Annotated in this window: 41 protein-coding genes and 11 pseudogenes; 33 read left to right on the top strand and 19 right to left on the bottom strand. The window is 67.4% G+C overall.

Annotated elements, in window-relative coordinates:
• The first annotated feature begins 372 nt into the window (after positions 1 to 372).
• The 4 genes and pseudogenes from ACTMVF_RS34040 to ACTMVF_RS34025 all read left to right on the top strand — a co-directional run bounded on the left by ACTMVF_RS34040 (position 373) and on the right by ACTMVF_RS34025 (position 4943).
• The gene (locus ACTMVF_RS34040) at positions 373 to 1374 is read left to right on the top strand and encodes a PaaX family transcriptional regulator (protein ID WP_441274910.1); all 1002 of its coding nucleotides are present in this window, start codon (positions 373 to 375) and stop codon (positions 1372 to 1374) included.
• A 526-nt stretch (positions 1375 to 1900) separates the two neighbouring features.
• A complete protein-coding gene (locus tag ACTMVF_RS34035; RefSeq protein ID WP_441274909.1) occupies positions 1901 to 2785 on the top strand; it encodes an alpha/beta hydrolase family protein in 885 nt (294 codons plus the stop codon).
• 252 nt (positions 2786 to 3037) lie between these two features.
• Positions 3038 to 4276 (top strand): glycoside hydrolase family 5 protein, encoded by a 1239-nt coding sequence (locus ACTMVF_RS34030; protein ID WP_441274908.1) that lies wholly within the window; start codon positions 3038 to 3040, stop codon positions 4274 to 4276.
• Between the two features lie 44 nt (positions 4277 to 4320).
• Positions 4321 to 4943: pseudogene (locus ACTMVF_RS34025) on the top strand (MmyB family transcriptional regulator).
• 213 nt (positions 4944 to 5156) lie between these two features.
• Here ACTMVF_RS34025 and ACTMVF_RS34020 read toward each other — a convergent pair.
• Entirely contained in the window at positions 5157 to 5327 is a 171-nt protein-coding gene (locus ACTMVF_RS34020) for a hypothetical protein (protein WP_441274907.1), read from the bottom strand.
• A 284-nt stretch (positions 5328 to 5611) separates the two neighbouring features.
• On the opposite strand from ACTMVF_RS34020, the gene ACTMVF_RS34015 reads away from it, so the two are divergent.
• Complete coding sequence (locus tag ACTMVF_RS34015; RefSeq protein ID WP_441274906.1) at positions 5612 to 6040, top strand: hypothetical protein; 429 nt, start codon at positions 5612 to 5614, stop codon at positions 6038 to 6040.
• 62 nt (positions 6041 to 6102) lie between these two features.
• Here the strand turns inward: ACTMVF_RS34015 and ACTMVF_RS34010 are convergent.
• The 3 genes and pseudogenes from ACTMVF_RS34010 to ACTMVF_RS34000 form a co-directional block, all read right to left on the bottom strand.
• Positions 6103 to 6928, bottom strand: a pseudogene (locus ACTMVF_RS34010) (HARBI1 family protein).
• A 172-nt stretch (positions 6929 to 7100) separates the two neighbouring features.
• Positions 7101 to 7638: pseudogene (locus ACTMVF_RS34005) on the bottom strand (XdhC family protein); the annotation flags it as partial.
• Positions 7639 to 7830: 192 nt separating this feature from the next.
• The gene (locus ACTMVF_RS34000) at positions 7831 to 9735 is read right to left on the bottom strand and encodes a rhamnogalacturonan lyase (RefSeq protein ID WP_441274905.1); all 1905 of its coding nucleotides are present in this window, start codon (positions 9733 to 9735) and stop codon (positions 7831 to 7833) included.
• Positions 9736 to 10413: 678 nt separating this feature from the next.
• Between ACTMVF_RS34000 and ACTMVF_RS33995 the strand changes: the two genes are divergently transcribed.
• The 10 genes from ACTMVF_RS33995 (at position 10414) to ACTMVF_RS33950 (ending at position 24551) form a co-directional block, all read left to right on the top strand.
• A complete protein-coding gene (locus ACTMVF_RS33995) occupies positions 10414 to 11418 on the top strand; it encodes a glycosyl hydrolase 53 family protein (RefSeq protein ID WP_441274904.1) in 1005 nt (334 codons plus the stop codon).
• A gap of 123 nt (positions 11419 to 11541) precedes the next feature.
• Positions 11542 to 12627, top strand: a complete 1086-nt coding sequence (locus ACTMVF_RS33990) for a rhamnogalacturonan acetylesterase (RefSeq protein WP_441274903.1) — start codon at positions 11542 to 11544, stop codon at positions 12625 to 12627.
• Positions 12628 to 12661: 34 nt separating this feature from the next.
• Positions 12662 to 13531 carry an SGNH/GDSL hydrolase family protein gene (locus tag ACTMVF_RS33985; RefSeq protein ID WP_441274902.1) on the top strand — a complete coding sequence of 290 codons (870 nt, stop codon included), beginning with the start codon at positions 12662 to 12664 and terminating at the stop codon, positions 13529 to 13531.
• Positions 13532 to 14180: 649 nt separating this feature from the next.
• Positions 14181 to 15464: an ABC transporter substrate-binding protein gene (locus ACTMVF_RS33980; protein WP_441274901.1), complete on the top strand. Its 1284-nt coding sequence runs from the start codon at positions 14181 to 14183 to the stop codon at positions 15462 to 15464.
• Positions 15465 to 16481: a carbohydrate ABC transporter permease gene (locus tag ACTMVF_RS33975; protein WP_441274900.1), complete on the top strand. Its 1017-nt coding sequence runs from the start codon at positions 15465 to 15467 to the stop codon at positions 16479 to 16481. It begins immediately after the preceding gene.
• Positions 16471 to 17307: a carbohydrate ABC transporter permease gene (locus ACTMVF_RS33970; protein ID WP_441274899.1), complete on the top strand. Its 837-nt coding sequence runs from the start codon at positions 16471 to 16473 to the stop codon at positions 17305 to 17307. Before ACTMVF_RS33975 ends, ACTMVF_RS33970 begins: the two co-directional genes overlap by 11 nt.
• Before the next feature lie 118 nt (positions 17308 to 17425).
• Positions 17426 to 18775, top strand: coding sequence for a right-handed parallel beta-helix repeat-containing protein (locus ACTMVF_RS33965; RefSeq protein WP_441274898.1), 1350 nt, complete (start codon positions 17426 to 17428; stop codon positions 18773 to 18775).
• 4 nt (positions 18776 to 18779) lie between these two features.
• Positions 18780 to 20978 carry a family 43 glycosylhydrolase gene (locus ACTMVF_RS33960; RefSeq protein WP_441274897.1) on the top strand — a complete coding sequence of 733 codons (2199 nt, stop codon included), beginning with the start codon at positions 18780 to 18782 and terminating at the stop codon, positions 20976 to 20978.
• Between the two features lie 86 nt (positions 20979 to 21064).
• Positions 21065 to 22996, top strand: coding sequence for a glycosyl hydrolase 53 family protein (locus tag ACTMVF_RS33955; RefSeq protein ID WP_441274896.1), 1932 nt, complete (start codon positions 21065 to 21067; stop codon positions 22994 to 22996).
• A 241-nt stretch (positions 22997 to 23237) separates the two neighbouring features.
• Positions 23238 to 24551: an RICIN domain-containing protein gene (locus ACTMVF_RS33950; protein WP_441274895.1), complete on the top strand. Its 1314-nt coding sequence runs from the start codon at positions 23238 to 23240 to the stop codon at positions 24549 to 24551.
• A gap of 373 nt (positions 24552 to 24924) precedes the next feature.
• Here the strand turns inward: ACTMVF_RS33950 and ACTMVF_RS33945 are convergent, their stop codons facing one another.
• Entirely contained in the window at positions 24925 to 25596 is a 672-nt protein-coding gene (locus ACTMVF_RS33945) for a group II intron reverse transcriptase/maturase (protein ID WP_441274894.1), read from the bottom strand.
• A gap of 154 nt (positions 25597 to 25750) precedes the next feature.
• Here ACTMVF_RS33945 and ACTMVF_RS33940 point away from each other — a divergent pair, with 154 nt between their 5' ends.
• The gene (locus ACTMVF_RS33940) at positions 25751 to 26683 is read left to right on the top strand and encodes a transposase (RefSeq protein ID WP_441274893.1); all 933 of its coding nucleotides are present in this window, start codon (positions 25751 to 25753) and stop codon (positions 26681 to 26683) included.
• Between the two features lie 998 nt (positions 26684 to 27681).
• Here ACTMVF_RS33940 and ACTMVF_RS33935 read toward each other — a convergent pair.
• Positions 27682 to 28564 (bottom strand): annotated as a pseudogene (locus ACTMVF_RS33935) (IS5 family transposase).
• A 21-nt stretch (positions 28565 to 28585) separates the two neighbouring features.
• Entirely contained in the window at positions 28586 to 28918 is a 333-nt protein-coding gene (locus ACTMVF_RS33930; protein WP_441274892.1) for a hypothetical protein, read from the bottom strand.
• Positions 28919 to 29611: 693 nt separating this feature from the next.
• Here ACTMVF_RS33930 and ACTMVF_RS33925 point away from each other — a divergent pair.
• Positions 29612 to 30367, top strand: coding sequence for a class I SAM-dependent methyltransferase (locus ACTMVF_RS33925; protein ID WP_441275040.1), 756 nt, complete (start codon positions 29612 to 29614; stop codon positions 30365 to 30367).
• A gap of 596 nt (positions 30368 to 30963) precedes the next feature.
• On the opposite strand, the gene ACTMVF_RS33920 is transcribed toward ACTMVF_RS33925, so the two are convergent.
• Together ACTMVF_RS33920 and ACTMVF_RS33915 are read right to left on the bottom strand one after the other, a co-directional pair.
• The gene (locus tag ACTMVF_RS33920; protein ID WP_441274891.1) at positions 30964 to 31767 is read right to left on the bottom strand and encodes an IS5 family transposase; all 804 of its coding nucleotides are present in this window, start codon (positions 31765 to 31767) and stop codon (positions 30964 to 30966) included.
• A 153-nt stretch (positions 31768 to 31920) separates the two neighbouring features.
• Positions 31921 to 32352, bottom strand: coding sequence for a CPCC family cysteine-rich protein (locus ACTMVF_RS33915; RefSeq protein ID WP_441274890.1), 432 nt, complete (start codon positions 32350 to 32352; stop codon positions 31921 to 31923).
• A gap of 281 nt (positions 32353 to 32633) precedes the next feature.
• Here ACTMVF_RS33915 and ACTMVF_RS33910 point away from each other — a divergent pair, with 281 nt between their 5' ends.
• Positions 32634 to 32966, top strand: a complete 333-nt coding sequence (locus ACTMVF_RS33910) for a transposase (protein WP_441274889.1) — start codon at positions 32634 to 32636, stop codon at positions 32964 to 32966.
• Positions 32967 to 32990: 24 nt separating this feature from the next.
• Here ACTMVF_RS33910 and ACTMVF_RS33905 read toward each other — a convergent pair whose 3' ends face one another.
• Together ACTMVF_RS33905 and ACTMVF_RS33900 are read right to left on the bottom strand one after the other, a co-directional pair.
• Positions 32991 to 33419 (bottom strand): hypothetical protein, encoded by a 429-nt coding sequence (locus ACTMVF_RS33905; RefSeq protein WP_441274888.1) that lies wholly within the window; start codon positions 33417 to 33419, stop codon positions 32991 to 32993.
• A gap of 301 nt (positions 33420 to 33720) precedes the next feature.
• Complete coding sequence (locus ACTMVF_RS33900) at positions 33721 to 33999, bottom strand: hypothetical protein (RefSeq protein ID WP_441274887.1); 279 nt, start codon at positions 33997 to 33999, stop codon at positions 33721 to 33723.
• 165 nt (positions 34000 to 34164) lie between these two features.
• On the opposite strand from ACTMVF_RS33900, the gene ACTMVF_RS33895 reads away from it, so the two are divergent.
• The 4 genes and pseudogenes from ACTMVF_RS33895 to ACTMVF_RS33880 form a co-directional block, all read left to right on the top strand.
• A complete protein-coding gene (locus ACTMVF_RS33895) occupies positions 34165 to 34611 on the top strand; it encodes an N-acetyltransferase family protein (protein WP_441274886.1) in 447 nt (148 codons plus the stop codon).
• Between the two features lie 164 nt (positions 34612 to 34775).
• Positions 34776 to 36033 (top strand): annotated as a pseudogene (locus ACTMVF_RS33890) (IS256 family transposase).
• Between the two features lie 13 nt (positions 36034 to 36046).
• Positions 36047 to 36370 carry a hypothetical protein gene (locus ACTMVF_RS33885; protein WP_441274885.1) on the top strand — a complete coding sequence of 108 codons (324 nt, stop codon included), beginning with the start codon at positions 36047 to 36049 and terminating at the stop codon, positions 36368 to 36370.
• Between the two features lie 41 nt (positions 36371 to 36411).
• Positions 36412 to 36579: pseudogene (locus ACTMVF_RS33880) on the top strand (carbonic anhydrase); the annotation flags it as partial.
• 670 nt (positions 36580 to 37249) lie between these two features.
• Here ACTMVF_RS33880 and ACTMVF_RS33875 read toward each other — a convergent pair.
• The gene (locus tag ACTMVF_RS33875) at positions 37250 to 37615 is read right to left on the bottom strand and encodes a hypothetical protein (protein ID WP_441274884.1); all 366 of its coding nucleotides are present in this window, start codon (positions 37613 to 37615) and stop codon (positions 37250 to 37252) included.
• 433 nt (positions 37616 to 38048) lie between these two features.
• Here ACTMVF_RS33875 and ACTMVF_RS33870 point away from each other — a divergent pair, with 433 nt between their 5' ends.
• Both ACTMVF_RS33870 and ACTMVF_RS33865 read left to right on the top strand, forming a co-directional pair.
• Positions 38049 to 38525: a hypothetical protein gene (locus ACTMVF_RS33870; RefSeq protein WP_441274883.1), complete on the top strand. Its 477-nt coding sequence runs from the start codon at positions 38049 to 38051 to the stop codon at positions 38523 to 38525.
• Between the two features lie 428 nt (positions 38526 to 38953).
• Positions 38954 to 39591 (top strand): annotated as a pseudogene (locus ACTMVF_RS33865) (Ku protein).
• A 9-nt stretch (positions 39592 to 39600) separates the two neighbouring features.
• On the opposite strand, the pseudogene ACTMVF_RS33860 reads toward ACTMVF_RS33865, so the two are convergent.
• A pseudogene (locus tag ACTMVF_RS33860) lies at positions 39601 to 39777 on the bottom strand (sigma factor); the annotation flags it as partial.
• Positions 39778 to 39838: 61 nt separating this feature from the next.
• A complete protein-coding gene (locus tag ACTMVF_RS33855) occupies positions 39839 to 41317 on the bottom strand; it encodes an MFS transporter (protein WP_441274882.1) in 1479 nt (492 codons plus the stop codon).
• Between the two features lie 101 nt (positions 41318 to 41418).
• Between ACTMVF_RS33855 and ACTMVF_RS33850 the strand changes: the two genes are divergently transcribed.
• The 9 genes and pseudogenes from ACTMVF_RS33850 to ACTMVF_RS33810 all read left to right on the top strand — a co-directional run bounded on the left by ACTMVF_RS33850 (position 41419) and on the right by ACTMVF_RS33810 (position 46328).
• Positions 41419 to 41931 (top strand): MarR family winged helix-turn-helix transcriptional regulator, encoded by a 513-nt coding sequence (locus ACTMVF_RS33850; protein ID WP_441274881.1) that lies wholly within the window; start codon positions 41419 to 41421, stop codon positions 41929 to 41931.
• Positions 41932 to 42023: 92 nt separating this feature from the next.
• Positions 42024 to 42290: a hypothetical protein gene (locus ACTMVF_RS33845; protein WP_441275053.1), complete on the top strand. Its 267-nt coding sequence runs from the start codon at positions 42024 to 42026 to the stop codon at positions 42288 to 42290.
• Positions 42227 to 42513, top strand: a pseudogene (locus tag ACTMVF_RS33840) (MBL fold metallo-hydrolase); the annotation flags it as partial. The gene ACTMVF_RS33845 and the pseudogene ACTMVF_RS33840, both read left to right, overlap by 64 nt.
• 927 nt (positions 42514 to 43440) lie before the next feature.
• Positions 43441 to 43620 carry a hypothetical protein gene (locus tag ACTMVF_RS33835; RefSeq protein WP_441274880.1) on the top strand — a complete coding sequence of 60 codons (180 nt, stop codon included), beginning with the start codon at positions 43441 to 43443 and terminating at the stop codon, positions 43618 to 43620.
• Positions 43621 to 43758: 138 nt separating this feature from the next.
• Positions 43759 to 44085, top strand: coding sequence for a hypothetical protein (locus tag ACTMVF_RS33830; RefSeq protein ID WP_441274879.1), 327 nt, complete (start codon positions 43759 to 43761; stop codon positions 44083 to 44085).
• A 105-nt stretch (positions 44086 to 44190) separates the two neighbouring features.
• Positions 44191 to 44640, top strand: a complete 450-nt coding sequence (locus ACTMVF_RS33825; RefSeq protein WP_441274878.1) for a hypothetical protein — start codon at positions 44191 to 44193, stop codon at positions 44638 to 44640.
• 113 nt (positions 44641 to 44753) lie between these two features.
• Positions 44754 to 45494, top strand: a pseudogene (locus tag ACTMVF_RS33820) (class I SAM-dependent DNA methyltransferase).
• A 175-nt stretch (positions 45495 to 45669) separates the two neighbouring features.
• A pseudogene (locus tag ACTMVF_RS33815) lies at positions 45670 to 45783 on the top strand (S-(hydroxymethyl)mycothiol dehydrogenase); the annotation flags it as partial.
• A gap of 92 nt (positions 45784 to 45875) precedes the next feature.
• Entirely contained in the window at positions 45876 to 46328 is a 453-nt protein-coding gene (locus tag ACTMVF_RS33810) for a DUF6069 family protein (protein ID WP_345013975.1), read from the top strand.
• 72 nt (positions 46329 to 46400) lie between these two features.
• Here the strand turns inward: ACTMVF_RS33810 and ACTMVF_RS33805 are convergent, their stop codons facing one another.
• The 5 genes from ACTMVF_RS33805 to ACTMVF_RS33785 all read right to left on the bottom strand — a co-directional run.
• Positions 46401 to 47402, bottom strand: coding sequence for a beta-ketoacyl-ACP synthase III (locus tag ACTMVF_RS33805; protein WP_441274877.1), 1002 nt, complete (start codon positions 47400 to 47402; stop codon positions 46401 to 46403).
• Positions 47403 to 47832: 430 nt separating this feature from the next.
• Positions 47833 to 48450 (bottom strand): PAS domain-containing protein, encoded by a 618-nt coding sequence (locus tag ACTMVF_RS33800; RefSeq protein WP_441274876.1) that lies wholly within the window; start codon positions 48448 to 48450, stop codon positions 47833 to 47835.
• 979 nt (positions 48451 to 49429) lie between these two features.
• Positions 49430 to 49909 (bottom strand): hypothetical protein, encoded by a 480-nt coding sequence (locus ACTMVF_RS33795; protein WP_441274875.1) that lies wholly within the window; start codon positions 49907 to 49909, stop codon positions 49430 to 49432.
• An 81-nt stretch (positions 49910 to 49990) separates the two neighbouring features.
• On the bottom strand, positions 49991 to 51685 hold the full coding sequence (locus ACTMVF_RS33790) for a 3-hydroxyacyl-CoA dehydrogenase family protein (RefSeq protein ID WP_441274874.1): 1695 nt from the start codon (positions 51683 to 51685) through the stop codon (positions 49991 to 49993).
• A gap of 118 nt (positions 51686 to 51803) precedes the next feature.
• A partial coding sequence (locus ACTMVF_RS33785) for an SDR family NAD(P)-dependent oxidoreductase (protein WP_441274873.1) occupies positions 51804 to 57671 on the bottom strand: 5868 nt, incomplete at its 5' end.

The raw sequence follows: 57671 nt of genomic DNA, 5'->3' as shown, positions 1-57671 counted from the left end.
GGACTGAGAGGGCTTCTCGAAACCACACTCGGTTTCGAGAAGCCCTCCACGGCTCACAGCCCCGATACTGACCTCGCCCCCTGCCCGAGCCCCGCGGGCAGACGAGCACCTAGCCGCACACTGAACTATGTTGCCCCGCCACATGTGCGCCTGACCTGCGGGTTTCTACGGGACGAACGACCACATCGCCCAACGCGCCGCGTCCCCCGCAAGCACGGTGCCAAGGGTGACTGTTCGCTGCCGTCACCCTCCAAGTACACCGGTGTTCCACACCTGGGCACTGCCAGGGCGCCTTCACCTGCGCACCGAGATCCCGCCTGGTGGAGCAATCGCGGCGGAGCAACACCCGGCGATTCCACAACCGTTACAGTGATGCCGACCCTGTCCACCGCGCCGGAGCCGACCTTGCCGAACCTGTCCAACCTCGAGGAGATCTTCTCCGACGAGGGTGACAGTGCCGTCGGCCCCGTGCGATCGCCCGGCTGGCAAAGCAACGTATCGCCGCAGGGACTCACGGTGACATTGATCGCCGACTACACGTTCCCCGTCCGTGCGTGGTTGCCGTCGGCGGCGATCGTGGCACTGCTCGGCGAGTTCCAAGTGACCGCGGGCGCCGCCCGTACGACGATCAGCAGGCTGATGCGCCGTGGGGTGCTGGAGGGCAGCCGGCAAGGGAGGTACAGCTCCTACCGGCTGGCGTCGCAGGCCGCCGTCGATTTGTGGAGCGGCGCCAGCTCGATCGCCACCTTCACCACCCAACCCGACTCATGGGACGGTCGGTGGACACTGATCGCCTTCTCCGTCCCGGAACAGGAGAGCACGCGGCGGCGCGCACTGCGCACCGCGCTGCGGTGGCGCGGATTCGCGCCGCTGTACGACGCGCTCTGGGTGTCGCCGCACCCCCTCACCCCCAAGGGGCGGATCGAGGTGGCCGACCTGGCGCGAGGAGCGGTGACCGTGTTCCGCGCGCGGCAGGAGGAACTGGACACGGAGGTCGACCGCAACCCGGTCGAGGCGTGGGACCTGCCCGGCATCGCCGAGCACTACCGGGCTTTCATCAGCCGCTGGAGCGGCTTGCTTCCGCACATCAGCGCCGACGACGTCTCCGGTGCCGACGCGGTGCGCGCACGGACCGAAATCATGCACGCGTACCGTCACTTCCCCATCCTGGACCCGCTGCTCCCCATCGGGCTGCTGCCGCCCGACTGGCCCCGGTCGCGGGCGCGGGAAGTCTGCGTCGCGGTGTACGACGGACTGCTCCAGCCGGCCCAGGACCATGTCCGCTCCGTAGTGACCCGATTCGCGGAGGGACCGCACCCCGACATCAGGGCCCATACGATCGCCGGCATGAGTGCGGGTATCGGCCACGGCTGACGGCGGGCCGCCGCGAGTGTGATCGGGCGGGCTGCGAAGACGTCGCACCGTGCCTCCTGCACCCGCGATCTGTCGAATGCGCGTCGAAGACAACCGAGTTGGGCGCCAATGATTGACAGATCGGCAACCGATCGGGAACGTACCTGTTGCAAGACGTATGGGAACGCTCCCAGGCGCGGGACACGACGAGTGGAAGGAGAGCCACCCCTGCGCCGCTTCCGCAGAATCAACACCCCCGCCCATCAGATAGGCGGGCAGGTGGGCGCGAAGGGCCGCTCCCTCAATGAGTCACGGTTCGGCCGGTGTTCAGCGGCTCGCCGCGCCTCTGCCGGCAAGGCCACACCACGCCGATGACCACCACGGGCAGGACCGGAACGTCCTCCACCGTGCGCGATTCGCCGACCTGACCACCCCCACGACCACTCCCCCCACCACCTAGGTCAGTCTCACCGCCGCGGCATCACCGACGCCTCTTCCCGGCACTTGACCGAGCAGCGCTCCGCAACCCCCCACAGCAGGAGTCTTCATGACCATGCAACGGCGTAGTTTCCTGACCCTGAGCGCGGCCGGAGCCGCGGGCGTAGGCATGTCCCTGCTCGGCACGGGCCAAGCAGGTGCCACCGCGCGGGCGGGAGCTCCGACCCAGCGGTTCGCGGTCGGCGTGCGCCAGTACGCGTGGAGTCGCGGCAGCCGCCGGTGGACGACGTACGTCTACTATCCCGCCACCGGCGCCCCCGGTGGCTCCCCGGTCACCAACGCCCCCGTCGCCCAGGGCGTTTTCCCGGTCTGCGAGTTCACGCACGGCCTCAGCAGCAGCCCGCAGAAGTCCCTGGCGATCATCCGCCCCCTGGCCGAGGCGGGGTTCATCGTTCCCGCCCCCCACTTCGCCAACCTCAGTGGCCAAGACGTCTACAACGGCAACCAGTCCAAGGACGTCTCCGAGGTCATCACCCGGACCCTCGCCCTCAACACGGCCGGCGACCCGCTGGCCGGCCACATCAACACAGCGGTCGGAGTCGGCGTCTCCGGCCACTCGATGGGCGGCATGACCACCCACGGCCTGCTCACGGCCTGGCCGGACGCACGGATCACCGCCGCGATCCCCATGTCCTGTGTGGACATGGGCAACCCGAGCCCGTCGGTCCGCGCCAAGGTCCTGTTCACGCACGGAGACCGGGACGGAACGTGCCCGATCTCCTCCGCCCGCCAGGCGTACCGGGAACTGCCCGCCGCCAAGGCGTTCCTCACCTTCCGCGGCGCCGGCCACAGCAACTACTTCGGCGACTCCCGGACCGTCAACACGTCCGTGGACTGGATGCGGTGGAGTCTGTACGGCGACACCGCGGCCCGCGACCGCCTTCGCGCCGACGCCACCTCCAGCACGACCACCTGGGAATCCGCCCTGAGCTGAGGAGCAACCACGCACGGCCCGGGGCCCGGGTGCGCGCGTCTGCCGTGATCGCCGCGCATCCGGGCCGTGCAGGGTGCGTGGGCCGTCCACGGACCCCGCGAGGTCAGCCGCCGTGCAATCGACCGTGTTCGTTTCCAGGCCGGCGTGGACACCACCGCCGCCCGAACAGCAGGCATTTCCGGCCGCTCCCACTCGTACAGATAGATCCACTTGGGGGCCAGACACCCTCAAGGACGCAAGAGAGGAAAGCTCATGGTTTCACTAGCAGGGAAGATCAGAGGAATTTTCCTTGCCGTCCTGTTGGCAGTTGCCGCATCTGTGTACGGCGCGGCGCATCAGGCATCGGCCGATACCGTGGCACAGTCAAGCGCTTCGCAGATCGTGGCCGACATGGGCGCGGGATGGAATCTGGGGAACCAACTCGAAGCCACCACCAACGGATACCCCAGCGAAACAGCGTGGGGCCAGCCGACGGTAACGCAGGCCCTCATCGACAAAGTGAGGGCGGCAGGGTTCAAGACGATCCGGATCCCGGTCTCCTACCTGGGATACATAGGGTCCGGCCCGAATTACACGATCAACGCCTCCTGGCTGAACAGAGTCCAAGAAGTCGTCAACTACGCCTACAACAGGGGCCTGCATGTACTGATCAACATGCACGGCGACGGGTACAAGAGCGTCAACGGCTCCTGGCTGATCTGCGATTCCCCCTCCCAGTCGACGATCAAGGCCAAGTACGAGAAAGCTTGGCAGCAGATCGCGAACAGGTTCAAGAACTACGACCAGCGCCTGATCCTGGAGTCCATGAACGAAGAGTTCGACGGGCAGTACGGCCGCCCGACCCAACCGTGCTACTCAAACATCAACAGCTACAACCAGATCTTCGTGGACACCGTGCGGAAAACGGGCGGAAACAACAGTTCGAGGTGGCTGCTCGTGGCCGGCTGGAACACGAACATCGATTACACCGCGGGGAATTACGGCTTCGCGATTCCGTCCGACCAGTACCGCTCCCCCTCTATTCCCGCAAATGAGCGGCGGATCATGATCTCCGTTCATCACTACAGCCCGTGGGACTTCGCCGGAGAGGAAAGCGGCACCATCACGCAATGGGGCCGAGCAGCGACCAACCCGTCGAAGACGTCGACCTGGGGACAGGAGGACTATCTGGACGCGCAGCTCAAGACGATGCGCGACGTGTTCGTCACGAAGGGGTATCCGGTGGTGTTGGGCGAATACGGTGCCATCGACAAATCATCGTTCGATTCGTCGAACAACAGGTATCGCGCGGACTTCGCACGGGCCGTCGCGGCCACCGCCAAGAAATACGGGGCGGCCAGCATCTACTGGGACAACGGTGCAACCGATCGGTACGGATTCGGACTGTTCAATCGCCGCTCCCTCACGGTCACCCAGCAGGGCATCATCAACGCCATCATGACCGGCGTCAGCGGCAGTGTTGCCGGCTCCGGCCTTCCGTCCGGCACATAGCAGGACCCGAGTCTCGGCGAGGGGTACATACCTCTACATACCTCGTGGGCGCGCAGTTGAGCCGGGTGGCGACGCCACACGGTGTGCAATCTCGTCAACTGCGCGCCGGCCAGCCGGAGCAGCTACGCGGCTCCGCATCTGGGAGCACGTTTGACAAACTGATCCGGCTGGCCCAGCCCGACCGGAACCGCACACCGCGGGTGGCGCCCCCGCCGCAGCGACTTCGGCCCACCGTCCAGCACCTCCTCGACACACTCGGCGTGCCCGCCTTCGTCGTCAGTCGGCGCCTGGACATCCTCGGATGGAACCGGCTCGCCACCCTTTTCTTCGGGCACTGTGCCCAACTGCCGCCCGGGGAGCGGAACGTGGCCCGGCAGATCTTCCTCTCGCCCGAAGCGCGCGATCGTTCGCCGAACCGGCCCGCATGGCTGCGAAAGTCGCCGGCGTTCTGCGGATGAATGCCGGCAAGAGTCCCGACGATGTGCAACTCTCCTCGCTGATTCGCGAGTTGTCGCAGAAGAGCGAGGAGTTCCGGCGGTTGTGGGCACGGCATGAGGTGAGCTGCGGCACCGTCGGGGAGGTCGTGCGCATGCGGCACCCGCTGGTGGGAGAGTTCGACCTCGTGCACGAGCCCATGACGTCTGCCCGGGGCCCCGCATGCGACTGAACACCTACCACGCAGAACCGGGTTCCCGGTTGGAGGAAGTCTTGCGGATGCTGGGCAGTTGGGAGATGGAGCCGCAGGACTGAGACGTGGCACGGCCAGGGTGACGACGCTCCGCGCCGCCCCGCTCCTCGTCGGCGTCCTCAGCGCCTTTCGATTTCTCGTGGCTCGTCAGTGAGCCTTTCCCAGTAGCGGATGGTGACGTTGTGTCATCCATCAGATGGTTTGGTCGTACTCGAGTTTGCAGGTCTGCTGGGCTTCGGTCAGCTTGCCTCCGGCGGGCTTTTTGACGGGGTGGTGGAAGCCGTCGCCGACGTGTCTCGTAGCCGAGGTCGACGAGGGTCGACATGTCCAGCTCGCCGCCTGGATCAGAGGCAACTGGGGCATGACCGCACCTTCCGCGAGGACGACTCCAAGGTCCGCACCATGGCCTGCCTGCGCAACCTCGCCGTCAGCCTCTTCCGCCAGAACGGCGAGACCAACATCGCCGCCGCCCCTCCGCCACACCAGCCGCGACTACCACCGCCCGCTGTCAGCCCTCGGCCTCACATGATCAACCCGGACAGATCACGATCATGTAATGCCCCTGACTGTTGGGCTGACTTTTGTCAAAGTTTGATGCTAGCGTGACCGCCTCATTGCGAATCTAATCCATATGAAGGTACGTGCAGATGAAGCGCATAGCCACGGTCACCGCTGCCGCAGCGGCAGCGTTCACCCTCTTGACCTCTCAGGCTTCCGCCATTGACTGGGAGCATGATGTCGCTACCGCGACTACCACGACCTCGCCTGGGCCTTGGCAAGTTAGGGGCAACATATTCGTATCTGGATTGTTCGCCAAGAACGGTGACTGGTTCGAGGTGAATGACTTGGAGGCGGATGGGCAATCTGCTTTTATCATGTGGGAATTGAGAAACGACAGTGGCGTCCTCGTACGGGGCGGTAAGATCTGGATGACCCAGGGGAATGGCGAAGGGCGTTACCAGAACAAGAACTTCACCGAGGGATACAACCTGAAGTGGCGGGCATGCGCTGGGGACTACGGCGCAACCTGGTACGACAATTTCACCTGCACTGAGTACGCCTACACGGAGGTCTGAACACCGGGTCTACACGGGACTGAAGCCTTTCCCAGTAGTGGATGGTGACGTTGTGTGATCCTTCAGATGGTTTGGTCGTACTCGAGTTGGAGCAGAACGAGAGCTGCGGCGGCGATCTTCGTGATGCGGCTGGGGTCGAGGCTGACCCTGCGCAGGGCCTTGAAGGTGGTCTTGAGCAGGGAGTTGGCGCGCTCGCAGACTCCGTGGATGCCGCGGATGACCTTGTTGTAGGTCTGCTGGGCTTCGGTCAGCTTGCCTCCGGCGGGCTTTTTGACGGGGTCGCGGAAGCCGTCGCCGACGTTCTCGTAGCCGAGGTCGACGAGGGTCGACATGTCCAGCTCGGCCGCAATCCGGTTGAGGGCGTCGAGCAGGCCGTGGTGGCGAGCGCAGGTGGTGTCGTGCTCTCTGCCCGGGCGTACTGGGGAGACCCAGATCGGCCAGCCGTCCGGAGTGGAGATGACCTGCACGTTCCCACCGAGATGCCGGTGCTTTCCGGACCACCACAGGTCTGCGCCGTTGGGGCCGGGGGCGGCGACGCGGTCGGTGCGGACGACGGTGCCGTCGAGGTTCAGATGGGTCAGTCCGGCCGCCTTCGCGCGCTCCAGCGCGGTGGACAGGTCGGTGCGCCGGCGGCCAGGACGGTCAGCCCTTCGTGGAGGTAGCCGTAGGCGGTGGAAACCGACAGGCCGTTGTCCCGGGCGAGTTGGGACAGCCGGGTGCCGTCAAGGAACCAGCGCAGCACGAGCACGGCCTGCTTGAAACAGCCCAGCGCACGCCTGCCCTTGCGGTTCTGGCCACGATCCGGTGGTCGTGCAGGAGACCGGCCAGATGCTCGGCGGTGGACCGCTTCACATCGAGCACGGCGGTGTATGTGACGCTGGTCGGCACGTGAAGCCCCTCGATCGGATCTTTCTGCCGCAAGATCGTTCCTATCAGGGGCCTTACGTCTCCCCGGACTTGGGCACCGCCCAGGCCGCAGCGCAAGCATCGCGATCACAGCGAGCAGCGGGCGCCTACTGGGGAAAGACTCAGTGAGCGGGCGGCGGCTCGGCGCGGGCCGTCATGCGGCCCCCGCCGCAGCCGGTGACATCGGGGCCACCGGGACGGAGCCGTGGATCGGGCCGGGGACGCGAGACAAGGGCAGGCCGGCGCCTCCGTTGAGGTGGGCGATGATCCCGGCGGAAATAGAGATCGCTGTCTCTTCGGGGTTGTGGGCGCCGAGGTCGAGCGGCGAGTGCAGGAATGCGAGGTGTTCTTCAGGCACGTCGGCCTCACGCAGACGTTCCTGGCGGTGTTCGTGGGTTCGGCGGGAGCCCATCGCACCGGTAGCCGATGGGGAGGCCGAGGGCCAGGCGGAGCAGGGGGATGTCGAACTTGGCGTCGTGGGTGAGGACGCAGACGGCGGTGCGGGCATCCGCCTCGGTGTGTTCCAGGTAGCGGTGGGGCCAGTCGACCACGACCTCGTCGGCGTGCGGCACGCCGGCTTCGGTGGCGAAGGCGGGGCGGGCGTCGCAGACGGTGACGTGGTAGCCGAGGTAGCGTCCGGCCTGGCTGAGGGCGGCGGCGAAGTCGACGGCGCCGAAGAGCAGCATGCGGGGCGCGGACCTGGGTGGCCACCGCCCGGTCCGTGCGACCGCCTCCGACAGGTCCCGTACCCCAAGAACACCCTCAGCGGGCCGCGTGCACCACTGCCAGTGCTCCCTTACACAGGCCAGGTTCCACTCGTTCGACGAACACCCCTTCCCTGATGCTTGAACTCGCTCAAGCATCAGGGAAGTCGGCTGTCCGGCTCAGAGGCCGTTCGGCAGCGCGACGGTGGGGCGGGGTGGCGTAGGCATGTTGCCGCCGATGAAGAAGCTGGGGTGCGGGGGCTGGTTGTAGGCGGTGTTCTGCCAGGCCAGGGCCGTGCGGTACTGGGTGTCGTGGAGGAGGGTCGTGATCCGCGTATTGGTCTGGTACGGCGTGGAGTAGATCCGCAGGGCCGTGTTGTTGGACGTCGGCCAGATGACCTCCTCGCGCCAGTCGCCGAGGATGTCGCCGGACAAGGACGGTGTCGACTTGGTGCCGTTGTTGGAGTGGACTCCGGAGCCGGTGAGCAGGCGGGTGTCGCCGGAGGTGCCGTACTTGTCGATGCGGGTGCCGTCGAGGAGTTCGCGCGTGGTGTCGCCGTCCCACCACGCCAGGAAGTTGCTGGACCCGGGCTTACGACTGGCGACCACCGCGCCCTTGGGGTTGCGGACGCCACTCACGAGCGACGACCACGACTCGGCGCCCGCGCTGCCGGACCAGATGTCACCGGACACGCCCCGGCCGTTGTCGCCGCCGGCCGGGGTGGACCAGAGGATCTGGCCGGTCCTCGCGTCCGCCATCCAGGAGGACGGCTTGGAGCTGTCCTCGTCGACCTTGAACTCCTCCAGACCCGGCCGGGACGGGTCGAGGTCGCCCACGTGCATCGCGTCCCCGTGGCCGTTCCGCGTCGTCCACAGGCCGTTGCCGTTGTCGTCGACGGCCATCGCGCCGTAGACGACCTCGTCCTTGCCGTCCCCGTCCACGTCCGCGACCGACAACTGGTGGTTGCCCTGGCCGGCGTAGCCGCTGTTGGCGTTGGAGTCGAAGGTCCACCGGCGGGTGAACTGCCCGTTCCGCCAGTCCCAGGCCGCGATCACCGAGCGGGTGTAGTAGCCACGAGCCATGATCACCGAGGGGCGGGAACCGTCCAGATAGGCCGTGCCCGCCAGGAACCGGTCCACGCGGTTGCCGTAGGAGTCCCCCCAGGACGACACCGAGCCTCGGCCTGGGACGTAGTCGACGGACTGCATCGCCTTGCCCGTCTGCCCGTTGAACATCGTCAGGTACTCGGGGCCGGACAGCACGTAGCCCGAGGAGTTGCGGTGATCGGCCGAGGAACTGCCTATGACCGCGCCGGTTCCGTCCTTCGTGCCGTCGGCGGTCTTCATGGCGATCTCGGCCTTGCCGTCTCCGTCGTAGTCGTACACCTGGAACTGTGTGTAGTGGGCACCGGACCGGATATTGCGGCCCAGGTCGATACGCCACAAGCGAGTGCCGTCGAGCTTGATGCCGTCGACGATCGTGTTGCCTGTGTAGCCGGACTGGGCGTTGTCCTTGGCGTTCGTCGGCTGCCACTTCAGAACGATGTCCAGGGCGCCATCGCCGTCGAGGTCACCGACGGAGGCGTCGTTGGCCTCGTAGGTGTACGGCGAGTTGCCCGGTGAAGTGCCCCCGGGCGGCGGGGAGATCGGCACGTCCTTGTACCCGTTGCGGAACTGGAGCGCGCGCTCGGACGGCGCCTGCTCGATGCCGTTCACCACCGCGCGCACCGTGTAGTCGGCCGAGTCCGGGGCGCCGGCGTCCAAGTAGTTCGTCGAGGTGGTCAGGGGCGAGGAGTTGAGCCTGGTGCCGCCACGGTAGACGTTGAAGGCCACGTCGTTCGGGTCAGTGGCCAGCCACCGCCACGACACCAGGTTCCCGCTGCCGGTGTGGACGCTGGTCAGGCCCCGATCGAGGCGTTCCACCTGCCGCGCGGTCGCGGCGTGCGCGGTCTGCGGCAGTCCGGTGAGTGCGGAGAGGGCCAGTGCGGTGGCGGCCGTCAGGCCGGCGAACAGCCGATTGCTGGACCGGCGTTGGAATCGCCATGGGCGCGAGGCGGTGCATGGATGCCGGTGCGGGTCGGTCACTATGACCTCCGGTGGGGGGTGGTATGAAGATCGCGAAGACGGCGGTCTGACCACAGATGTGGGAACGCTCCCATTCGCTGCGAGGGTAGAAATTCACTGATAGCCCGTCAAGCATTCTGTTGGCTTTTTCTGTTCGAGCGTGTTCGGATGTGAGCCGACGAGATGTCCCGTGAGCAGCCTCGCCCCGTCGCTGCATTCCTTGTAGAAGGGCACTTGAACTGGGCTGACTCACGTCGTTTCAGACTGCTCACGGCCGAGGCGCGGCAAGTTCCCCTCCACAGGATCACACTGCTTCTACCAAGGATTGGTGAGCAATGGTTGACAGCTTCGTGCCCGATCGAGAAGCTGCGTGATGCACCTCAAGTTCGTTGTGATGCGATTGCGCACTTCCGTCGCAACATCCCTGTGATCGCTCACAGATCCGACCTGGAGGAGCGTCCCTGGCACGCCCAGGCCGCCCCCTTCGACACGTGCCACTCGTAAGCACTCCTGCCGTAGTTGTTGCCGCACCGAGGGAGGCGCATCGGCTGGATCGGACGCGGCCACACCAACTCCGCGAGTCCGAGAGTCAGTTGCTCCACCCCATCCGCCCCGCTCCTCGCAATCTCCTTCTCACAGCCTCCCCTCTCCGCCGACCACGACGGCTCACTCGCGGCCGACGGAAGGAAAGGACCGACCATGTCCCCGCAACCCCCCACACCAGTTGCCGGGCGCATCAGCCGGCGAACCCTGCTCAAGGCCACCACCGCCACCGCCGGAGCGCTCGCCACCGCCGTCGCGTTCGCCGAACTCGAGACGCCTGCCGAGGCCGCGGCGAGCTTCGTCAAGGGCGTCGACATCAGCTGGGCTCCTCAGATGGAGGCGCGCGGCTACTCCTGGAAGAACGCCGGCGGGCAGACCCAAGACCTGCTGACCATCCTCAAGGGATATGGGATCACCGCCGTGCGCCTGCGCACGTTCGTCAACCCTTCCAACGATCCGGCCAACGGACACTGCGGCATCAACGAGGTGGCCGCCTTCGCCAAGCGGGTCAAGGCCGCCGGGATGTCGATCATGCTCGACTACATGTTCGGCGACACCTGGAACTCCGTCGGCGTGCAGAACCCGCCCGCGGCTTGGCGGAACATGAGCTACGGCCAGATGCGCACCGCGATCGGCACGTACGTGAACCAGACCATGACGGTCATGAGGAACAACGACGTGCTCCCCACCTGGGTGCAGATCGGCAACGAGATCAACAGCGGGATCTGCCGCCCCGTCGGCAGCGTCTCCAGCCCGGCGCAGCTGACCGGACTGCTCAACGCCGCATACGACCAGGTCAAGGCGGTGTCACCGAGCTCGACCGTGTGTATCCACCTGGCCCAGCCGCAGAAGTACGACGTGATGACGACGTTCTTCAGTCGCTTCGCCGCGAACGGCGGCAAGTGGGACATGTCGGTGTTCTCCTCCTACGGCAGCGCCGACGTCGCGGCCGGGATCGTGGGGAACATGAAGAGGATCTCCGACGCCTACGGCAAACCGTTCCTGCAGAGCGAGTTCGGCGGTCGGGTGGACCGCGCCTCCTCCACCCAGGCCGCGCTGGTCGCCTACATCAAGGCCCTCAAGGCCAACGGCGGGCAGGGCATCTTCTACTGGGAGCCGGAGTGCATGTCCCCGTTCACCGGTTACAACATGGGCGCCTGAGACTCCGCCACGAAGCGGCCCTCCATCATCATGAACGGCTTCACCCAGGCCTGAGCGACGGGCCATGGACCTCAACTCGGGCAACTCTCCGGTCATGAATTGGGATTGGTGATTGTAATGGGCATGACATCGAATGCCATGACGTCGAGTCTCGAAGGGCACGGGGTCAGGCTGGGAGCAGTGGGTCTGCTGACCCTTGCGACGCTGGTCGGCACCGGTGCGGCGCATGCCGATGCCGCCACGCGGGCGCTGCCGGCCGGTTGTTCCGGCACTGCGCCGATCAAGTGTCACTACGCGGTCTCACCCGGCAACTACGACGTGACGGTCTCCATCGGTGGTGCCACCGCCGCCGAGACCGACATGTGGGTGGAGGCCCGGCGCCTGATGCTTCCGGCGACGAAGACGGCGGCCGGTGCCGCCACCACGTACTCGTTCACGGTCAACGTGCGGCAGCCGGAAGGGCAGCCGACCGGCCAGGGCGGCACCGGAAACCCCGGTCTGGACATCCGGTTCGCGGGGACCAACCCGCAGGTGTCGGCCGTCTCCGTGAAACCGGCGGCCCAGCCGCTGGTCGCCTACCTGGCCGGTGACTCGACCGTGTGCGACCAGCCCATGGCCCCGTACACGGGATGGGGCCAGATGATCACGCCGGCGGTGGGTCCCGGAGCGTCCGTCGCCAACTACGCGGACTCGGGGGAGAGTTCGGGCAGCTTCCTGAGGAACTCGGCGCTCTTCCCGGCGCTGCTGCCGAAGGTCAAGGCAAACGACGCGGTCTTCATCCAGTTCGGCCACAACGACAAGCAGACCAGCGCGTCGGCCTTCCGGAGCAACCTCACCTCCATGATCACGCAGGTCCGCGCGAAGGGCGGCGTCCCGGTTCTGGTGACCCCGCCGGTCCGCCGGCAGTTCAACGGCAACCGGCTCACGGCAACGGCGCTGCATGTCAACGGCGTGGGCGTGAACCTGCCCGCCGAGATGCGCTCGCTCGGCGCGGCGCAGAACGTGCCGGTGATCGATCTGACCACCAAGAGCAAGACACTGGTCGAATCCCTCGGCCCGTCCGCCTCCGCACAGCTCTTCCTGCGCTCATCCGTCGACGGTGTCACGGACAACACCCACTTCTCGCAGTACGGCGCGAGCCAGATGGGCGGGCTGGTGCTCCAGAGCATCCGCGAGCAGCGCCTGCCCCTGGCCGCGTACCTGCGCTGACCGACGCCCGGCGCCAGTCCCAAGGAGGGACCCGTTGAGGAACTTACGGATTCTCATCACGACCGCGCTCGTGATCGCCTTGTCGAGCCTCGGTGTCAGCGCCGCATCCGCGGCGGACCGCGGCGCCACGAACTGCACCAGTGCCTCCCGCGCCCAGGCCCCGGCCGCACGGGCGCTCGCCGCGCCGGTCACCGTGTGGCTGGCCGGCGACTCCACCATGGCCAACCCGAGTTCCGGCCGTTGTCCGGTCGGCTGGGGCAGCCAGTTCGACGCCCTGTTCAACAGCGACGTGACCGTCAAGAACCAGGCCGTGGGAGGCCGCAGCATCCAGACCTGGCTGTACGAGGGGAACGTGAGCAGCACCAAGGGCTCGGACGGTGAGTGCCGCCTCACGTCCACCACGTACTCGTCCCGCTGGCAGGCGATGCTGAACTCGACCACCGGAATGAAGGCCGGTGACTACCTGTTCATCCAGTTCGGCATCAACGACTCCTCCTCGACCTGCCCCCGGCACGTCGGCCCGGCCCGGTACCAACAGCTGATGACCACGATGGCGCAGGCCGCCCTGGCCCGGGGCGCGCACCCGGTGCTGCTCACCCCGGTGGCCGCCATCACCTGCTCCGGCGGCACAGCGACCAAGAACCGCGGCTTCGTGGGCGAGACCTTCGCCGCCGGATCCGCCACGAGGGCGCCCGTCATCGACCTACAGACGCTCAGTGTCTCGCTCTACAACAGTCTGCGCTTCTGCCCGAACAACGGCGACTACGGAGGCAGCGGTCCCCTGGGCACCTTCTTCTGCAATGACCACACCCACTTCGACACCTACGGCGCCCAGCGGGTCGCAGGGCTCGTCGCCGGTGAGGTGCGCCGCCAGAACCTCCCGCTCGCCGCGTATCTCACGTAGCACGCGGCGGCGGGCGCGAACCGAGGCCGGTCGGTTCGCGGGTGGCCTCAATGACGGCGGTGCAGCAGACCGAGGACGCAGTCGTCCCTCCCTCTACACCTGACGGTGGCGTACGGAAACGTCTTGGCTCCGACCGGGCCGCGGGGCGTGCGACGAAGACGGAGGCCGAGGCCGAGGCCGAGGGTACGACCGGCGAAGCAATCTCCGCATCGGTGGTGACAGGAGGCCTCTCCATGAGTGAGTCACGGCTGGTCGGCTCGACAGTTGCGGTGGTTCCGGACCAGCGTGCGAGTTGGAGCCCTCGGCGGCCAACTGCACAGCGAGGAACTGGAGTCCGGCATCTGCGCGGTTCCGGTGGACACGACGTGCGCGCCGTACTCCACCACCCACCCAACGGCCGCGGCATGGCGGAGGCCGGCCGCCCGGCCTTACGGACACGGAGCTGCGCGGCCACTTCGTCCTGCGGGCCATGAGGTCCACACCGGCGCTCGTGGACAGCGATGTGTGCAGCGTGTCGGCGGCAGTGCTGAGGCCTTCTCCAGCACGCCGCCCCCCGTTCAACCAGAGCAGCCGTTCGCGATGTCTGTTCGGCCACCGCCCGAGCGATCAGGGGGGTGGGCCGCTCGCTCGGAAGGTGGTACACGCGTCCATGGCAGTGTCACGAAGACGGTTTCTGGCGCTGGGCGCCGGAGCGGCCGCCGGAGGGTTCGGGCCGGCCGGCTGCGGGTCGCAGCGCTCGCTCGGCGACCCGGATGAGATCACGCTGTGGACCTGGGACCGGTCGGTGAGCGACGAGCTGGTCGCCCGGGCAGAGACGAAGGGCATTCCCGGGGCTCAGGGCTTCAGACTCAGCCGCACCAATATCGGCGGCCATTTCAACACCAAGGTGCGTACCGCGCTCGCCGGCAAGTCCCTGGTGCCGGACATCATCGGCATCAACTCCGACGTGGCCACCTACTTCCCCAACCAGGACGTGTTCGTCGACCTCAACGACTTCGGCGCGGCCGAGCTGAAGAGCCGGTACCTGGACTGGAAGTGGAACGAGTGCATCACGCCCGAGGGCCGGATGATCGCGTTCCCCATGGACACGGGCCCCACCGGACTGTTCTACCGCGCCGACCTGCTTCAGGAAGCCGGGATCACCACCGACCCGAAGGAGCTCGCCGCCCGGGCCCCGGACTGGGACGGCTTCATCGCCCTGGGCAAGGAACTGCGGAAGTCGCAGCAGCGCGCGGTGATCTGCCCCAATATCCGCCACGTCTGGAGCATCCGGCTGGGCCAGCTGGCCAGCAAGTTCATGACCCAGGACGGCCGGTACATCGGCGACAGAGCCGAACTGCGCGAGGCATTCGAACTGGCCTACCGGATCGGCAGGGACGGCCTGTCGGCCGGCGCCCCGGAGGGCTCCCCCGACTTGTACGGAGTGATCACCAGCGGCCGCCAGCCGGTCGGTATCGGCGCGGTGTGGTGGGGCCTCGCCTTCCCGGAGTCGGCCGCGCCGAAGACCGAGGGCAAGTGGCGGGTGGCCGACCCGCCCGGCGGCTCCGGCAACGTCGGCGGGTCCTTCCTGGCGATCACCAAGTACTCCAAGAACCCCGAAGCGGCCTACAAGTTCATCACCTGGCTGCAGTCTCCTGAGAACCAGGTCAAGGCGTTCACGGAGATGTCGCTGTTCCCGTCCTCCCCGCGCTCCTTCACGAGGCCGGAGATGCGTGAGCCCGGGCCCTTCTACGGCGGGCAGCGCACCATCGAGGTGTTCGGCCCGTCGGCGCGGCAGGTCAGGACCGTCTACAAGAGCCCGTACGACCGGGTGATGGACCCCGTCTTCGCCGCCGAGCTCGCCAACGTGGAGTCCGGCAAGAACGTCGACACGGCATGGAGGGACGCCCAGAACACCATCGAGCGTGAACTCACCCGCGAGGGGGCGATCTGAATGGGCCTCGCCGATGCGCTGCGCGGGAAGACCGTAGAGCGGCGCGGGAGGACCGCCAAGCCGCCGCCGGACGGGTCCAGGCCGCTGCCCGGCCGGCGCCGCTACTGGCCGATGTACACGGCGGTCTCCCCGTTCTTCATCCTCTTCGCCGTATTCGGCGTCTTCCCGGTCGGCTTCTCCATCTACCTGTCGTTCATGTCGTGGGACGGCATCGGAGAGACGCGGTCGATCGGCTGGGAGAACTACGCGTACCTGGTGACCGACTCCGACTTCTGGCAGTCGATCGGCAACACCGTGGTCATCTGGATCCTGTCCACCGTCCCGATGGTCTTCCTGGCCTTGGTCATCGCCTACGCGCTGCACACCGCGGTGCGGTTCAAGGCGTTCTACCGGGTGGCCTACTTCGTCCCGAACATCACCTCGATCGTGGCGATGACGCTGGTGCTCGGCTCGGTCTTCAGCGACAGCTCCGGGCTGCTCAACAGCGCGCTGCGGGCGATCAACTCCGGCGAGGTCGGCTGGCTGTCCGACCCGTGGGCGATGAAGGCCTCCGTGGCGGCGATCACCATCTGGCGATGGGTCGGCTACAACGCCATCATCTGCCTGGCCGGCCTGCAGGCCATCTCCAGCGACGTGTTCGAGGCGGCCAAGGTCGACGGCGCCGACAACCGCCAGACCTTCTTCCGGATCACCATCCCGATGCTCCGCCCGGTGATCCTGTTCGTCGCCGTCACCTCCACCATCGGCGGGCTGCAACTGTTCACCGAGCCGCAGGTGCTGTTCCCGGTGGACGACAACGGGAACGTCGGCGGGCCCGGCGGCGAGGCCACCACCATCGTGCTCTACCTGTACCAGCAGGCGTTCGTCTTCAACCGGTTCGGCTACGGCGCGGCCGTCGGCTGGGCGCTGTTCCTCCTGATCGCGGTGTTCTCCGTCATCAACTGGCGGCTGATCGGCGGCCGGGACGAGGACGCGATCGGCACCGGCAAGCGGAAGGGGAAGTCCCGTGCGCGCTGAGACCGCCGCCCGGTCGCGGACCGTCGTGGGCCACGCCGTGCTCCTGCTGGGCGTGCTGATCACGATCTTCCCGTTCTACTGGATGTTCGTGATGGCCTCCAACACCACCGGGGACATCTTCGCCTACCCGCCCAAGCTGATCCCGGGCTCCCACCTGTGGGAGAACATGAACAAGGTGTTCGACGGGATCGACTTCTGGGGGTCGATGGGCATCACCGTCGTGGCCGCCACAACCGTGACGTTCCTGGTGCTGCTCTTCGACTCGCTGGCCGCCTTCGCCTTCGCCAAATACGACTTCCCCGGGCGGAGGGTGCTGTTCTGGATCGTGCTGGCCACCTTCATGATTCCGATGCAGCTGGCGCTGGTGCCGCAGTTCGTCACCTTGGCCTGGCTCGGCTGGGTCGGCTCGCTCAAGGCGCTGATCATTCCCGGTGCGGCCAACGCGTTCGGGATCTTCTGGATGCGCCAGTACGCGCAGGGAGCGATCGCCGACGAGCTGATCCAGGCCTCGAGGGTCGACGGGGCCGGGTTCTTCCGCCAGTGGTGGACGGTGGGGCTGCCGGTGCTGCGCCCGGGGTTGGCGTTCCTGGGGATCTTCACCTTCTTCCACATCTGGAACGACTACCTGTGGCCACTGATCGTGATGACCGACCCGGGCAAGGTGACACTGCAAGTGGCCGTGCAGCAGCTGAACGGCGTCTACACCACCGACCAGTCGATGGTCATCGCCGGAGCGCTCATGTCAGTGATCCCGCTGATCGGGGTCTTCCTGATCGGCTCGCGCCACTTCATCGCCAACCTGGCCGCCGGCGCCATGAAGTTCTGAAGAAGCACGCGCGTGGTCCCACTTTTCGAAAAGCAGCTTTCGCACCTGCGCTGAGTTCTTCAGGCAGGCACGAGCCCTACTGCCGCACGGGAAATCACCTGACTCGGGAGATGACGCTGTGAGAACCGCGAAGTTCGGCACGCCTGCCCTCCTGCTCTCGGTGGTCACGGCGAGTTCCGTCGCCATGACCCCCGGCTCGGCGTCCGCGAGTGCCGCGGCGGCCGGAAACACCTACTACGTCGCCCCGAACGGGAACGACGGAGCAGCAGGTACGCAGGCCGCTCCGTGGGCATCGATCGCCCGTGCCCAGGCCGTCGCCAAGGCGGGCGACACGGTCTACATCCGGGGCGGCACCTACGCCTACACCCGCGCGAACAGCGCCTGTTCGAGCCAGACCGCCAAGGTCGACGCGATCACCCTCAACAAGAGCGGCAGCTCGGGCAACCCGATCCGGTACTGGGCCCAGCCGGGCGAGAAACCGGTCTTCGACTTCTCGCGGATGACGGACAACTGCCGTATCAAGGGCTTCAACGTCACCGGCAGCTGGATCCACCTCAAAGGACTGGAAGTCAAGGGCGTTCCCCAGAACAACAACCGCAACGCCGAGTCCTGGGGGATCTGGGTTTCCGGCAGCAACGACGTCTTCGAGCAGATCAACACCCACCACCACATGGGTACCGGCCTGTTCATCAGCGGCGGGGGCGGCAACCTCGTCCTCAACTCGGACGCGCATGACAACTACGACCTGCGCAGCAACGACGGGCCCGGCGAGAACGCCGACGGGTTCGGTTCGCACTACACGCCGGCCGGCCGCCCCGCGAACGTGTTCCGGGGTTGCCGCGCGTGGTGGAACGCCGATGACGGGTTCGACCTCATCTCCACCTACTCGCCCGTGATCATCGAGAACTCGTGGGCCTGGCGCAACGGGTACGTGCCGGGGACGACGACGCCCTCCGGCAACGGAGCCGGCTTCAAGTCGGGCGGCTACGGGGGCGACTACGAGGCCAACGCACCGAAGCACACCGTCCGTTCCTCGGTGGCGTTCCTCAACAAGGCGGCCGGCTTCTACGCCAACCACCACCCGGTGGCCAACGACTTCTTCAACAACACCGGCTACGGGAACCACCCCAACTTCAACATGCTGGGAATCGACTCGCGCGGCGCCACCGTCGGCCGGGGCAACCTGCGCAACAACATCGCCTACACCCGAACGGCGACGTCGAACATGAGCGGCACGAACGCCGCGTACAACTCCTGGAACCTCGGCGTCCCCCTGTCGGACGCCCAGTTCCGCAGTGTGTCGACGTCCGGCTGGGACGCGCCCCGCCAGACCGACGGGAACCTGCCCGTGCTGCCCCACCTCCGTCTCGCGGCGAACAGTGCCCTGATCGACAAGGGCAACGACGTGGGACTGCCCTTCAGCGGAAGTGCGCCGGATCTCGGCGCCTTTGAGAATGACGGAAGGTGACCTCTTGAGGCAACGATCGCGTGTCGTCTCCAAGTACTGGAAGTTGGCCGCCGCCACCCTGTTGTCCGTGGCGTTGGCGGCGCCGCTCTCGGCGAGCACCGCCGCGGCGGAGACACCCGCAACGCAGAGACAGGCAACGGAGCTCCGAGACCAGGAGGCGGCTGCTGGGCCGGTGGTGGATCGCGGCCTCAAGTACCTGGTGTCCGACTACCAGACGCGCATTCCGACGAAGTACACGGCTGACTCCTGGAAGCCCTTCGCCAAGGCGTTGACCGCCGCGGCCGATGTCGCCGGCGACACGTCGGCCACCACGTCGGACGTCGCCGACGCGAAGACGGCCCTGATGACCGCCGCCGCCGATCTGAAGGCCGCCGACGAGGGCACGTTCCAGACCATCACGAACAACACCTTCTGGAACGACACCAGCGGCAACCCCATTTATTCGCAGGGCGGCGGGGTCTTCAAGTTCGGCGACACCTACTACTGGTACGGCGTGCACTACACCGGCGCCGAGCTCTACCGGGCCAATCCGACGAGGAAGTACGACGGGAACGTCAGCTTCGTCTCGATCCCCGTGTACTCGTCCAAGGACCTGGTGAACTGGAAGTTCGAGAACCGGGTCGCGACGCGCTCCACCGGCGTGGGCAGCGGCGCCAACCTGGGTGGTGCGGGCTGGGTCGGGCGGCTCGGCGTCTCGTACAACGAGAACACCGGCAAATATGTGCTCGCCGTGCAGATGTGGCACACGGGCAGGGGCGGGCACGGCGTTCTGCTGTTGCAGGGCGACTCACCCACCGACACCTTCGACTACGGCTACTTCCAGACCCAGATCACCAACTCGCCCACGACCGGCACCGGGGATCAGACCGTCTTCACCGACGACGACGGCAAGGACTACCTGATCTTCTCCAACCGCGAAGGACGCTCGCGCGGCTTCGTGGCCAAGTTCCGGGAGTCCGACTCGCTGCGGATCGAGCCAGGCGTGCAGATCCGCAGCGGCGCCGGTCGCGAGGGCAACGCCATGTTCAAGCTCGACGGCAAGTACTACCACGCGGCGTCGGACCTGCACGGCTGGAACACCTCGGTCAACTACGTCAATGAGTCGACCAGCAGCAACGTCCAGGGCTCCTACAGCAGCGAGTACGTCCTTGCCGGCACCGAGATGGACTACAGCCATGTGACCCAGACCGGGTTCTTCGTGACGGTCAAGGGCACCAAGCAGAACACGGTGCTCTACGCCGGCGACCGCTGGGCCGACTTCGCCTGGAATGGCATCGGATACAACCAGTGGGTGCCGATCACCAAGACCGGCGCACGGCCGCAGTTCCACTCGGTGAGCCAGTGGCAGTTCAACGCCACGACCGGAGAGTGGCGTGTCGGGCCGGCGAACAACTACATCCTCAACCCCGACATCCAGGCCGACCGCATCATCGTCTCCAGCGTACGGGGATGGCGGAACCTCGGCGGTTCGGTGACCAACGTCAACGGTGGTGCGAACGGGTCTCGCTTCGCCCTCCAGGTGAGCAACAGCGGCGGCGTCGAGCAGCGGATCGCGTCGGTGCCCGCAGGCACCTACACCCTGTCCCTGCACGCTCGGGGTAGCGCCGGACAGGTCGTGATCACCGGCGCCAACGGCAGTCAACGGACCCTTGGCATCCCGTCGTCGAGCGGCTGGGCCAAGCGCGAGCTCACCGGCGTCGAGCTGCCCGGCGGGGCCGCCACCGTCACCGTGCGGGCGTCAGGTTCGGGCGGCGTCACCGTCGACCAGCTCTCACTCGTCAAGACCTCTGCCGACACACCACCGCCTCCGGGGCGTTTCGAGGCAGAGACCGCTCCGGCGCAGTGCCGGGGCACGATCGACTCGAATCAAGCCGGCTATTCCGGCAGCGGGTTCTGCAACGGCGACAACGCTGTGGGTGCCTTCGCGGAGTTCACCGTGAACTCCGCGACCGCCCGTACGGCGACGCTGGGGATCCGGTTCGCCAATGGCGCCACCACCGGTGCGAGGCCCGCGAGCCTCGTCGTCAACGGAGCCACGGCAGGGTCGCTTTCGTTCGAGTCCACCGGTGCGTGGACGACGTGGACGACCAAGACCGTGACCGTCTCGCTGAACGCCGGCAGCAACACCATCCGGTTGGATCCGACCACGGCAGCCGGACTACCCAACGTCGACTACCTCGATGTCGGAGCCGCGGCCGGCTGACATCCCGTGCTCTGCCGGTCTTCTCGACCGGCAGAGCGTACGGAACAGCCCATGCCGCACGTACATCACATCGTCAGGAGAAGGACATGAGCAGCAAGCGTCTGCCCCGCGCCATCGCGGTCACGACGACGTTGGTCGCCATGGTGTCCGCGAATCTACTCATGGTGCCCACGCCGGCCCACGCGACCTTCGGAACCGCGGACATCAAGCCGATCGAAAGCAATATCGCTGCCAAGCCCTGGGCCTCGGCGACGGCCGCCACCGGCTCGTCGAACGCCCGTCTGGCCATCGACGGCGACCCGACGACATCCTGGCAACCCGGTAGTGCCGGCGCCCGTCAGTGGCTCACCGTCGACCTCGGTGGAACCTACGACAACCTGCGCAAGGTCAAGGTGCTCTTCCCGGATCGTGGCGTGGCCCACCGGTATGTCGTCGAGGCTTCATCCGACGGTCGCCGGTGGAAGACCATCGCCGACAGATCCCACAACCGAGCCGTGTCGCGAGGGGAAGTGCACCTGTTCACCCGGCCGGGAACGCGCTTCGTCCGGCTGACGTTCACAGGTGGGCCGGGCCGGGCCTGGGCAGGTGTCAGCGAGCTCCAGGTCTTCAACTTCCTGCGCGCCGACCTCACCCTCGGCGCCGATCTGTCCTGGATGGACGACGTCCAGGACCAGCAGTACTGGGTCGACCCCCTGGCCGAAGACCGCGGCGCCGGCCCACACCTGCTCGACGTGGCCAAGGATCGTGGCATGCAGCACACCCGGCTGCGGATATGGAACGAGCCGCGCAGCGAGAGCACCGGTCAACCGACGCCGATACCGCGCCAGGGCCCGGAGCGCTCACTGGTCTCAGCCAAGTGGATCAAGCAGCGGGGCATGGGCCTGGGGATCGACTTCCACTACGCGGACTCATGGGCGGACCCGAGCAAGCAACCAAAACCACGCGCCTGGGCCGAGCTGGAGTTCGCGGACCTGTCCCAGTCCGTGTACGACTTCACCGCCGACTATCTGAAGCGGTTGATCCGGCAGGGCACCACGCCGGGGAAGGTGGCCGTCGGCAACGAGATCATCAATGGCTTCATGTACGGCAGCGAGGCGGCCCACATCGGCACGACGAATCCGCCGTATTTCGTCGACCAGGCCGATATCTACCAGTCCAAGCCCGGTGGTGGCCTGCTGTGGAAGTACTGGCGGTCGACCGACCCCGTGGAGCAGCAGCTCTACGACCAGTCGTGGGACCGGTTCACCACCCTGGCCGCGGCCGGGATCAAGGCCGTCCGCGACGCGTCACCGACGTCCAAGGTCGAGATACACGTGATCGTCGACAAGGACAAGCTCGCCAAAACCATGGAGTTCTGGCACCAGTTCCTCACCCGGGTGAAGGCAAAGGGCCAGAACCCCGATGTGCTGGCCATCTCGTACTACCCGGAATGGCACGGTACGCCCGAGGCACTGGATCTCAACCTGAACACCATGGCCACCACCTACCCCGGCTACGAAATCGACATCGCCGAAACCGCCTACCCCGCCTCGGGCGGCGATGGCTCGCCGTTGCCCAACTCGCCGTACCCGCGAACCATTCAGGGGCAGGCGGACGCGATCCGGAGGGTGTTCCAGGCCGCCAACGACGTGGTCGACAACCGAGGTTCAGGTGTCCTGGTGTGGGAGCCGGCCGGCTACCAGCCCATGTTCCGGGCCGTGCCCGGACTGGCGGACACGTGGGAGCCGCACGCGTCCGTCAACGTCTTCAACGCCAGCCGCGCCAAGCACATCTTCCAGGACACCATCTACACCGGCACCACGGTGAGGGCCGCCCCGAAGCTGCCCTCCTCCATCCGCATGCTCACCACCGCCAACAACAAGATCACCACTGTCCCCGTCCGCTGGCAGCCGTTGCCACCCGGCGCGACCGACAGGCCGGGTGAGGTGACAGTCACCGGGACGACCGGCACAGGACCGGTCACGGCGGTCATCGACGTCATGCCCAGCCACGGCGGCCACGACGTGACCACCTCATAGCCTGCCTGGGCGAACCAGGCCGTGTTCGACCGGAACGGGCCACACTCACCCCGACATCCGGTGCGCCCGACCAACCGCACGCCGCTCCTGCCGCCCCTCGCAGCTGGCAGGAGCACCCACACCCGCTGTTGCGCCGTGCGCCCCGTCGACCTGCTGGCCTCTGTCGCCGACGGGACGCACCCGGCAACGGGACCAGCCGAACGCCAAATGCTCCACCCATCCCCGCACCCAAGGAGTCACCATGACCCTGCGACGACGGACCTTCCTCAGCATGAGCGCGGCCGGAGCGACGGGCGTGGGCCTGTCCCTGCTTGGGGCAGGCCAGGCACCGGCCGCCGCCGGGCCACTGGACACCGCGCCGACCACGCCGTTCGCGGTCGGCGTGCGCCGGTACAACTGGACCCGCGGCAGCCGCCCGTGCACCACCTACGTCTACTACCCGGCGACCGGCACCGCCGGCGGCAACCCGGTGACGGACGCCCCGGTCGCGAGCGGGGTCTTCCCCGTCTACAACATGACCCACGGCTACGGAAGCAGCCCGCAGAACTCGCTGTTCATCATCCGGGCCCTGGCCTCGGCGGGCTTCATCGTCCCCGCCCCGCACTTCAACCACAACTTCACCGACGTCAACAACGGCAACACCTCCAAGGACGTCTCGCAGATCCTCACCAACACCCTCGCGCTCAACGCGAGCGGACCGCTGGCCGGGCACATCAACACCGGCATCGGCGTCGGCGTCTCGGGCCACTCCCTGGGCGGCATGGTCACCCACGGTCTGCTGACCTCCTGGCCGGACAGCCGGATCATCTCCGCCAACCCCCAGTCCTGCGTGGACATGGGCAACCCGTCCAGCTCGGTCTCGGCCAAGGTCCTGTTCGTCCACGGCGACCGGGACTCGACCACGCAGTACTCCTCGGCCCGGCAGGCGTACTCGGAGATCACCTGGCCCAAGGCGTTCCTCACCTTCGTCGGCGGCAGCCACACCAGCTTCTGGAGCGACCAGCGCTTCCCGAGGACCGTCGTCGACTGGGCCCGCTGGACCATGTACGGCGACACCGCCGCACGGGACCGCCTCCCGGCTGACGCGTCCGGGTCCAACACCAGGTGGGAGGCCCAGCTGGGCGACTCCACCGGCGGCCCGGGCGTCTACACCCTGCTGGCCCAGCACAGCGGCAAGGCCGCCGAGATCAACGGGGCCTCCACCGCCGCCGGCGCACAACTCGTCCAGCGGACCACCAACAGTCGCCCCAACCAGCAATTCGAGTTCGTCGACGCCGGCGCCGGCCACGTCCGCGTCAAGGCACTGCACAGTGGCCTGTTCCTCCAGCCCACTGGCACCGCGACCGGAGCAGACGTCGTCCAACAGGCCGACACCAGCGCCACCAGCCAGCAGTGGCGCGTGGTCGATCACGGTGGTGGCGTGATCAGCCTCGTCAACCGGGAGTCCGGCCTGGCGATGGACGTCTGGGAGTACTCGACCGCCGACGGCGCCCGCATCTCCCAGTGGACCTACACCGGCAACCCCAACCAGCGCTTCACCCGCCGCCGCGTCTGACCGGAACGTGTCGGGGCACCGCTCGGGAAACAGGGCGTGCGGTGTCCCGACATGGCGCCGATGGTCCTTCGCGACTGACCAAGGTGTGTGCAGCCTTCACGCTCGCCGCCCGAGCGTGCGCAGGGAGACGTCCGCCCGCTGGCCCTGACAAAGCCTACGGACGCGCCAACGCGTGATCAGGCAAACGGCGAGTTTGAGGAGGGCCTCTTGGATGTCGTCGCGTCGCTCCATCGGATCCGTAGACGGCGGAAGCCGTACAGTCAGGAAGTTGGGTCGGCCGCGCGGCGAGGTGTCTGCCGTAGCAGGTCCTGTTCCGCGCGGCCTCCCGCCGAACCGGACATGACGATTTCTCGGTCATCCGGCTCTCCCGTGACTACGGCGTGAATAATCTGGCCGCTTGGGCCTGATGGATTCGGTCATGACAGATATCGCAGGCCACGACGGTCTTGCGACGCCGATCCAGCATGACGCGCGGCCCATCGGACGGCGGCCATCCGGCGCCAGGAGCCGAGTGATCAGCTCTTCGTGCGGATAGTCCACCCAGACCGGCCATCGGTTCGGTGATCTTCGCCGATCGCTGGTGCTGGAGAGGGATTCCTCCGAACCGGGCCACCAGTGGTTTCCTGTTCTTCCGTTCAATGCGGGCCTCGAAACAGACGCGGGGCCCGTTCAGGGTGTCGATTCTGGTCTTGTATTTCGCTGCCATCTTCGACGCCGACGAACGGTGCTGGGCCGCAAGGGCTTTGAGCACGGAGGTCTCCATGACCCATCGCAGCCGGTGCAGCCGGAAGACATCTCCGGCGAGCAGGTAGTACTGGACGATGCCCCGGTAGACGGCTCCGAACGTTGCAACGATGGCATGGTCGCTGCTGTTGATCAGAGCCTTCCTCTTCGCGGTTTGCCGCGGAACAGGTAAGGGGCGCTCTTGGCTTTGACTATCTCCCGAGGGACACGGAGTGCGATCTGTTCCGAGGAACCTCGCAACCCCTGTGCGGGCATGCGTGATCAGCGTCTTTTGCTGGGACAGTTCCAACTTGAGTTGCAACTACCCAATAGCGTGACTCGGGCGGCGCTCTCGCGGGCCCAATTGAGGCCCGTGTAAAGGCTCCGGCGGCGCCGTCATGGTGGCCGCACGCACCTCCGCACGCAGAACTATGGTGCCCCACCACATGTGCCACTGACCTGCGGATTCCTACGGTATGGCGACACGAATACGGCGGCGGAAAACGGGCAGCAAACACCATCTGATCTGCGATGGACGCGGCACCCCGCTGAAAGTCATCACGACCGCGGCTAACGTCAACGACGTCACCCAGACCCTCGTCCTGGTCGACGGGATCCCGCCCGTCGCGGGCCGCCCCGGCCGACCCCGCCGCAGGCCCGAAGCTCTGCTCGGTGACAAGGGCTACGACTCCAACACTCACCGCGACGAGTCGCGTCGCCGACGGATCCTGCCCGTCATCTCCCGCAAGGGATCACCGAACATCAAGGGCATGGGCAAGCTCCGCTACGTTGTCGAGCAGACCTTCGCCCTGCTCCACCACTTCAAAACGCCTCGCCGTCCGCTGGGAACGCCGCACCGAACTGCACGACGCCTTCGTCTCCCTCGCCTGCAGCCTCATCTGCTGGCGACGGCTTCGGAAGCCCAAGAACGACTGACCGGTGTCAGGGCAGGCCAGGGCCCCAGCGGGCTGTTTCAGACCGTTGGTACTCTCCGCATCCACGGCGAAGCAAGGGAGATGATCGTGGAAGCAGAGCCGTCGAGTCTTCCGAGCCGCAGGTTCAGAGGAACTGGCTTTTGTGTCCTAGTCGGTGGGCTGACCGCGGTGGTGACCATTGCCGCGATCGGGAGGGCATGGACTGCTTGTGACATCGGCAGCAGCGCAGCAGCCAACGGCATGACTCTGCTGTTTCTTACGCCTCTCATATGGATCGCTGCCGCGGTTCCGTGGGTGATCCTGCACAGCACCCTCGGAAGACGTCATCGCAGGACAGCCCTGACTGCAGGGCTCATCTTCACCGTGTGGTTCACCTGGTTCCTTGTCACATGGCTCGGGATGCCAGACTCCTACCCCGCCCCGCTGTGCCCGGACAACGTCCCACCCTGGTGGCCGAGCTTCATCCCGGCATGAGTCCGGCGTGGCCTGTGAACGACCTTGGCACCGGCAGCGGCAACTTACTCAACAGCGCCCCTAACCAGCCGCTGCACGCTAGCAAGATCGTGTTACGAGTTCTTAGCGGACCCCTCTCTGCGTTGCGGCGACGGGGAAAGCCTCACCGAACTCCATATCCGTGCTACCCGCTGTGCCGGCTTCCTCCACGCCGCAGCCGAGAAAAACGGCTGCCTGTTGGTGGTCTCCCAGGCCGTCCTCCTTGGCGCCCTCACCAACAATCAGGAAGGACCTGCTGCCTTCACCACCGCTGCGAGGCACCCATTGCCCTTCGCCGAACGCCGTGCACTCGCCAAGCCGCCCAGTGGGCTGCTCGGATGACCCCTACGTCCAATGGCCTGGAGTACAAGTAGCTCAGCCATTAGGGCCTGTCCGACGGATCGGGTGACGGTCCGGTAGCGGATAATTCCGTCCCCTGTGGGGCGAGTTGATTTTGCGGTCGCGGAATGGGCTCGGCTGGAGCCACACCTTTTCCACAATGCTCTGCGTTGCGTCACCGCCGGGGCAAGGTGCCCGGAGACGGGCCGGCCCCCATGCACGCTCAATGACGTCGAACCGTCAGGGCATGCCCAAGTCACTCACACCGGCACGCCCAGACCACCCACGAGGGCCAGAACCTGAGGCGCGATGCCGGCTACTGCGCCACTTACGATGCCGATCACGCTATCGATCAACCCGCCAATGATGGGAACACCCATGAACGCTCCTTGAGTTCGGTAACTCCCATAGTCACCAAGGGACTTCGCGGCCGCAGCCGTACTGGTGGGGGCTCACCCGTACGAGGGACGCGCTGCTGTACCCGGTGGAGCTGGGGTCGGTTGTTTCAGCAGGTGCCGCTGCCTGTGCCGGGGGTGCCATGTGCACCGTTGCCGACGCCACCGAGCCAGAAAAGGTCCTGGGCCCGTTCCAGGTCCCGCTCCGTGCGCAACTGCACCTCTAGGCCGTGTCTGACAAAACGATCACGTTTCACGGAGCCAGAGGACGAGCGATGCGAGTCGAAGGCCAGCGAGGTAGCGGGCGGCCAACTTGTCTAAGCGGGTAGCCACAGCCCGGAACTGCTTCAGCCTGCTGAAGCATCGTTCGACCACATTGCGGGCCTTGTACCGCTCTGCATCGAAGGCCGGCGGCCGCCCGCCGACCGGTCCTCGGCGCCGTCGGTTGGCGATCTGGTCGGATCGTTCAGGGATGACCGCTCGGATGCCGCGACGTCGTAAGCCGGTCCGGATGGTCCGTGACGAATACGCCTTGTCGGCGATGACCGTCGCGGGCCTGCGACAGGGGCGGCCTGCGGAAAGGCGGGGCACTCGCACCGCGTCCAGCACCGTGTCGAATACCGTTGAGTCGTTGACGTTGCCCGGGGTAACGACGATAGCCAAGGGCAAGCCGCGGCCATCGGCCGCGAGGTGGACCTTGGTGGTCAATCCGCCTCGGGACCGGCCGAGCGCCTGACCAGGCGTCGGATGTGGCGGATCTTCCAGTTCATCCTGAGCCGGTGCCCCTTTTTGCGGGCTCCGGCGGCGTGCTGGTGGGCACGGTTGATGGTGGAGTCCACCAACACGGTCCACTTCACCATGCCCACCGCGTCATCTTTGACCTGCATGTGCTCCAGCAGCTTCGCCCAGGTTCCGTCCGTCTCCCCGCGGGCGAAGCGTTCGTAAACGGTCTCCAGGGACCATAACGCTCGGGCAGGTCACGCCAGGGTGCCACGGTCCGCAACCGCCAGAGCACGCCGTTCACCACTTGGCGGTGATCCCGCCACGGCCGCCCACGACCACCAACACGCGGCAGCAGCGAGCCTGTCCGCTCCCACGCCACATCCGTCAACTCACCCCGGCCAGCCACAAGAGCAATGATCAGGTATGGCTAGTCACCCATGAACCACAAGTAGCTGCCCGGCGTCGCCGCACACGCTTCAAGGAGCTCGGCAAGGTCAAGCAGAGCCGCCTTCTGCTGGTCGTCAGTACACCCCTGTGTCAGGGTGACGACTTCCTGGTAGGCGACTTGAGCTTCCTGTTCGTTGAACAACGTGTCACCGTACGGATCTACCCAGCCGAGCTTGCCCGAGCCATGCCGGTTGAGGGTGCTCAGCACCCTCGCCAACGCTTCACCGTGCTCGTAAGAGCCCCGCAGCAAGGTGTCCCGGGACGACCCCTTTCGCGTTGGTCGCCCAGAGTGCAGTTCCAGCTCAATCCCCATGCCCCCTCCTTCGGCCTCGGACACCGAAGCTTCGCAGAGATCATTTGTCAGACACGACCTAGGTCGCCCGTACCGTGGTGCCCCAGCCCCGTCACATCCCGGTTAACGCGGCGAAGGCCGTGTCCACCGTTTCCGGTGTCTCGCTCCCGCAGGGCCGCTGACGTGTTTGGCCTGTCGGGAGGTTCGGGTGTCTGTCTCGGTTGGCGGGCGTCGATGTTGGGCCGCCCAGTTCGTCCCTGTGGGTGACGGTGCCCCGACTCACGAAACTGGCCTGGACTGCCCGGCGGCATCGGGGGTATCCGAGCCAGGATCCGTAAGTGCTCAGGCCGAGGGTGGCCGGTTCCCAAGGTTGCGGCCACGCCGAATTCAGCGCCCTCTGAACAGTCCGCCAGCCCACCCGGTACTTGCGCTCCAGCGCCCGGTTCGACATGCCCTCGCGAGCGTCACGCCGCAGCGCGGCATACAACTCGACCTTCACTGGGCACATTCACCTTGCCACCGCAACTCCGCGAGTGACACTACTTCTCACGAACAACTTCCCAGCTAACCAGCCGGTGACATCCACTCAGACGGACAACTGACAATCCACAAACACCGTCAGAGCCATCCTTGCGAAAACCATTGGTGCCCGGCTTGCTCCGCTGATGGACTGACGTCCTACCGTGAGTCTGCCGCGTGACGGAGGTGGTGGTTGTGACAGGTTATGACGTGCTTGCCGGGGTGTACGAATGGCTCATCTCGGATGCAAAGTTGCCTCCAGCCGAGTTCGCTGCGTCGTTCGACGACGTCCTCAATCTCCTGCCGTCGAACGCTCACGTCCTCGACTGTTCGTGCGGAACCGGACAGTTGGCGGTTGGCCTCGCCGGTCGTGGCATGCAGGTTGTCGCAACTGACGCCAGCGAGGCGATGGTTCGCCGGACTGGCGAGTTGTCTGAGGAGTTCGGGGCATCCGTCCGGGCCATGCGGGCGAACTGGGAAGAGTTGCCCGACCATTTCCAGGACAACACGTTCGACATGGTGTTCTGCGTTGGCAACTCGCTTCACCATGCCACGGGCGCGACAGGCAGGGGCGCTGCTCTGGAGTCGATGTCACGGCTTCTGCGCCCCGGCGGGCGCTTGGTACTCACATCCCGCACTTGGGAACTCGTGAGGGCCAGAGGTTCCCGGCTGGAGATCAGTGACCGACTCGTCCGCCGGAACGGTCGCGATGCCGTCGTGGTCTACCGCTGGGAGATTGCGCCGCATTGGGAGGAGGAGCACCACATCGAGATTGCGATCGCGCAAGTTGATGCGACCGGGTTGGTTCTTGTCCGCTCGGAACTGCTGTCCTGCTGGCCCTACCGGTACGAGGAACTCGAAGTCGAGCTGCACCGGGTCGGACTCCAGACGGAACTGAGCACGTTCGATCTTGAGGCCGAGAACTACATGGTGGTCGCGAGCAAGGTATAAACACCGGACTCTCAATCCCTGGCCGGACCGCGCGGTTGCTCGCAGGACGCTTGCGCCCTCTCATCGGTGCGGGTTGGATGTGCTCAGTAAAGGAGCACCCCCGATGCCGCCTGGCCAGTCGAAGGTCGAGTTGTACGCCGCGCTGCGGCGCGACTCCCGCCCTTGAGCTGCGTGAGCTCGGTGTGGGTGCGGGCGAGTTTGCCGGTGAGCCGCTGGTTGAGATCACGCCCGCTTTTCGTTGTGTCCGTACGGAACAGCTTCAAGCCGACCACCCCCCGTTATCGCATCGGAGATCGACAACGTCGGGCAGGCGGAGATTTGTTTCCGCAACGGGCGTTAATCATGTGAAGAACGTGTGCTGGAGGCCCGGTCGACTGGGTTGGTGGCCCTCGCCGAACGGCACGCACGCCCGTGGTGCCCGCGCGATTCGTCGGCATCAAGCACGAATCCAGCACGGTAGGGATATGAGGGGTGATGAAAGGTGACGAGAGGTCAGAAAATCCAGCACCTACCCAGCACGGTAGAAATCAAGGGGTCTGACCCCGAAGAGTCAGACCCCATTTGATCTGCATGTTTGCCAGATCAGCGAAGCGGTGTTAGGACCGTTTCCTACGTGGTGAGGCGGACGAGTCGTTTGTAGCAGCAGTGGCTGCGGCCAGACCGAGAAAAGCCAGGTAGTTGCGGGGGTTCCGCTCGTAGCGGGGGCTGAGTCTGCGGTAGCCGGACAGCCACGACATCGTCCTTTCGATCACCCACTTGCGGCGGCCCAGCCGTTCGCTGGACTCAATGCCTTTACGGGCGATCCGGACTCCAATGCGCTTGCCACGTAACCATTTCCGCAGGTCCGGGCGGTCGTAGGCTTTGTCTGCGTGTAGACGCTGGGGCTTGAAGTACCGACCTCGATGGGGGTCGTGTTTCGTTTGGTGCCCCTCGATCATGGGCTTCAGCCCTTCGCTGTCGTGGGTGTTGCCGGCTGAGACACCGACGAGGAGAGGCAGTCCGTTCGCGTCCGAACAGGATGTGCGTCTTGGAACCCGGCTTGCCCCGGTCCACGGGGCTCGGACCTGTGTGTTCGCCCCCTTTTTAGCCCTGACGTGGGCGGTGTCGAGGACTGCACGGGTGACGTCGATGAGGCCGGCAGCGTCGAGTCTGTGCAGTACTGCCTCGTGCAGACGGCCCCAGACGCCGGCTCTCGACCAGATCAGGAACCGGCGGTGGGCGGTCGACTTCGATATGCCGAAGCAGGGCGGCAGTTGGTGCCAAGCGCAGCCGCTGACCAGGACGTAGATGATCGCCGCGGACAGCGTTTCATCAGGCGTGTCCTGGGTCCCGCCGCCCTGAGGCCGCACCTTCGACGGTGGGATCAGCGGCTTTGCGATCTCCCACAGCCCGTCCGGCACGATCCAGCTCCACGTTCCCTGCCCCATACCGGAGCAACGTCCGCCTCACCACGTAAAACACGGTCTTAGACGTCGTTTCACTTGGTGAGTCTTCGGTAGCTGATCAGGCTGGTGGCTATGGCGGCGAAGGCAAGGAAGCCCGTCGGCTTGCGCTCATAACGGCGGTTGAGGCGGACTCGTCTCGACGAGCAAGCCAGCTCGTCTCAACCGCCACGACGCCAGGATCCGGTGTCGCGATAACGCCACCAGTACAGCACCGTGCCGTCGTCGGGCCACGGTGCCTCCCGTGCCCCGGGGCTCAAAGTCGTCGTGCTCCGGATCGATGGAGCGCCAGTTCGGATCCAGCGGCTCGTCATCCCGGGGCGGTCGGACCTTGGTCGCGAACCGCTCCTCGCACGCTCCGAGCTCCATAAAGTTGGCCTGAGCCTCAATCAGTGAAGGCCGGTTGGCGCCGCCGACCCAGTTGGGCCAGCGCAGCTGCACGCGATCGCCCTCCCAGAAGCACACTGGGCAGATCTCATAAAAGCCGGGCGACTCGCCCAGGGTCAGATGGCCGCAGCACACGCACGGGAAGGTCAGTTTCACGCCGGCCATCCTGCGCCATGCCAATGCGATGCCGCACCTGAGTCCCCACCCGCCCCGAGCTCAGACTCGTTTCGTTCGGCGATGTGACTCGTTGGTCTGAGCATGACGAGCCTTGCTGAGCAGATTGCGCCTGTCGTCCCACTCGGCTACAAGGGCAGCTACGGCATCGTCAGCGGCTACATCAGGAAGAAGCGCACCTCACCCCGCCCAGTTGCCGCACAGCGCCGGCACCTCGGGTGGTCACCACGTGGATCCTCAGCCTCCCGAACTCCATCACCGAGATGGAACGGCTCCGACTTAAGACCGTCCTGGCCAACTGCGCCGAACGCGACGCCCTCCTGGGCCACGTCCGGTCCTTCGCGACCATGCTCACCGAGCGCCAGGGCGAACGGCTGCCCGAGTGGCTCGATGCCGTCCGCAAAGACGACCTACCCAGCCTCCATACACTCGCCGCGGGCATCGCCCGCGACCGCGACGCCGTCATCGCCGGACTCACCTTGCCCTGGAGCTCGGGCGTCGTCGAAGGACACGTCAACCGGATCAAGATGCTCAAGCGCCAGATGTTCGGCCGCGCGGGCTTCACGCTGTTACGGAAGCCGGTACTGCTGACCTGATCCGACTGGCCGAGTTCGGCCGCTTCAGGAGCGGGAAGCCGTGGCCTGGTTTCGGCGGAGGTAGCCGTCGCTAGGGCAGCCGGCATCGGGGTCCCCGGTCGGACACATCACAGGGTCGTCTTCGTCACCGAAGAGGTAAGCGTCCACCTCACAGTCGCCAGCGGAGAAGATCAGCGACACCACAGTGCCGCGTGTGGTGTTCTCGTCAGCGGCGTTGATCTGGCCGGATTCCGCGGGGGCATAGAACGCCCAGCGGCCAGATGACAAGGCCGAAGGCCCCGTGCAGTCTGATGAGACGGGCAACTCGTCGAAGTGCTCGGCGGTGAACGTGTGATCCTCGTGAAAGGTCAGGGATGCGCTGCCCTTGCTTGCCCATCGTCCCTCAACCTGATCCGCTGAGACCTCTGCGGCGTGGATCGCCGCAGCCCAGCCGCAGGACACCGTCAGCGTCACCACCGCCCCTACGAAGGCGATTGAGCGCCACAACTGTCTGCCCACACCAACCCCTCCCCTTCGGCCGAACCTTAACCATATTTGAACGCGCTCAAAATCGTACAGTGGTCCGCCGCCGGGGACACCGGCGGAGTGCGAAAGCCGCAGTGCTAGTCAGCCGGAGACGATCCTCCAACCAAGGGCCGGCAGGAAACGCCTTACCGGCTCGCCCGCTGCTACAAGCGGCGCGCCACCGTCGTCGACGCATTCGGGACGAACGCTCGAACCGCCGACCATGACCGCACCGTCGTCCGCGCCACATCTAAACGTCGCGCACCGCGAGCAGTTCGACCGCTGCCCCAGACGACTCCAGCAGTGGTGCAGCGGCAGAACGCCGGGGATCCGCCCGGAAGGCAGCGAGATCCTCGCTGCTGGGAAAGGTGATGAGGTGAGCCTCGACCTGATCGTCCAGAGTGCGCAGTCGGCGCTCAAGACGCCCTCCATGCTCGGCAAGGAGGGGCAGGACAGCGCTCTCATAAGCATCGAAGGCGCCCAAGCCCCCTTCAGGTAGCCGCGCGAGCATCAAGTAGGTCACGGCCATGGCTCCCTCATAGCGGTCTGTAACCGGTGATCTTCTGAGCCTAGCTGGAGTACACGCCCTCAACGCCGCCCCAGCGGCCATCTATCCGCGCGACCTCTTACGACCTGGTCCGCGATAGACGACTGGGGGAGGACGGCTTCTGGAGCGAACTGACAGCATGAGCTCATGGACGATTCAGTGGACCTCGGCGAGTTCGTTGTGCGCCGCGCGAGTGAGTCAGAATCGGACGCGCTGGTTGTGATCGACGCGGTCGCGGTCGAAGGTGACGTAGGGCGGCAGGCGAGCATCCGAAAGTGGTGCCAGCAGGGCTTGGTGGTCGTAGCGGAGGACGCGTCTGGCCTGCTTGGCTACTGCGTGGTTGAGTACACGTTCTTCGAACAGGGCTTTGTCACCATGCTGATGGTGGCCCCATCGGCCCGCGGCAGAGGCGTTGGTCATCGGTTGCTGAACGCCGTGGCTGCCTCGTGCACGACCCCCAAGCTCTTCACCTCGACCAACGTCTCCAACCAGCCGATGCAGCGACTGCTTCAACGAGCCGGTTGGAGCCCGGTCGGCCTTCTCCACGGCCTCGATGAGGGCGACCCCGAGCTGTTCTACCTCTGCCGACCGTAGACGGGGCGGATGCACCCCGTTACCCGTGACGTGAAGCGGAACGCACGAGGAGCAATGCTCAAGACCTGTGGATCAGCTCGGGGAGGACGTACCTTCCCGGGTGATTGATCGATTGGTCACCGAGCAAGACCGGTGTTCGCAGCACCGGCCGGGAAGGCACGTCCGTGCTCAGCGTAGTGAACGACGACGGCAGCACCGCCAACGGCTCCTCCCTGATCGACGAGATCGTCCGGGAGGGCGCACGAAGGATGCTGGCCGCCGCGCTGGAGGCCGAAGTCAACGCCTACATAGCCGAGTTGGCTAATGAGCGCGATGAGCGTGGCCGTCGCCTGGTTGTGCGCAACGGCTACCACCAGCCCCGGCAGGTCACCACCACGGCCGGCGCGATCGAGGTGAAGGCGCCGCGAGTCAACGACAAGCGCGTCGACGCCGAGGCGAGCGAGCGCAAGCGGTTCTCCTCGGCGATCCCGCCGCCCTGGTGCCGCAAGTCCCCGAGGATTGGCGAGGTGCTGCCGCTGCTCTACCTGCACGGCCTGTCCTCCGGCGACTTCGTGCCCGCCTTGGAGCAGTTCCTCGGCAGCGCGGCCGGGCTCTCCCCGGCCACGGTCACCCGGCTGACGACGCAGTGGCAGGCCGATCACGCCGCCTTCATGGACCGCGATCTCTCGGAGGTCGACTTCGTCTACGTGTGGGCCGACGGCATCCACCTCAAAGTCCGCCTGGAGGAAACCAAGGCGTGCGTGCTCGTGCTCGTCGGCGTGCGTGCCGACGGCTCCAAGGAACTGGTCGCGCTCAAGGACGGCTACCGCGAGTCCGCCGAGTCGTCGGCCGACCTGATGCGCGACTGCGCCCGCCGGGGCATGCGCGCCCCGGTCCTTGCGGTCGGCGACGGGGCGCTGGGCTTCTGGAAGGCCCTGGCCGAGGTGTTCCCCGAAACCCGTGAGCAAAGGTGCTGGGTTCACAAAACGGCCAATGTCCTCGACTCGATGCCGAAGTCCGCGCAGTCCGGCGCGAAGAAGGCCATCCAGGAGATCTACAACGCCGAGGACCGCGACTACGCGGCACAGGCGATCAAAACGTTCGGGAAGCTCTACGGCGCGAAGTTCCCCAAGGCGGTCAAAAAGATCACCGACGCTCAGGAGGAACTGCTGGCGTTCTTCGATTTTCCGGCCGAGCACTGGATCCATCTGCGGACCACGAACCCCATTGAGTCGACCTTCGCCACCGTCCGCCTGCGCACCAAGGTCACCCGCGGCGCCGGCTCCCGCACTGCAGCCCTGGCCATGGTCTTCAAACTCGTCGAGTCCGCCCAGCAACGGTGGCGGGCCGTGAACGCACCCCACCTTGCCGCGCTCGTCCGTGCCGGGGGCCCGCTTCGAACGCGGGCAATTGGTCGAGCGTCCCGCCACCGTCGCGGCATAGGGTCTGGTGCACCATGACCGACCACCACACCTACGGCACCAACACCCACACCGCCGACGAACTGGTCCGGCTCGTCAGCGACCGCCTCGGACTGGTCTTCACCGAGCGCGACAGCGACTACCGAGGTGTCTACCACCTCGCCAGCAGCCCCAACGGGCGGACCGAGATCCAGCCCAACTCGATCCCTGGCGACGGCGGTGAAGACGACCTCTATGCTCCGGAACACCCGGCGGCCCAGGTGCTGTTGCTCACCACCACCTCAACCCCGGACCCCGCCCTGCGGGCCCGCCTGGGCTGCATCCAAGGGCTCATCCACCTGCACCACGAGGCAACGTGAAGAGCTACTGATCCACAGCTTTTGACAATTGCTCACGGACCTGGGTGCACCTCCACGTGGCCGCACAACTGGCGGAGCTGCTCCGGTACCCCTGTGTCGAACGAGCCCTGGCGGAGGACCGGCTGAGCCTGCACGGTTGGTTCTACCGGGTGGACACCGGTGAAGTGCAGGAGCTGCGCGAGGCACAGGCGGCAGGCGCCCGAGACTGACCCGACCATTCCTTCCGCACCCCACGCACGCCGCCCATCCGGCGCGCGCGAAAGGACCACTGCGCGGAAGCCGCGGCCAACGGCCAGGATCTGACCGCGGGTTGGGAAGACCGCATCGAGATCCGCCCCGTGCCCCCGCGCACCGGAGGCGATCGCCGCTGACGTCATCTCGGCTCGTCAAGTCCACCGGCTTCTCCCCGAAGGGCACCACCATCCTCGTACGCAACCAGGTGCGCCGGGACGACCGAGGAAGCGCAGAGCAACTTGCAGCCGTCGCAACGCACTTGGCAGAGGCGGGCATCACGGCATTGTGCGAGATTCCCTCGGACATGAGGGTCCGCGAGGCCGCTGGCAAGGCGCTGCTTACACCCCGGGACGGCCTTGCCGAGGCCTTCGACCGGCTCGCGGATCTTGCCGCACGCGGGCTGTGAGGAGGTGAACGGTGCGGGTGATCCGCACCGCACAACCTGACGAAGATCGCTCCAGTCCTTCGCCTTCGGCTCGGGAGGGAGGGCCTGGAGCGTGCCCGCGCGGTCAGTGCCTGTGAATGATCCTCCAGGTCCGGGCCGGGGCAGCGCATCTGCCTGGGCAAGCAAGGACGCCGCCTTACGGCGCGGGCCTGTGCGTCATGCGGATCTGCAACGGGCCGCGCCGACGCTTTGCCTGACGGTCACACAGGGATCGGAGGGGTCACGGACACGTCTGACACCTCGACCACGGCCGGGGTGTTCTGGGACGTCTCCTCGGCGACGTCCGCGGCCTCCTCGGTGCGCAGGTTCGCCTTGCGGTCGTCGAACCGGCTCTTGACCTTCATGGCGGCGACGGTGGCCGCGACGGACGTCACCGCCGTGGCGCCGACGATGCCCGCGACAACGCGTCCCGCGGGGAACAGGTCGGCGTGCCCGACGAGATTGTTGCCGCTGCCGCGCAGAAGACTGCTGAATGCACCGACCGTGCTGGAGTTGGACAGGGACGTCCAGTCAGGCCGCTTCACCAGCATCAAGGACCAGATCTCGCCCTTCCAGCGAATGTTCATGTCGCCACTGTAGGGGTGCTACCCCACGCTGCGGGGCGGAACGAGATGTTCCCGGGTACAGGTCACGCAACGGGATCCCGGGCGGCGTCGTACCGCTCGATGTCCCAGCGGGAATTTGTGCACAGCTTCTGACAGACGATGTCCGCCGGATCCCTTCCGGCGAACAGCCGAGGATCTCTCGAGCGTCGCTCCGCGATGGCCAACGGCGGCCCCGGACATGGCGGGCCGCCCCCGGAGGCCGGCTGGCCCTCGCGCCGGCTCGCATACCACCCGCTCCGGTCTGTCCGCACAGTCAGTCCCACACCGAGGTGATCAGAAATGAAGTTCATTCTCATTCATTCGACAGGGTCCGTTCCGCGTTTGGCCACGAGCCGGTGGGTTCTTGAAGTCTCAATAGCTCTGTCCGATCCCCCGAGGCACAGAAGGAACGAAAATGACTGCAACAGCTTCCACGCGCTCGCGCGCGGTGAAGACGACCGCGGCCCGCATCGGCACGGTGGCGGCCGCCGCGACCGTCCTGGTCGGTTTCAACGCCGGAATGGCCCAGGCGGCCATGTCGTACAGCGGCGACTTCAGCTGGCGCTCGACGGAGGTGAAGAGGCTGGCGAACTGCGCCGCGAGCGACTGGTTCAACAACAGCAGAAGCGGCAGCCAGATCACCAGTTGTGGCAGCGCGGGTTCCAACTCGTACTGGGACAGCGATCACCTCATCGGCGCCAGCGTGCACACGATCAACGGCCGGAAGGTCGGCTATCGCTCGGACCAGTCGTGCCCGCCCGCGCGCGGCTTCAAGTACCTCAAGTGCTGGTATGTGGGCGGCAAGACCAAGGGCAACCCGGTCATCACCGTCTCCGTCATTAGTTACGGAAGCGGTGGCATGGACACTGCCGTGGACTGGTACTACCTGTAGGCCCGGCTCCGTCCGCAGGAAAGGTGGTCCCGGCGCCGCGAGTCCCGGGACCCGCTGCCCCCGACCAGGCGGACCGACCGAAGGCCGGAAACACACCAAGGCCAGCAATACCAGCCGAGCGGGCGACCGGCTCACTGAGCGGGGTGGGCTGCTTCGCTGATCTGCACCGAGCCGCCAACCCCATCATCTACACGCGGGCCACAACGTCCGCACGCACGGGGCGGCCCACGAGGACCGCCGCACGAGACGAACGAAGCCGACCGCATCGAGCTTCATACGTGGCCTGAACCGCCCCCGGTCTCCCTTCCGGTCGACCTCTGCAACTACTCCCACTTTCGACGGCCAGCCGCCCTGCCGGGCGGCTGGCCGTCCCGCATCCCCAGACACGACAATGCCGCCGTCGCTTGTCATCGACATCCGCGAGCTGGGTGATCACCAACCGCCTCCGGAACCGGTCGACAAATGCTGTTCCTAGAGATCAACGAAGCCAGCACTGCGAGGTCGAGGACCGTGAGGTCGCGAACGCTGAGATCGGCAAGGGCTATCAGCTGACGAAGCAGCAGGTCATACCGATCAGTGATGAGGAGCTGAGGGAGCTGCCCCTGCCGACCGCGAAGGCGATCGAGATCGAGGCGTTCATGCCGCTGGAGTCGATCGACCCGATCCGTATCGGTGAGGGCTACTACCTGCAGGCGAACGGCCAGGTCGCGGCGAAACCGTACAGCTGCTTGTTCAGGGCCTGTCGCGCTCGTCGAAGGTCGCGATCGCCAAGTACGCCTGGTCGGGGCGTGAACGGCTGGGCCTGCTGCGAGTGAAGGACGACGTGATCGTGCTGCACGCCATGCGCTGGCCCGACGAGATCCGCGCCCCTGCCGAGCTGCTGCCCCCGCCCGTGGAGCTTACCGAGGAAGAGATCGACGGGGCGCTGGCACCTCCGGATCCGACGCACTCGTACACCGACGCATTGGCACAAGTCATCGAGGCGAAGCGTGAGGGCAAGCCCCTGCCTGAGGCACCCGAGCCTGAGGAGAGGGGCGGCAAGGTGTTCGACTCATGGACAGCATGACCCGCGACGACCTCGAGGGGCCGCATACGTCTCCTGCACCAGATCCTCGGCGTCGGCCGGATGGCAGGTCATGCGCAAGGCGGCCGAGTAGAGCCGGTCAAGGAACGCCAGGGCCGGTTCGAACCGCACGTGACGCTGCGCCTCGGACTCCCTTCGGCCCTGGCGCCCACGGTCGGCACCGTCCATGACTGTGCTCATAGGGCCTCCTGCATGACGGCCTGGGCTTCCTACTCGCGGGGCGGCGGGCTCAAACGTCGACGACCGGAGTGGCCGCCGAGGTACCTTCGGTGAACCGCGGCAGGGCGGCGGCGCCGACCGCGAGCAGGGCTACGATGCCCATCTGGACGTACTCGACGTCGGCGAAGGCGTGAGCGACGTCGTGCGGAGCCAGGGTCAGGTAGAGCGTGCCGAGCGTGGCCACGCCGAGGGCGAGTCCGCTCTGCTGCAGGGTGATCAGTACTCCACTGCCGATACCGCCGAGATGGGCGGGAACATCGGCGAGCACGCTGCGGAACAGACCGGCGAACAGCATCGACTGCCCGGCGCCCACCAGGGCGAGCGGCCCGGCCATGGCCCAAAGACCGACATGCGGCCAGTTCGCAACCAGCACCGTCACCAGCAAGGCCAGGCCGACGAGTTGGACGATGGCACCTGCGGTCAGGGCCGCCCTGCCGTATCGGCTGATGACGCGGGGCGCGAGCAGGGAACCGGCGAAGAACAGCAGGGCCATGGGCAGAATGGCCAGGCCACCGTGCAGCGCATCGGCGTGCAGGCCGTTCTGGACGGTGAGGGCGAAGACGAACATGAACGCGCCGAAGCCGACGCTGAAGGCGAACACCATGACCAGGCCGCGTGACATCGACGGCAGGCGCAGCACGGACGGCGGCAGCAGCGGGACCTCGCCACGCTGCTCGGCGCGCTTCTCCACGACGTAGGTGGCGGCGCCGAGGACGACCGCAGCACCGAGCGACAGCCAGGTCCACCACGGCCAGCCCAGCGAGTGGCCCTCGGTCAGAGGAACCAGCAGGGCGGTCAGCGTGGCGGCGAACAGCACGGTGCCGGGCAGGTCGATGCCGACCGGATGGTGCGAACGGGTGTCGGGCACGACGCGGGCCGCCACGACCAGCACCACCACGCCTATGGGCAAGTTGACCAGGAAGATGGGCCGCCACGAGGTCCCGGCGATGTCGGCGCTCACCAACAGGCCGCCCACCAACTGCCCGACCACGGCAGCGATTCCGGAGGTCGCCCCGTACAACGCCACGGCACGGGCCCTGCGTTCCCCTTCCAGGACGTGATGGAAGGTCGCCAGCACCTGCGGAATGAGCAGGGCCGCGGTGGCGCCCTGGACGATGCGGGCCCCGATCAGCACACCCACGTCCGCAGCGACACCGCAGGCCAGTGAGGCCAGCACGAAACCCACCAACGCGCCGAGAAAGACGCGACGGCGGCCGTAGCGGTCCCCCAACCGGCCACCGAGAACCAGCAGGGCCGCGTACGCGACGCCGTACCCGGCGATCACCAGCTCCAGCGACGACGCCGAGGCATGCAGCGAGGCGTCGATGCTGGGCAGGGCCACGTTGGTGATGAAGAAGTCCATGATCGGCAGGAACGCGCCGGCCAGCAGGATGAACACCCCTGCCGGATGCAGCCCGCCTGCGCGGGCCGCGGCATGGGGCGAGAGCCTGCTCGCCCTGGCATGCCGGGAGGAAGTGATCGTCGTCATGAAAGCCTCCAGAAGACAGAGAGATTATGACGTCATAACTACACGCTTCGCAATGAGTATGAGGTCATAACCACTTTCGGGCAACCCCGTACCCTGGAGCCGTGACGGAGGAGCAGACACACCCAACGGGCCCGATGACCGCGCCGGACGATGAGCAGCGGTGGGCCGAGCTGGCCGACCTCATCCTGATCATCAGTCGGGAGATCCAGTTCCGCGGCTACACCGACGAGCGGGCCATCCCTCTCTCCCCGTCCGAGGGCATGGTGATGCGCTACCTCCAGTGCGAGCCCGCCGCCCCGCCCAGCCGCATCGCCACGGCGACCGGACTGCAGCGCACCAACCTCTCCACCGTCCTGCGCGGACTGGAGCAGAAGGGCCTCATCGAGCGACGCGCCGACCCGGGCGACCGCCGCGGCGTCACCGTCCACGTCACCGAACACGGACGCGCCAACTACGCCCTCGTCCGCCGGGAATGGGCCGCAGCCGTCTCAGCAGCGGCCCACCACGACTCCACACACCTCGACGCCGCCCTCACCCTGCTCGACGCCATGGCAACCGGCCTGGCCAAGTCACGGCCACGGACCCGCGCCGCACATCCGACGACGGAGTCATGAACTTCCGCCGGAGCACCACACATCGCGACCGCACCGGACCCGGTCCGCTCACGCCCTGTCGTGGAACCGGCCCGGGCACAGGAACTTGTCATGTGTGGGCGCTGGAATACGTGGCGGCACTGTCGCTGAAGCGGTCGTATGCCGCTTGTGCCGGTGTCCTGCTCTGTGGCGAGTTCCTCAGTACTCGTGGCGGCATCAACCATGTCGTAGGTGGCGACGACCATCGCCTGTGCGGCGACGTGCGCAGCCGGGTGGGGCACGAGGAGCTGTGGCGCGACCAGGGGCGGGGGATGGCGACCGGGATCCCGACGGCTACGTCTCCGACGGCCGCCGTCTCATCGTCGCCGGGACAGAACTGACGGTCCTGCACACCCCCGGGCACACTCAAGGCGCGGTGTGCCTCCACGCCGAGGAACTGGCCACGGTCTTCACCGGAGACACTCTTTCCAGGGCGGGCCGGGGGCCACGGGACGTTCGTACTCGCACTTCCCGCTCCCGGTGCCTCACCCATCTCGACGGCCCTTTTCAAACAGGCTCGCAACGACGCCTGGAACGCCGCCCCGATCACCACCGCCCAGATGAACCTGGGCACCTTCGGCATGGGCAATGAACAGCACGTCGTCCCCACCATGGAGCCCAAGACGACTCCGCGCGGGAGAAGAGACAGAGGACCCGCTCCCGCAGTGGCGGGCTACGGGAGCAGCAAGTACGAGGGGGCAGTCACCTACCGAGCCTCGCCCGATCAGTCCCGAAGGCCGGAGTTCAACGCTGCGTAGTCAGCACCAAGTCAGCCCCAAGTCAGCACGGGAAGGGTGGGCGGGTGATGACGTGGGTTCTCAGTCAGCACCAAACCAGCACGGGACTCAGCACGGCGCCGCCAAATCACCACTAACTACGCCTCTCGAACAGCGGTCGCTTCCGCCCTATGCGGGCCTCTGAGCCACCGCTTCACACCGCTTCACGGGGAGGCATGGAGCCCGCACGCATAGCCAGACCCAGAACTATGTTGCCCCACCACATGTGCGCCTGACCTGCGCCTTTCTACCGTGTGCCGATATCTACCCGTCCCCACCGCACACGAGGAAGTGGCGCACATGGCCTCCGGAACCACCGCTCCCCCACCTCCCGGCAACCTCAAGCGCATCGTCGCCGCCAGCCTCATCGGCACCACCATCGAGTGGTACGACAACTCATTCGATCGGGGCTAGGGCCTGCGGTTTTCCATGATTCCGGCCCTCGAAGTCAGCACGGAACCAGCACGGGGTTGGTGGCGTGCCGACTCGGTGCTGGCGGCCTGCATCGCAGCACGCTCCATTGGCCCGGTCGGCATCCGCGCATGGTTGCTCAGTGTCACCAACGGCTTGAGCTGACAGTGATATACCGACACGGTGCCGTCGTCCTCTTGACCTGCCAAGCGGACCGATGATCGTGTGCCCACCCTGCTGAGGCAACGCAAGCGCCCATGCGCACTTGCGTGCGCCCATGCCTGCGCTCGTACGGTGCCGAGCCGTGTCAGCATCTGTGGAAGAGGTACTCGACCGGCTCAGCACAGAGATCTCCGTGCGTACGAAATCGACCGCCGCTCTGGTTACGGACATGGACAAGGCGGCCGCCGCCATCGATCGACAGCGCGCACGAAAGCAGGACGAGAAGGAGCCGAGTTCCCGTAAGCCCGAACTCGGGCCGTGAGGAGGCGCCGACCGGCAGGATCTCGTCTCCACCCCCTGGAACCTGCTGAGCGTTTTCGCGCGAGCCACCACCCTCGCCCGTCATGGACGCGGTAGAGGGCCGGCCGAACACTGGCAAGGACTGAAGTATTGCCAGGCCATGGCCGCCGGTCCCAGCGGCCACCTGGCCCTCACCGACGACGGCCAGAGCCCGGAACTCTCCTACAGGGCCATGCAGGCACGGGAACTGGGGCGGGCTTTCGGACTCGCGGTCGCCGAACGCACTGTGCGGAACCACTTCCCGGACCACATGGTCTCCACGCTGGACGCGGAAGCCATACTCCTGGGGGGCTTCGCACGCTCCGGCCCTCGACCGTCCTTGGGCGCCAAGCCGCGACCCGACTTCTTCATCGAAGCATGGCGCCCGGGCAGGCGGTCTCGTGTCTTCGTGGTGACGGTCAACGGCAACCACCAGAAGGCCACCTAGCGCACCGCCAAGGCCGACCGCTCAGCATTCCAGCAGCTGGCCAGGGGCAGCGAGCGCGCCGAGCACTTCCACCTTGCCGAGTGGAACACCACGCCGTGCCTCTTGATGTCCACGGAACTACTCGCGCTGGACGGAATCACCGTCAACGCTCTGCAGGCGCCGGGCGAAGGACTGCTGCCCGCGAGGCCAGCCACAGGGCGAGGGAGCGCGGACGCAGTGCTGTCGGAGCGGAACCTCGCGTATGCCGGTGCGGTGAAGGTACCTGCCGACGGCGGCCAGGAACGGATCCAGGACGGGTTCCTCGTCCCCCGCAAGGAGCTCGGCTGGTATGGCCAGTTGCTCGCGCGCACCGGAGCCGCCGGCCAGCTGGCCTTCGCCGGCGCGGGCACCGAGATCGCCCAGTACCTGACCGAGAAGCAGGGCCACAAGCACTACAAGCAGCAGACGTTCGCCGGTTCGTCCAGCGTCCCGGACGCGCGCCACACCGCACCAAGTACGGAACGATCTCCACGAGATCGGTGGTCGCCTTGCGGAAACGCTCCGCGATGGCCGTGATCTCGTGCGGGGCTGGGTGCGCGTACTCGCCGAGTACGGCCTCCAAGTCGTCGTACAACTGCTCGTCGATCGCTTCGCTGGCGAGCGAGTGCGAGGAGCAGTACGGTCGCGAAGTGATCGATGCGGACGGCTGCTTCGGAGAGAACATCGCGGCCACCTACGACGAGTCGACGGCGGACATGTCCCGTCCCGACGTGGTGGGCCCCGCGGTCGACCTATTGGCCGAACTCGCAGGCAGCGGCCCGGCGCTCGAACTCGGCATCGGCACCGGCCGCATCGCGCTGCCGCTGGCCGGCCGCGGTGTGCCGGTGCACGGCATCGACACGTCCCGCGCCATGGTGGACCGGCTGCGCGCCAAGCCCGGCGGCGACGCGATCGACGTGACGATCGGGGACTTCGCGTCGACGCGGGTGGAGCAGAGCCTTTCCATGGCGTATCCGGTCTTCAAACACGATCATGAATCTGACGTCCCAGGACGCCCAGGTCCACTGCTTCCGCAACGTGGCGGCGCACCTGGCGCCGGGCGGCTGCTTCGTCGTCGAGGTCATGGTTCCCGAGCTGCGGAAACTCCCGGCCGGGCAGAACGCCGTACCGTTCCACATCAGCGAGTCGCGCTGGGCGTTCGACACCTACGACGTCGCCACGCAGGCGATGAACTCCAACTACGTCACCATCACCGATGGCCGTGCCGAACACTGGTCCATCCCGTTCCGCTACATCTGGCCCGCCGAGCTGGACCTGATGCCCGCCTCGCCGGACTCCGGCTGCGCGACCGGTGGCAGGACTGGACGCGCGAGCCGTTCACCAGCGAGAGCGGCAAGCATGTGTCGGTGTGGAAGAAGCCGGTTGGCTGACGCCGGTTCAGGCTCACTGGCTGGTTTCAGGCGCCCTGGTGCGTGTCAACAGCAGGACCGCCGCTCCGCGACGGCCGTCGACGCCGCCATGGCGACGGCTCCCGCGACCCCGCGCCGCGAGCCTGGTCCCCCACCACCGCTCGGATGAAGCTCGAAGTGCCGCTGCCGGACGTCTTCGCGTGACTTCCCGATGCTGTTCGTGACCGAGACCATCCAACTCGACGAGGCGGAGAAGGCGTTCGAGCGGATGCACCACGGCTACGTCCCGCGCTCGGTGGTGATGCTCTGAGCGCAAAGCGCGCAACTTCCTTGCCGCATGCCAGATCCGGCGCCCCTATCGTCGGGCGGACCGCCCCTTCTCCTCGACGACACGGGAGTGCCATGACCATTGAGAAACTCCATCGCGGCCAGGTCGTACTGGGTACCGTCGCCGCGGCGGTACTGGGCAGCGCGGGCAATGCCCTGGTGTCGTGGGTGGCGCGGAGCCTCGGCTCGGATCCGCAGGTGATCCAGGGCTTGCAGCCCAAGGGGTACGTGGTGCTCACCACCCTCGGCGTGATCGTGGGCGCCGTCGTGTGGGCGCGGATCCGCCGGCGTTCCGAGCGTCCCCGGGCAGTGCTGCGCAAGCTGGTGCCGACCGTGGTCGGGGTGTCCTTCCTCGCCGACGTTCCGGTGTTCTTCCTCGATGGCGCGGACGTGCTCGGCGTGTTCGCGCTCATGGTCATGCACGTGGTGGTCGCGGTGATCGCCGTGCCGATCTTTCGGCGTGTCATGCCCCTGGCGGAGGACCGTACCTCGCCGACCGATGAAGTCCACGCGCCGCTCGGGGCCTGAGCAAGTACGTGCCCTGTTCGGGAAGTTGTGGTGCGGGGCCGCGCTGATGCCCGGCCCCGCCGAGGTGCCCCGCTAGTCCGCGAGGGCGATCTCGGGCCACGTCAGCGATGTCGACCCCCAGGTGAGGCCGCCGCCGAAGGCGGTCAGCAGCACGCGGTGGCCGGCCCGCAGTTCCCCGTCGCGTAGACCGTGGTCGAGGGCCAGCGGGATCGAGGCGGCTGAGGTGTTGCCGACGCGGGCGATGTTGGACACGAAGCGGTCGCGGTCCACCCGCAGTTCCGTGGCGACCGCGTCCAGGATGCGGGCGTTCGCCTGGTGCGCGACGACTCGGTCCACGTCGGACGTCTGCAGCCCGGCGCTCTTCAGCGCGGACTGCGACGAGGCGGTCATCCGGGCGACGGCGTTGGCGAAGACCGCGCGGCCCTCCATCCTGAAGTACTGGTCGCCCGGGTCGGCCGGGGCCGGGGAAGAGCGCTGCCGCGATCCGCCGCCGGGAACGGTGATGAGGTCCGCGAGTTCGCCGTGGCTGCCGAGGTCGAACGGGCCCAGCGCGCCCGGCTCTTCGGGATCACCGGCGCGCAGCAGCACCGCACCTGCGCCGTCCCCGAAGATCACGGAGGACGTGCGGTCCTCGGGGTCGAGGATCGTGGAGTAGGTGTCCGCGCCGATCACGAGCAGCGACTCGACGAGTCCGGATGCGATGAGACCGGCGCCGACCGCGAGGCCGTAGACGAAGCCGGTGCAGACGGCGGCGAGGTCGAAGGCGGGCACGGTGCCGAGGCCGAGGCGGGAGGCGATCTCGGGTGCCGTCGCGGGGCAGGGCCGGTCGGGGGTGGTGGTGGCCAGCAGTACGGCGCCCGCTCCGGGCACGCCCGCCGAGCGCAGGGCGCGCCGGGCAGCCTCGACGGCGAGATCCGATGTCGCCGTGCCGGGGTCGATCATGTGTCGGGTGGCGACGCCGATGCGGCTGCGGATCCACTCGTCCGTGGTGGCGAGTCTGTGGGTGAGTTCCTCGTTGGTCACTGCCCTCGGCGGGAGCCATGATCCGAGTCCCGCGACTATCGCTGCCGGCATTCTCGTCCTTCCTCACGGGTCGACGTCCAGCGGCGCTGTGGTCAGCGAGCGGCTGGGAGAGATGGAGGCGCAGAGGCGCATGGGTGAAAGACGTGCGACGGCCCGCCCGCCGTGCCACAGCGGGCGGGCGGGCACGACCGCCGGTCTTGGGAGGAATGAGGTGAGCCGACGGATGCCGTCGGCTCGGGATGAGACCACAGGGCGCGCGAGGCCCGCGGTGGTTGCGGGTGGGGGGACGGGCTTCGGATCGTGCTGTGCACGGCCCGGGCGGCGGAACGGATGGGCGCCACTGCTGGGAGTCCACGGACCGAGCGGTGGTACGTGGTGCGGTGGGTGGCGAGTTCGGCGCGGGGACGGGCGTCGGTGTTCCGGGACGGCTCTGGGCGGTGGCCCTGGCCGTCGGCGTCCGGATCCGGCTCGTCCGGGGCGGTCACTTCACATAGTCGGGCGACACCTTCGGCGGCCATTTGCCGACACTCAGAACGCCGAGGCTGTATGCGCGGCTGACGAGGGCGGCGCGGTTGGGTGCCTTGAGCTTCTTGAGCATGGTGCCAACGTGGTACTCGACGCCCTGCCTGCTGAGGAACAGGCGGGAGGCGAGGCATATCGTGGACTCGCCGCTGGCTATGCCTTCCAGGATGCGGGCGTCGATCTCGCTGAGGATGCGGGTGCGGTCGACGACGACGGCGTTGACCTGTACGGCCTCCTCCGGGTTCACGACGACGACGAACCCGACGAGCTCGCCGCACGCGGCGTGCACGGCGATGCCCGTGATGTCTCCGGTGAACACGGCCTGCCGGGGCCCTATGCCGGCGAGGTGCTCGACGAAGCGTTCGCGGCGCCCGTCGAGGAGGCGTTGGAACTGTTTGCGCATGGGGGCGTGCACACCGGGGTGCAGCAGGTCGTAGAAGCTGCTGCCGACCAGGGTCTCCCGGTCGCAGCCGAACTGGTCGACGAACTCTTCGTTCGCCTCGACGACGCACATCTGGGGGTCCAGGCTCGCGAGGAGGAGGCCGGACCGGTCCAGGAGCGTTCTGAACACATCCACTTCGGGCACGTTCGTAGCCGTTGCCGGACCAGAGGACTGGTCAATTCCGAGATAGCCAGCGGCGGCAGTCTGCATAAAAGCTGTCCTCACTTGAGCTAAATTTGAGGTACCGAATCCTAGCTCCGCCCGGAAAGTCGACGCCCGTCCGGGAGGAATTCTAGGAATCCCCCGGGCTTGATCGTAAGGAAATTCGGATCGCAGGGTCAATGAAGCCATCCCACCACTTAATGACTATCCGTCAGTAACCTGGGGCTCTCATCGGCGCATCACACACAGAGGAAACTCGGGCGAAACCCGACATTCTGCAGAAAGGTGCAGGTCACCAGAGCCGCGGGACAACGCGAGATGTAGGTTCCGACAACCCCATCGACCTTGGACCGTGTGAGCACCCACACCACAACCCGGCCAAGCGCCGAGGGTGCACCGCCAGGCACCGCCGGTCGGATCGACCCACCCACCACGCGACTTGGGGGGGGGACACCTCGACACCCCTCCGGCTGCCACCAGGACCCTTACGCCGCGCGGCGGCCCCTGGGATCCCTGCACCGACAGGCTCCTTTTCCGCCAAGATCCACCTTGGGTTTCACGGCCCATTTCCGCTCTATTGCAGCTCCGTTACCGCGTGAACCCTCTCGCATCACTACCGGTGCCGGAAGTTTACAATTCGGCGGCTGGAGCGGCGCCGACCGACGGGGAACAGACAGAAAGCGCCTATGACGTGCGCACCTGCAGGCACCCACTGCAACCCAAGTCATTCACCAAGTCTTGATGAACCGGCACCCCTGGGCCGCGAAGATTAGCACGGAAGCCTTCACAAGCTCTTCCCATTCTCCAGAAATAGCCCGACTCATTCGAGCCACTTTCCCGCACGAACAACAGAGGCGCGCCGAAACCGCACACCACCCCACCTCACAAGGTGACGCGCGTCAATGTGAGTGCCCTAGGCAACCATTGATCCGGATCGCCTCCGCCGAGCCGGTCACCGGTGCCCTCGGTGTCGGGCCGAGCGCTCCAAGCACGCCGGAACGAGCCGGTACAGCCCGGGCCCTCCGGACACGAACGCCAGCCCGAAGCGGGTGAGGAAGTCGATGAACTCGTCGTCGACGAACTCGTCCTGCACGAGTTCGATCTCCCCGGCCGCCCTCGGCTCGATGGCCGCCGCGACGGCGTTGGCGGTCTTGTCGTAGATGACGACGTCCGGCAGATCGTCGGCGAAGTACCCCCGCGCGACGGCGGCCGGCGAACTGCTGTCGTCGAGGAACCCCACGACGTCCCAACCGTCTTCCGTCGCCCCCGAAATGGCCAGCCGCGCGGCCAGCTCGGACCCGGTCGCCCAGGTGACCCGGTGGCCGCGCCGGACGAGTTCCTCGATCAGTGCCAACATGGGCAGTTCCTGCCCGTGCTCGGGGTCGCTGAAGACGGCGACGTGCCGTCGCTCCCCGAACGCCTCCTGAGTCATGACGCCCCCAACCACCTCTCGGCGGGCGATGGCCGCCCCCCACGTCCTGTCGCCAAGCGTAGCTCCGACGACAGAAAAGTCTCACTCCACCTGTTCGGCCACTCGGAACCCGCGCCGGGTCTTGCGTCCCAGGTGGCCGGCGGCCACCAACTGCCGCAGCGGCTCGGCCGGGGCGCCCTGCGACCCGCTGAGCATCTCCATGATCGCGAGCGACACGTCGAGTCCGATCGTGTCGAGCAGGGTGAACGGCCCCATCGGGTACGGGTACGCCGTGCTGACCGCGGCGTCGATCTCGGCCACGGTGACATCAGTGCGGGCGAGCAGGCGCACGGCGTCGTTGAGGTACGGGAACAACAGGAAGTTCACGATGAACCCGGTACGGTCCGTGCAGTCGACGGCCGTCTTGCGCAGCCGTGCCACCAGCGCGTGTGCCGTGGCGTGCACATCGGGGTCGGTGTGGCGGGTGCGCACCACTTCGACCAGCCGCATCACGGGTGCCGGGTTGAAGAAGTGCAGGCCGATCACATCGCGGGGCCGGCCGGTGTGCTCGGCGATCTCGGTGACGGACAGGCTGGAGGTGGTGGTGGCGATGACGGCGCCCGGTGGGAGGTGTGCGTCGATCGCGCGCAGCACCGCGGGTTTGACGGCCATGTCCTCGGCGACGGCTTCGACGACTAGGTCGGCGTCCGCGAGGCCCTCGTAGTCCGTTCCCGTGGTGAGCCGGGCGAGGATGTCCAGCCGGTCCTGCTCGGTGATGCGGCCCTTCCTGACGGACCGGGCGAGTGAGGCGGCGACGGCGTTCCGGGCGGCCTCGGCCTTGTCCGCGGTGCGGGCGACGAGAGTGGTGGGGATGCCCGCGACGGCCAGGACCTCGGCGATACCGCGCGCCATGGTGCCGGAGCCGGCCACACCGGCCCGGGTGATCGCGCGGGGCGTTCCGGTGACGGCGGTGACACGGCCGGTCCGCACCCGGGCACCGGCATCGTCGTACCGGTGGAACCCGTGCCCGGTCTTGCGTCCCAGGCGTCCCTCGGCCACCAGCCGGTCGAGCAGCGCGGCGGGCTTGACGCCCAGGGCCGTGAGGGAGGCGTGGACGGTGTCGAGACCGATCAGATCGAGCATCTCGAACGGGCCCTGCCCGAGGCCGCAGCCGAGTCTCATGGCGGTGTCGATGTCCTCGACGTCGGCATAGCCCTCGGCGGCAAGGTCGACGGTCCGGTTCAGCCATGTGTGGACCAGCGCGGCGGCCACCTCGCTCGGCCGGCCGCCGAGGGGGACCACCTCCGTGTCCGCGAGAGCGGCCACGCTGCGCGCCAGTTCGGACGTCCGCCGTGCCGCCATGGCGGTCTCGACGAGCGCGGCGTTGCCGCCCTCGGGCGGCGGGAGGAAGTAGCGCAGGCCGACGACGCGGTCCGGAGCCCCCGAGGCGATCGCGAGCTCGGACACCGACAGCGTGGACGTGGTGGTGAGCAGGACCGTGCCGGGCTCGACCAGCTCGACCAGCCCACGCAGCACGGCTTCCTTGGCGGCCCGGTCCTCCGGTACGGCCTCGATCACCAGGTCGGCGCGCTTGAGGTCGGCCGGTTCGGTGCCGAGGGTGAGCAGTGGCCTGTCGCCGAGCGTGAGCAGCGGCCCGTCCAGTCGGTCACCGACCCGGGCCACCACGGCCGGGTCGTGGTCGACGCCGATCACCTCCGTGCCGTTGCCGAGCAACGCGCGGGCCAGCCCTTCGCCCAGCGAGCCGAGCCCCACTATCCCGATCACGAGCTCCGTCATGGCGTCGCACTCCTTACTTGATAGGGTCTTTGGGACCAATGGGACCAATGAAATCTTTGGGACCTTTAGGGCCTCTAGGACCGGGCCGGCAGGGTCGGCCGGCCCGGCTCTGTGCCGGCTACAGCCCCAACTCGGAGTCGAGCAGGGCGAACATCTCGTCGTCGGACGCCGTCTCCAGGTCGATCCCGCCGCCTGTGTCTCCCTTGCGCAGCTCCGCCCACTTGGTGCGCAGCACCTCCAGGCGGCCGGCGACCTGCTGGTGGAACCGTTCGTCGAAGCCGCCCGTGGCGTCGGCGAACGCCTTCTCGATCTTGTCGAGTTCGGCGAGCAGGGCCGGTGTTCCCTGGGCGGGTTCGCCGATGTTCAGCTCGGAGCGGAGCAGCTCGACCAGGTCGTTCGGGGTCGGGTGGTCGAACACCAGCGTGGCGGGCAGGCGCAGACCGGTGACCGTGCCGAGGCGGTTGCGCAGCTCGACGGCGGTGAGCGAGTCGAAGCCCAGCTCCTGGAACTGGCGCTCGGGTTCGATCTCCTCACCGGCGCCGTGGCCGAGCACTTCGGCGACCTGACCCCGGACGACCTCCAGCAGCATCGCCGTGCGCTCGTCCTCCGTGAGTCCCGCCATCCGGCGCACCAGGGAGTCGGCGGTCTCCTGTCCGGCGACGGCCCGCTTGGACTTCGTCCGGACGAGACCGCGCAGCAGTGGCGCCGGCTCGCCCAGGTCCCGTAGCACCGCCAGGTCCAGGCGGACCGGCAGCAGGACCGGCAGCCCGGTGCCGAGCGCCGCGTCGAAGAGGCGTACGCCCTGCTCCTCGGTGAGCGCGGGCAGGCCGCCGCGGGCCATGCGGGCCGCGTCCTGTGCGGTGAGCATGCCGGTGTCCCAGGCGCCCCAGGCCAGCGAGACGGCAGGCAGTCCTTCGGCCCGGCGGCGGGCGGCGAGGGCGTCGAGGAACGCGTTGCCCGCCGCGTAGTTCGCCTGCCCCGGGTTGCCGAGCGTGCCCGCGACCGAGGAGAACAGCACGAAGTGGTCGAGGTCGCCGGCGAGTTCGTGCAGGAACCAGGCCGCGTCGGCCTTGGGCTGGAGCACCGGGTCGATGCGGTCCAGCGTCAGCTGTTCGACCGTGGCGTCGTCGAGGACACCGGCGGCGTGCACGACCGACCTGACCGGGTGCCGGACGAGCAGCGCCCTCAGGTCGTCCCGGTCGGCGATGTCGCAGGCGACCACGGACACGGTCGCGCCGGCCGCCTCCAGTTCACTCACGTCGGCCTCGCCCTTGCGGCTGGCCAGCACCAGCTCGGTGACGCCGTGCCGGTCCACCAGGTGCCGGGCGATGATCCGGCCGAGCGCGCCGGTGCCGCCGGTGATGAGGACGGGCCCGGTCCAGGTCTGCTCCTCCTGCGGCTGCGGCGCGGGGGCCAGCCGTCCGGCCAGAACCTCCCCGTCGCGGATGACGACCTGCGGTTCCTCGACGGCGACGGCCTGGCGCAGCACGGCGAGCGAGGAGCGCCGGTCGTCGAGGTCGAGCAGGCCGAAGCGCCCGGGGTGTTCGGACTGCGCCACGCGCACCATGCCCCACACGGCGGCGCCCACCACGTCCGGGACATCCCCGTCGGCTGCGGCGATGGCACCCCGTGTGACGAACACGAGCCGTCCGGACCGTTCGGCGGTCAGCCACTCCTGGATGTTCACCAGTGCGTCGGACACCGCCGCGTGCGCCGAGTCCACGACGTCCTCGGAGAGGGCGACGACCTCGACCAGCACCACGTCCGCGTCCGCGGCGGCGATGTCCGGGTGGACCCGGCCGCCGACGAAGCTGTCCGCAAGGCCGAAGGCGTCCTCACCGGCGACCGCGACCGGCTCGTCGAAGGCGGTGTTCGCCGCGATGGGCGTCCAGTTCAAGGTGAACAGCGAGTCGCGCCCGACGCCGGAGCCCGCCAGCTGCTGTGCGGAGACCTCCCGCACCACCAGGGACTCCACCTGGGCGACCGGAGTGCCGGACGAGTCGGCGAGGGCTATCGACATCGCCCCGCTCTCGTCGCGCTCCATCCTCACCCGTACCGCCGAGGCACCGGTGGCCTGCAGCGAGACGCCCTCCCACGAGAAGGGCAGCGCAGCGGATCCGCCGCTCCCGCCCCGCTCCTCGCCGCCGAGCAACGCGGTGTGCAGGGCGGCGTCGAGCAGCGCCGGGTGCAGGCCGAACCCGCCGGCTTCCGTGCCCTCGGGCAGTGCGACCTCGGCGTAGACCGCGCCGGCCGCCCGCCACGCCCGCCGCAGCCCCTGGAACGCCGGCCCGTAGCCGAAGCCGACCTCGGCGAACCGGTCGTACACGCCGTCGAGGTCGATGGCCTCGGCGCCGGCCGGCGGCCACTCGGCGGTGCCGGATCCGAGGTCGGACGCGGGGTTCGACGGGGCGGGCCGACCGCCCGTGGCGAGGAGGCCGGTGGCGTTCTCGGTCCAGGGCAGGTCCGTGTCCTCGGGCCGCGAGTAGACCGTCACGGTACGTCGGCCGTCGTCGTCGGCGATGCCTACGGACACCTGCACCTGGACACCGCCCTGTTCGGGCAGGACCAGCGGCGCGGCCATCGTCAGCTCCTCCACGGTGTCGCAGCCCAGCTCGTCACCGGCGCGCAGCGCCAGCTCGACCAGCGCGGCACCGGGCACCAGGGCCCGGCCCATGATCACGTGGTCGGCGAGCCAGTGGTGCGTACGCAGCGAGAGCCTGCTCGTGAACAAGTGGCCCGCGGAACCGGCGAGTTCGACGGCCGCACCGAGCAGCGGGTGTACGACACCGCGCAGACCGGCGGCCCGTACGTCGCCCGCGCCTTCGGCGACCTTGGGCCAGTAGCTCTGCCGCCGGAAGGCGTAGGTGGGCAGGTCGATGAGCTTTCCGCCTAGGTAGAAGGACGTCCAGTCGACATCGGCACCGCCGACATGCAGCCGCGCGAGGGCGGTCAGCGCCGCGGTCTCCTCCGGCTTGCCCTTGCGCAGGACCGGGATCGCCACCGCGTCGGCCACGTGCTGGGCGACCATCGCGGACAGCACACCGTCCGGGCCGATCTCCAGGAAGGCCACGTCACCCAGTGCCTGGACGTTGTCGTGGAAGCGTACGGCGTCGCGCACGTGCCGCACCCAGTACTCGGGGTCGGTCACATCGCCCGACGTGCTGAACGGGATGCTCGGGGCCTCGAAGTTGATGTCCTCGACCACCTCGCGGAAGTCGTCGAGCATCGGGTCCATCAGCGGGGAGTGGAAGGCGTGCGACACCCGCAGCCGCTTCGACTTCCAACGCGACGCGATCTCCAGCACTTCAGCCTCGTCACCCGCGATGACCACGGACGCCGGGCCGTTCACGGCAGCGATGGAAACCTTCTCGGTCAGGTGCGGCAGCACCTCCTCCTCGGAGGCCACCACCGAGACCATCGCACCACCAGCAGGCAGCTCCTGCATCAGACTGGAGCGCGCCGTGACGAGGAGGCACGCGTCCTCCAGGCTCAACACACCCGCGACATGGGCCGCCGCGATCTCGCCGATGGAGTGACCGGCCAGGTGATCGGGCCTCACGCCCCACGACTCCACCAACCGGTACAGGGCCACTTGCAGCGCGAACAGAGCGGGCTGGGTGTAACCGGTCTGGTTCAGCAGCTCCTCGTCCTCGCCCCACATCACCTCACGCAGAGCCGGGTCCAGATGGACGAGTACGGCGTCGAAGGCCTCCGCGAACACCGGGAAGCGGTCGTACAACTCCCGCCCCATCCCCAGCCGTTGCGAACCCTGACCCGAGAACAAGAAGGCGAGGGGCTTGCGGGCGGCCGCGCCTCGGGCGAGTTCCACACCGCCGAGCAGGACTGCGCGGTGGCTGAACCTCGATCGGGCGGTGAGCAGCGAGTGGCCGATGTCGATCGGGTCGCCGTCGAGTTCCCGGACCCGCTCGATCTGGCCCGACAACGCCGCCTCGGTCTTGGCGGACACCAGCCACGGGACGCCTCGCACGGGCTCGGTGTCCGGGGCGGCCGGGGAGTCCACCGCGGGTCCCCGCTCCAGGATGACGTGCGCGTTGGTGCCGCTGATGCCGAAGGAGGACACGGCCGCGCGCCGGGGGCGGTCGACCTCGGGCCACTCGGTGGTGTCGGTGAGCAGGTCGACGGCGCCTTCCGTCCAGTCCACGTGCGACGAGGGCGTGTCCGCGTGCAGTGTCCTGGGCAGGATGCCGTGCTGCATCGCCTGCACCATCTTGATCACTCCGGCGACGCCGGCGGCGGCCTGGGTGTGACCGATGTTCGACTTGATGGCACCGAGCTTGAGCGGTACGTCGCGGTCCTGGCCGTAGGTCGCCATCAGGGCCTGCGCCTCGATGGGGTCTCCCAGTGTCGTTCCGGTGCCGTGGGCCTCGACGGCATCGACGTCCGCGGTGGACAGCCCGGCGCTGGCGAGAGCCTGCCGGATCACCCGCTGCTGCGACGGACCGTTCGGCGCGGTCAGACCATTCGACGCACCGTCCTGATTGACCGCCGAGCCCTTGACCACGGCGAGGATCTGGTGACCGTTACGCACCGCATCCGACTGCCGTTCCAGTACGACGACGCCGACGCCCTCGGCCCAGCCCACGCCGTCCGCGCCGTCGCCGAACGCCTTGCAGCGGCCGTCCTCGGACAACCCGCGCTGTCGGGAGAACCCGACGAACGAGCCCGGCGTGGACATCACCGTGACACCTCCGGCGAGGGCGAGGGTGCACTCCCCGGAGCGCAGCGCCTGCATCGCCCAGTGCATCGCGACCAGCGACGACGAGCACGCCGTGTCCACGGACACCGACGGGCCCTCCAGCCCGAGCACATACGAGACACGGCCGGACACCACGCTCGGCGAGGCGCCGGTGCTGCCGTAGCCCTCGGTGTCGGCGCCGCCGATCAGCTGCGTGTAGTCGTTGTACATGACGCCGGCGAACACACCGGTCCGGCTGCCCCGCAGCGACACCGGGTCGACGCCCGTGCGCTCCAGGGCCTCCCACGCCGTCTCCAGCAGCAACCGCTGCTGTGCGTCGGTCGACAGTGCCTCGCGCGGGGACATCCCGAAGAACTCGGCGTCGAACTGGTCGGCGTCGTGCAGGAAGCCGCCGGAGCGGGTGTACGACGTGCCGGGGTGGTCGGGGTCGGGGTGGAACAGGGTGTCCAGGTCCCAGCCTCGGTTCGTCGGGAACGGGGTGATGGCGTCCGTGCCGTCGAGCACCAGCTGCCACAGCTCTTCGGGGGTCGTGACCCCGCCGGGGTAGCGGCAGGCCATGCCGACGATGACGATCGGGTCGTCGGACAGGGCCGCAGTGGACACGGCGGGCAGGTTGTCCGCCGGGGCCTGAGCGCCGAGGAGTTCGTCCTTGACGTAGGCCGCGAGCTGGTGGGCGGACGGGTAGTCGAACACCACGGTGGCGGGCAGCTTCAGTCCGGTGACCGCGGTGAGGCGATTGCGCAGCTCGACCGCGGTGAGCGAGTCGAAGCCCAGTTCCTGGAAGGCGCGCTCCGGGTCGACGGCGGCGGTGGTGTCATAGCCGAGGACCGCGGCGACCTCGCCGCGCACCAGGTCCACGAGCGCCGCGGTGCGGCCCGCCTCGTCGAGGGCGGACAGCCGCTGGACGAGGCCGGATGCGGTCTCCGCCCCGGCGATCCTGCGGCGCGACTTGACGCGGATCAGACCGCGCAGCAACGGCCGCACGGTTCCCTCGGCCTTGAGGGCCGCGAGGCCGAGTTCGACCGGCAGCACGGCCGCCGCGTCACTGCCTACGGCGGCGTCGAACAGTTCCACGCCGTGGTCGGCGCTGATGGCGGGCATGCCCGAGCGGGCCATGCGCTCGGCGTCGTCCTGAGCCGGCATGCCGGTCTCCCAGGCACCCCAGGCGAGGGACACGGCGGGCAGCCCTTCAGCCCTACGGCGAGCGGCCAGAGCGTCGAGGAAGGCGTTGCCCGCCGCGTAGTTGCCCTGTCCGGCATTGCCGAAGAC

The organism is Streptomyces sp. SD31 (assembly GCF_052068475.1).
Taxonomy (GTDB): domain Bacteria; phylum Actinomycetota; class Actinomycetes; order Streptomycetales; family Streptomycetaceae; genus Streptomyces.
This window is presented reverse-complemented; position numbering and strand designations above follow the sequence as displayed.

Bases quoted from the DNA above. Each gene is read 5' to 3' on its own strand.
- ACTMVF_RS34035 (WP_441274909.1), top strand. From the start codon at position 1,901: ATGACCATGCAACGGCGTAGTTTCCTGACCCTGAGCGCGGCCGGAGCC.
- ACTMVF_RS33795 (WP_441274875.1), bottom strand. From the start codon at position 49,909: ATGACTCAGGAGGCGTTCGGGGAGCGACGGCACGTCGCCGTCTTCAGC.
- ACTMVF_RS33995 (WP_441274904.1), top strand. From the start codon at position 10,414: ATGTCCCCGCAACCCCCCACACCAGTTGCCGGGCGCATCAGCCGGCGA.
- ACTMVF_RS33855 (WP_441274882.1), bottom strand. From the start codon at position 41,317: ATGACGACGATCACTTCCTCCCGGCATGCCAGGGCGAGCAGGCTCTCG.
- ACTMVF_RS33900 (WP_441274887.1), bottom strand. From the start codon at position 33,999: ATGGCCGTGACCTACTTGATGCTCGCGCGGCTACCTGAAGGGGGCTTG.
- ACTMVF_RS34040 (WP_441274910.1), top strand. From the start codon at position 373: ATGCCGACCCTGTCCACCGCGCCGGAGCCGACCTTGCCGAACCTGTCC.
- ACTMVF_RS33940 (WP_441274893.1), top strand. From the start codon at position 25,751: ATGGCGACACGAATACGGCGGCGGAAAACGGGCAGCAAACACCATCTG.
- ACTMVF_RS33875 (WP_441274884.1), bottom strand. From the start codon at position 37,615: ATGAACATTCGCTGGAAGGGCGAGATCTGGTCCTTGATGCTGGTGAAG.
- ACTMVF_RS33805 (WP_441274877.1), bottom strand. From the start codon at position 47,402: ATGCCGGCAGCGATAGTCGCGGGACTCGGATCATGGCTCCCGCCGAGG.
- ACTMVF_RS33980 (WP_441274901.1), top strand. From the start codon at position 14,181: ATGGCAGTGTCACGAAGACGGTTTCTGGCGCTGGGCGCCGGAGCGGCC.
- ACTMVF_RS33975 (WP_441274900.1), top strand. From the start codon at position 15,465: ATGGGCCTCGCCGATGCGCTGCGCGGGAAGACCGTAGAGCGGCGCGGG.
- ACTMVF_RS33895 (WP_441274886.1), top strand. From the start codon at position 34,165: ATGGACGATTCAGTGGACCTCGGCGAGTTCGTTGTGCGCCGCGCGAGT.
- ACTMVF_RS34015 (WP_441274906.1), top strand. From the start codon at position 5,612: ATGAAGCGCATAGCCACGGTCACCGCTGCCGCAGCGGCAGCGTTCACC.
- ACTMVF_RS33910 (WP_441274889.1), top strand. From the start codon at position 32,634: ATGGAACGGCTCCGACTTAAGACCGTCCTGGCCAACTGCGCCGAACGC.
- ACTMVF_RS33955 (WP_441274896.1), top strand. From the start codon at position 21,065: ATGAGCAGCAAGCGTCTGCCCCGCGCCATCGCGGTCACGACGACGTTG.
- ACTMVF_RS33950 (WP_441274895.1), top strand. From the start codon at position 23,238: ATGACCCTGCGACGACGGACCTTCCTCAGCATGAGCGCGGCCGGAGCG.
- ACTMVF_RS33790 (WP_441274874.1), bottom strand. From the start codon at position 51,685: ATGACGGAGCTCGTGATCGGGATAGTGGGGCTCGGCTCGCTGGGCGAA.
- ACTMVF_RS33825 (WP_441274878.1), top strand. From the start codon at position 44,191: ATGTCCACGGAACTACTCGCGCTGGACGGAATCACCGTCAACGCTCTG.
- ACTMVF_RS34030 (WP_441274908.1), top strand. From the start codon at position 3,038: ATGGTTTCACTAGCAGGGAAGATCAGAGGAATTTTCCTTGCCGTCCTG.
- ACTMVF_RS33930 (WP_441274892.1), bottom strand. From the start codon at position 28,918: ATGGGGATTGAGCTGGAACTGCACTCTGGGCGACCAACGCGAAAGGGG.
- ACTMVF_RS33990 (WP_441274903.1), top strand. From the start codon at position 11,542: ATGACATCGAATGCCATGACGTCGAGTCTCGAAGGGCACGGGGTCAGG.
- ACTMVF_RS33870 (WP_441274883.1), top strand. From the start codon at position 38,049: ATGACTGCAACAGCTTCCACGCGCTCGCGCGCGGTGAAGACGACCGCG.
- ACTMVF_RS34020 (WP_441274907.1), bottom strand. From the start codon at position 5,327: ATGCCCCAGTTGCCTCTGATCCAGGCGGCGAGCTGGACATGTCGACCC.
- ACTMVF_RS33885 (WP_441274885.1), top strand. From the start codon at position 36,047: ATGACCGACCACCACACCTACGGCACCAACACCCACACCGCCGACGAA.
- ACTMVF_RS33830 (WP_441274879.1), top strand. From the start codon at position 43,759: ATGGCCGCCGGTCCCAGCGGCCACCTGGCCCTCACCGACGACGGCCAG.
- ACTMVF_RS33810 (WP_345013975.1), top strand. From the start codon at position 45,876: ATGACCATTGAGAAACTCCATCGCGGCCAGGTCGTACTGGGTACCGTC.